The organism is Streptomyces sp. NPDC087859, from assembly GCF_044742595.1.
GTDB lineage: Bacteria > Actinomycetota > Actinomycetes > Streptomycetales > Streptomycetaceae > Streptomyces > Streptomyces canus_F.
This window is the reverse complement of sequence record NZ_JBIUUU010000020.1, coordinates 1-55,465: the sequence shown is the minus strand read 5'-3', so window position 1 is coordinate 55,465 and position 55,465 is coordinate 1. Positions and strand designations below refer to the sequence as shown.

The 55,465-nt window shown below is 70.4% G+C and carries 55 protein-coding genes, 1 rRNA gene and 1 riboswitch (1 of these 57 cut by a window edge); of the genes, 22 read left to right on the top strand and 34 right to left on the bottom strand.

What is annotated here, in order from left to right; genetic code table 11:
* From ACIOHP_RS38860 to ACIOHP_RS38840, 5 genes are all read right to left on the bottom strand, one after another.
* Positions 1-295, bottom strand: the beginning of a protein-coding gene (locus ACIOHP_RS38860) for an ABC transporter substrate-binding protein (RefSeq protein WP_361547403.1). 1,289 nt of this gene lie to the left of the window's left edge; 295 of the gene's 1,584 nt are visible here — the first part of the coding sequence; it begins with the start codon at positions 293-295; its stop codon lies beyond the left edge, outside the window.
* A gap of 192 nt (positions 296-487) precedes the next feature.
* Positions 488-1,249, bottom strand: coding sequence for an SDR family oxidoreductase (locus tag ACIOHP_RS38855; RefSeq protein ID WP_361493534.1), 762 nt, complete (start codon positions 1,247-1,249; stop codon positions 488-490).
* An 11-nt stretch (positions 1,250-1,260) separates the two neighbouring features.
* Positions 1,261-2,022, bottom strand: a complete 762-nt coding sequence (fabG, locus tag ACIOHP_RS38850) for a 3-oxoacyl-ACP reductase FabG (RefSeq protein ID WP_266832684.1) — start codon at positions 2,020-2,022, stop codon at positions 1,261-1,263.
* A gap of 125 nt (positions 2,023-2,147) precedes the next feature.
* Entirely contained in the window at positions 2,148-2,564 is a 417-nt protein-coding gene (locus tag ACIOHP_RS38845) for a DUF3037 domain-containing protein (protein WP_361547398.1), read from the bottom strand.
* Positions 2,561-3,325 (bottom strand): HipA family kinase, encoded by a 765-nt coding sequence (locus tag ACIOHP_RS38840; RefSeq protein ID WP_401894852.1) that lies wholly within the window; start codon positions 3,323-3,325, stop codon positions 2,561-2,563. The genes ACIOHP_RS38845 and ACIOHP_RS38840 overlap by 4 nt, the downstream gene beginning before the upstream one ends.
* 93 nt (positions 3,326-3,418) lie before the next feature.
* On the opposite strand from ACIOHP_RS38840, the gene ACIOHP_RS38835 reads away from it, so the two are divergent.
* The gene (locus tag ACIOHP_RS38835; protein ID WP_401894849.1) at positions 3,419-3,838 is read left to right on the top strand and encodes a Rieske (2Fe-2S) protein; all 420 of its coding nucleotides are present in this window, start codon (positions 3,419-3,421) and stop codon (positions 3,836-3,838) included.
* Here the strand turns inward: ACIOHP_RS38835 and ACIOHP_RS38830 are convergent.
* The gene (locus ACIOHP_RS38830) at positions 3,804-4,457 is read right to left on the bottom strand and encodes a cysteine hydrolase (protein ID WP_401894847.1); all 654 of its coding nucleotides are present in this window, start codon (positions 4,455-4,457) and stop codon (positions 3,804-3,806) included. The genes ACIOHP_RS38835 and ACIOHP_RS38830 overlap by 35 nt on opposite strands.
* Positions 4,458-4,596: 139 nt before the next feature.
* Between ACIOHP_RS38830 and ACIOHP_RS38825 the strand changes: the two genes are divergently transcribed.
* Positions 4,597-5,064 (top strand): pyridoxamine 5'-phosphate oxidase family protein, encoded by a 468-nt coding sequence (locus ACIOHP_RS38825; protein WP_401894845.1) that lies wholly within the window; start codon positions 4,597-4,599, stop codon positions 5,062-5,064.
* A 6-nt stretch (positions 5,065-5,070) separates the two neighbouring features.
* Here ACIOHP_RS38825 and ACIOHP_RS38820 read toward each other — a convergent pair whose 3' ends face one another.
* Positions 5,071-5,973, bottom strand: a complete 903-nt coding sequence (locus ACIOHP_RS38820; protein WP_361493548.1) for a LysR family transcriptional regulator — start codon at positions 5,971-5,973, stop codon at positions 5,071-5,073.
* A 73-nt stretch (positions 5,974-6,046) separates the two neighbouring features.
* On the opposite strand from ACIOHP_RS38820, the gene ACIOHP_RS38815 reads away from it, so the two are divergent.
* Positions 6,047-7,045, top strand: coding sequence for a DMT family transporter (locus ACIOHP_RS38815; RefSeq protein ID WP_401894842.1), 999 nt, complete (start codon positions 6,047-6,049; stop codon positions 7,043-7,045).
* On the opposite strand, the gene ACIOHP_RS38810 is transcribed toward ACIOHP_RS38815, so the two are convergent.
* Complete coding sequence (locus ACIOHP_RS38810; protein ID WP_401894839.1) at positions 7,042-8,373, bottom strand: aminotransferase class I/II-fold pyridoxal phosphate-dependent enzyme; 1,332 nt, start codon at positions 8,371-8,373, stop codon at positions 7,042-7,044. The genes ACIOHP_RS38815 and ACIOHP_RS38810 overlap by 4 nt on opposite strands.
* Before the next feature lie 48 nt (positions 8,374-8,421).
* On the opposite strand from ACIOHP_RS38810, the gene ACIOHP_RS38805 reads away from it, so the two are divergent.
* Together ACIOHP_RS38805 and ACIOHP_RS38800 are read left to right on the top strand one after the other, a co-directional pair.
* Positions 8,422-9,105 (top strand): pyridoxamine 5'-phosphate oxidase family protein, encoded by a 684-nt coding sequence (locus tag ACIOHP_RS38805; protein WP_401894836.1) that lies wholly within the window; start codon positions 8,422-8,424, stop codon positions 9,103-9,105.
* The gene (locus tag ACIOHP_RS38800) at positions 9,105-9,737 is read left to right on the top strand and encodes an FMN-binding negative transcriptional regulator (protein WP_361547371.1); all 633 of its coding nucleotides are present in this window, start codon (positions 9,105-9,107) and stop codon (positions 9,735-9,737) included. The genes ACIOHP_RS38805 and ACIOHP_RS38800 overlap by 1 nt, the downstream gene beginning before the upstream one ends.
* 39 nt (positions 9,738-9,776) lie before the next feature.
* Here ACIOHP_RS38800 and ACIOHP_RS38795 read toward each other — a convergent pair whose 3' ends face one another.
* From ACIOHP_RS38795 to ACIOHP_RS38785, 3 genes are all read right to left on the bottom strand, one after another.
* The gene (locus ACIOHP_RS38795) at positions 9,777-10,712 is read right to left on the bottom strand and encodes a DMT family transporter (RefSeq protein ID WP_401894834.1); all 936 of its coding nucleotides are present in this window, start codon (positions 10,710-10,712) and stop codon (positions 9,777-9,779) included.
* 173 nt (positions 10,713-10,885) lie between these two features.
* Positions 10,886-11,884 (bottom strand): EamA family transporter, encoded by a 999-nt coding sequence (locus ACIOHP_RS38790; RefSeq protein WP_401894831.1) that lies wholly within the window; start codon positions 11,882-11,884, stop codon positions 10,886-10,888.
* A gap of 146 nt (positions 11,885-12,030) precedes the next feature.
* Positions 12,031-12,561, bottom strand: coding sequence for a Clp protease N-terminal domain-containing protein (locus ACIOHP_RS38785; protein WP_401894828.1), 531 nt, complete (start codon positions 12,559-12,561; stop codon positions 12,031-12,033).
* A gap of 198 nt (positions 12,562-12,759) precedes the next feature.
* Here ACIOHP_RS38785 and ACIOHP_RS38780 point away from each other — a divergent pair, with 198 nt between their 5' ends.
* Together ACIOHP_RS38780 and ACIOHP_RS38775 are read left to right on the top strand one after the other, a co-directional pair.
* Positions 12,760-12,948: a hypothetical protein gene (locus ACIOHP_RS38780; RefSeq protein ID WP_361547827.1), complete on the top strand. Its 189-nt coding sequence runs from the start codon at positions 12,760-12,762 to the stop codon at positions 12,946-12,948.
* 114 nt (positions 12,949-13,062) lie between these two features.
* Positions 13,063-13,491 (top strand): SRPBCC family protein, encoded by a 429-nt coding sequence (locus ACIOHP_RS38775; RefSeq protein WP_266832712.1) that lies wholly within the window; start codon positions 13,063-13,065, stop codon positions 13,489-13,491.
* Between the two features lie 72 nt (positions 13,492-13,563).
* On the opposite strand, the gene ACIOHP_RS38770 is transcribed toward ACIOHP_RS38775, so the two are convergent.
* The gene (locus ACIOHP_RS38770) at positions 13,564-14,190 is read right to left on the bottom strand and encodes a PadR family transcriptional regulator (protein WP_401894824.1); all 627 of its coding nucleotides are present in this window, start codon (positions 14,188-14,190) and stop codon (positions 13,564-13,566) included.
* A 214-nt stretch (positions 14,191-14,404) separates the two neighbouring features.
* On the opposite strand from ACIOHP_RS38770, the gene ACIOHP_RS38765 reads away from it, so the two are divergent.
* From ACIOHP_RS38765 to ACIOHP_RS38755, 3 genes are all read left to right on the top strand, one after another.
* Positions 14,405-15,532, top strand: coding sequence for an ABC transporter substrate-binding protein (locus ACIOHP_RS38765; protein WP_401894822.1), 1,128 nt, complete (start codon positions 14,405-14,407; stop codon positions 15,530-15,532).
* A 100-nt stretch (positions 15,533-15,632) separates the two neighbouring features.
* Positions 15,633-16,856, top strand: a complete 1,224-nt coding sequence (locus ACIOHP_RS38760; RefSeq protein WP_401894819.1) for a sensor histidine kinase — start codon at positions 15,633-15,635, stop codon at positions 16,854-16,856.
* Positions 16,853-17,485 (top strand): response regulator, encoded by a 633-nt coding sequence (locus ACIOHP_RS38755; protein ID WP_401894816.1) that lies wholly within the window; start codon positions 16,853-16,855, stop codon positions 17,483-17,485. The genes ACIOHP_RS38760 and ACIOHP_RS38755 overlap by 4 nt, the downstream gene beginning before the upstream one ends.
* A gap of 27 nt (positions 17,486-17,512) precedes the next feature.
* Here ACIOHP_RS38755 and ACIOHP_RS38750 read toward each other — a convergent pair whose 3' ends face one another.
* Positions 17,513-19,141 carry a thiamine pyrophosphate-binding protein gene (locus ACIOHP_RS38750; protein ID WP_401894814.1) on the bottom strand — a complete coding sequence of 543 codons (1,629 nt, stop codon included), beginning with the start codon at positions 19,139-19,141 and terminating at the stop codon, positions 17,513-17,515.
* Positions 19,138-19,923 (bottom strand): cyclase family protein, encoded by a 786-nt coding sequence (locus tag ACIOHP_RS38745; RefSeq protein ID WP_401894812.1) that lies wholly within the window; start codon positions 19,921-19,923, stop codon positions 19,138-19,140. Before ACIOHP_RS38745 ends, ACIOHP_RS38750 begins: the two co-directional genes overlap by 4 nt.
* 164 nt (positions 19,924-20,087) lie before the next feature.
* Here ACIOHP_RS38745 and ACIOHP_RS38740 point away from each other — a divergent pair, with 164 nt between their 5' ends.
* Entirely contained in the window at positions 20,088-20,897 is an 810-nt protein-coding gene (locus ACIOHP_RS38740; protein WP_401894809.1) for a PhzF family phenazine biosynthesis protein, read from the top strand.
* Between the two features lie 25 nt (positions 20,898-20,922).
* On the opposite strand, the gene ACIOHP_RS38735 is transcribed toward ACIOHP_RS38740, so the two are convergent.
* A complete protein-coding gene (locus ACIOHP_RS38735) occupies positions 20,923-21,723 on the bottom strand; it encodes a type II CAAX endopeptidase family protein (RefSeq protein WP_361547340.1) in 801 nt (266 codons plus the stop codon).
* A gap of 187 nt (positions 21,724-21,910) precedes the next feature.
* Here ACIOHP_RS38735 and ACIOHP_RS38730 point away from each other — a divergent pair, with 187 nt between their 5' ends.
* Entirely contained in the window at positions 21,911-23,683 is a 1,773-nt protein-coding gene (locus ACIOHP_RS38730; protein ID WP_401894806.1) for a substrate-binding and VWA domain-containing protein, read from the top strand.
* Between the two features lie 121 nt (positions 23,684-23,804).
* On the opposite strand, the gene ACIOHP_RS38725 is transcribed toward ACIOHP_RS38730, so the two are convergent.
* Entirely contained in the window at positions 23,805-25,325 is a 1,521-nt protein-coding gene (locus ACIOHP_RS38725; RefSeq protein ID WP_401894804.1) for a glutamate--cysteine ligase, read from the bottom strand.
* 551 nt (positions 25,326-25,876) lie between these two features.
* Here ACIOHP_RS38725 and ACIOHP_RS38720 point away from each other — a divergent pair.
* The 3 genes from ACIOHP_RS38720 (at position 25,877) to ACIOHP_RS38710 (ending at position 28,205) form a co-directional block, all read left to right on the top strand.
* Positions 25,877-26,461 (top strand): hypothetical protein, encoded by a 585-nt coding sequence (locus ACIOHP_RS38720; protein WP_361547331.1) that lies wholly within the window; start codon positions 25,877-25,879, stop codon positions 26,459-26,461.
* 279 nt (positions 26,462-26,740) lie between these two features.
* Positions 26,741-26,947: a DUF5999 family protein gene (locus ACIOHP_RS38715; protein ID WP_046258677.1), complete on the top strand. Its 207-nt coding sequence runs from the start codon at positions 26,741-26,743 to the stop codon at positions 26,945-26,947.
* Positions 26,948-27,158: 211 nt separating this feature from the next.
* Complete coding sequence (locus ACIOHP_RS38710) at positions 27,159-28,205, top strand: LacI family DNA-binding transcriptional regulator (protein ID WP_401894801.1); 1,047 nt, start codon at positions 27,159-27,161, stop codon at positions 28,203-28,205.
* Positions 28,206-28,304: 99 nt separating this feature from the next.
* Here the strand turns inward: ACIOHP_RS38710 and ACIOHP_RS38705 are convergent, their stop codons facing one another.
* The 5 genes from ACIOHP_RS38705 to ACIOHP_RS38685 form a co-directional block, all read right to left on the bottom strand.
* On the bottom strand, positions 28,305-29,351 hold the full coding sequence (locus ACIOHP_RS38705; protein WP_401894798.1) for an endo-1,4-beta-xylanase: 1,047 nt from the start codon (positions 29,349-29,351) through the stop codon (positions 28,305-28,307).
* Positions 29,352-29,407: 56 nt separating this feature from the next.
* Positions 29,408-30,235, bottom strand: a complete 828-nt coding sequence (locus tag ACIOHP_RS38700; RefSeq protein ID WP_401894796.1) for a carbohydrate ABC transporter permease — start codon at positions 30,233-30,235, stop codon at positions 29,408-29,410.
* Entirely contained in the window at positions 30,232-31,230 is a 999-nt protein-coding gene (locus ACIOHP_RS38695; RefSeq protein ID WP_361493605.1) for a sugar ABC transporter permease, read from the bottom strand. Before ACIOHP_RS38695 ends, ACIOHP_RS38700 begins: the two co-directional genes overlap by 4 nt.
* 6 nt (positions 31,231-31,236) lie before the next feature.
* Positions 31,237-32,532 carry an extracellular solute-binding protein gene (locus tag ACIOHP_RS38690; RefSeq protein WP_361493607.1) on the bottom strand — a complete coding sequence of 432 codons (1,296 nt, stop codon included), beginning with the start codon at positions 32,530-32,532 and terminating at the stop codon, positions 31,237-31,239.
* Positions 32,533-32,749: 217 nt separating this feature from the next.
* A complete protein-coding gene (locus ACIOHP_RS38685) occupies positions 32,750-34,243 on the bottom strand; it encodes a glycoside hydrolase family 43 protein (protein WP_401895090.1) in 1,494 nt (497 codons plus the stop codon).
* A 573-nt stretch (positions 34,244-34,816) separates the two neighbouring features.
* Between ACIOHP_RS38685 and ACIOHP_RS38680 the strand changes: the two genes are divergently transcribed.
* Both ACIOHP_RS38680 and ACIOHP_RS38675 read left to right on the top strand, forming a co-directional pair.
* Entirely contained in the window at positions 34,817-36,775 is a 1,959-nt protein-coding gene (locus ACIOHP_RS38680; RefSeq protein ID WP_401894793.1) for an amino acid transporter, read from the top strand.
* A 135-nt stretch (positions 36,776-36,910) separates the two neighbouring features.
* Entirely contained in the window at positions 36,911-37,438 is a 528-nt protein-coding gene (locus tag ACIOHP_RS38675) for a hypothetical protein (RefSeq protein ID WP_401894791.1), read from the top strand.
* Here the strand turns inward: ACIOHP_RS38675 and ACIOHP_RS38670 are convergent.
* Positions 37,416-38,012, bottom strand: coding sequence for a DUF1707 domain-containing protein (locus tag ACIOHP_RS38670; protein WP_401894789.1), 597 nt, complete (start codon positions 38,010-38,012; stop codon positions 37,416-37,418). The genes ACIOHP_RS38675 and ACIOHP_RS38670 overlap by 23 nt on opposite strands.
* Positions 38,013-38,107: 95 nt before the next feature.
* Between ACIOHP_RS38670 and ACIOHP_RS38665 the strand changes: the two genes are divergently transcribed.
* The 4 genes from ACIOHP_RS38665 (at position 38,108) to ACIOHP_RS38650 (ending at position 41,494) form a co-directional block, all read left to right on the top strand.
* Complete coding sequence (locus ACIOHP_RS38665) at positions 38,108-38,512, top strand: helix-turn-helix transcriptional regulator (protein WP_361493616.1); 405 nt, start codon at positions 38,108-38,110, stop codon at positions 38,510-38,512.
* Positions 38,513-38,712: 200 nt separating this feature from the next.
* Entirely contained in the window at positions 38,713-39,540 is an 828-nt protein-coding gene (gene modA, locus ACIOHP_RS38660; RefSeq protein ID WP_401894786.1) for a molybdate ABC transporter substrate-binding protein, read from the top strand.
* A complete protein-coding gene (locus ACIOHP_RS38655) occupies positions 39,537-40,391 on the top strand; it encodes an ABC transporter permease (protein WP_361547303.1) in 855 nt (284 codons plus the stop codon). The genes modA and ACIOHP_RS38655 overlap by 4 nt, the downstream gene beginning before the upstream one ends.
* A gap of 5 nt (positions 40,392-40,396) precedes the next feature.
* Positions 40,397-41,494, top strand: coding sequence for an ABC transporter ATP-binding protein (locus ACIOHP_RS38650; RefSeq protein ID WP_401895087.1), 1,098 nt, complete (start codon positions 40,397-40,399; stop codon positions 41,492-41,494).
* A gap of 62 nt (positions 41,495-41,556) precedes the next feature.
* Here ACIOHP_RS38650 and gcvP read toward each other — a convergent pair whose 3' ends face one another.
* Positions 41,557-44,442, bottom strand: a complete 2,886-nt coding sequence (gene gcvP, locus ACIOHP_RS38645; protein WP_401894783.1) for an aminomethyl-transferring glycine dehydrogenase — start codon at positions 44,440-44,442, stop codon at positions 41,557-41,559.
* Positions 44,443-44,615: 173 nt separating this feature from the next.
* Positions 44,616-44,712, bottom strand: a riboswitch (glycine riboswitch).
* Positions 44,713-44,843: 131 nt separating this feature from the next.
* On the opposite strand from gcvP, the gene ACIOHP_RS38640 reads away from it, so the two are divergent.
* Positions 44,844-45,221 carry a PRC-barrel domain-containing protein gene (locus ACIOHP_RS38640; RefSeq protein ID WP_361547294.1) on the top strand — a complete coding sequence of 126 codons (378 nt, stop codon included), beginning with the start codon at positions 44,844-44,846 and terminating at the stop codon, positions 45,219-45,221.
* Positions 45,222-45,255: 34 nt separating this feature from the next.
* Here the strand turns inward: ACIOHP_RS38640 and ACIOHP_RS38635 are convergent, their stop codons facing one another.
* The 11 genes from ACIOHP_RS38635 to rrf form a co-directional block, all read right to left on the bottom strand.
* Entirely contained in the window at positions 45,256-46,617 is a 1,362-nt protein-coding gene (locus ACIOHP_RS38635) for a DNA polymerase IV (protein ID WP_401894781.1), read from the bottom strand.
* 57 nt (positions 46,618-46,674) lie between these two features.
* Positions 46,675-47,322 (bottom strand): MerR family transcriptional regulator, encoded by a 648-nt coding sequence (locus ACIOHP_RS38630; RefSeq protein ID WP_095046464.1) that lies wholly within the window; start codon positions 47,320-47,322, stop codon positions 46,675-46,677.
* 251 nt (positions 47,323-47,573) lie between these two features.
* Positions 47,574-48,047 (bottom strand): bifunctional nuclease family protein, encoded by a 474-nt coding sequence (locus ACIOHP_RS38625; protein ID WP_004002801.1) that lies wholly within the window; start codon positions 48,045-48,047, stop codon positions 47,574-47,576.
* A gap of 78 nt (positions 48,048-48,125) precedes the next feature.
* Positions 48,126-48,863 (bottom strand): MerR family transcriptional regulator, encoded by a 738-nt coding sequence (locus ACIOHP_RS38620; protein ID WP_361493633.1) that lies wholly within the window; start codon positions 48,861-48,863, stop codon positions 48,126-48,128.
* A gap of 45 nt (positions 48,864-48,908) precedes the next feature.
* Complete coding sequence (locus ACIOHP_RS38615) at positions 48,909-49,802, bottom strand: FHA domain-containing protein (protein ID WP_095046465.1); 894 nt, start codon at positions 49,800-49,802, stop codon at positions 48,909-48,911.
* Positions 49,803-49,863: 61 nt separating this feature from the next.
* Positions 49,864-50,697 (bottom strand): DUF881 domain-containing protein, encoded by an 834-nt coding sequence (locus tag ACIOHP_RS38610; protein WP_361547283.1) that lies wholly within the window; start codon positions 50,695-50,697, stop codon positions 49,864-49,866.
* A gap of 5 nt (positions 50,698-50,702) precedes the next feature.
* Positions 50,703-51,035, bottom strand: a complete 333-nt coding sequence (locus ACIOHP_RS38605; RefSeq protein ID WP_003988855.1) for a small basic family protein — start codon at positions 51,033-51,035, stop codon at positions 50,703-50,705.
* Complete coding sequence (locus ACIOHP_RS38600) at positions 51,032-51,877, bottom strand: DUF881 domain-containing protein (protein ID WP_401894777.1); 846 nt, start codon at positions 51,875-51,877, stop codon at positions 51,032-51,034. The genes ACIOHP_RS38605 and ACIOHP_RS38600 overlap by 4 nt, the downstream gene beginning before the upstream one ends.
* Before the next feature lie 167 nt (positions 51,878-52,044).
* The gene (locus tag ACIOHP_RS38595) at positions 52,045-54,540 is read right to left on the bottom strand and encodes a mannose-1-phosphate guanyltransferase (protein ID WP_361547277.1); all 2,496 of its coding nucleotides are present in this window, start codon (positions 54,538-54,540) and stop codon (positions 52,045-52,047) included.
* A 112-nt stretch (positions 54,541-54,652) separates the two neighbouring features.
* Positions 54,653-55,261: a CDP-alcohol phosphatidyltransferase family protein gene (locus tag ACIOHP_RS38590; protein ID WP_401894775.1), complete on the bottom strand. Its 609-nt coding sequence runs from the start codon at positions 55,259-55,261 to the stop codon at positions 54,653-54,655.
* A gap of 109 nt (positions 55,262-55,370) precedes the next feature.
* Positions 55,371-55,465, bottom strand: a 5S ribosomal RNA gene (gene rrf / locus ACIOHP_RS38585); the annotation flags it as partial.

The window sequence follows — 55,465 nt, the reverse complement described above, 5'->3', positions numbered from 1 at the left end:
AGCTGTACTCGGTGCTCGACGTGTCCGTGAACTCGCAGCCCTCGGCGGCGTCGGGCTCGGGGTCGGTGCCACCCGGGGAATAGTTCAGGAGCGTCTGGTAGACGTTGCGGAACAGCTCCCAGGAGTTGTCCCAGGAGGCCGCGGGGTCCAGCGTGGCCGGGGCACTGGTGGTTCCGACGACGATCGGGGCCCCACCATCGTTGGAATCCGAGGAGAACACACCACATCCGGCCACCAGCGACGATATGGATGCGATGGCTGCCATCCGCCAAAGGCCTCTGTTCCGGTTGAACACGCGCACGCTCCTCGAGCTGCCATACCAAGGGTTGGCAGACCATACCGCAGCTTTACGCGGCCTGAACCGGCCCCTCCTGCATGTTCGTGGCCGGTGCCGCTGTGGCGGCGTTGTCAGGGGTCTGTGCGAGTCCTGTACATGGACACGGGCGCCACTGGTGTCCAGTGGCGCCCGTGATGTGTGCGGGGTCGGTCAGCCGACGCCGGCGTTGAGGAAGATGCCGCCGTCGACGACGAGGGTCTGGCCGGTGATCCAGTCGGACTGTGCGGAGGTCAGGAACGCCGCGGCACCGCCGATGTCGGAGGGCACACCGAGCCGGCCCAGCGGGTAGGACGCGGCGGCCTCGGCCTCCCGGCCCTCGTACAGGGCCTGCGCGAACTTGGTCTTCACGACCGCCGGGGCGATCGCGTTGACCCGCACCTTGGGCGCGAACTCGTGGGCGAGCTGCGCGGTCAGGTTGATCATGGCGGCCTTGCTGACGCCGTACGCGGCGATGAAGGGCGAGGGCGCGACGCCCGCGACGGAGGCGATGTTGACGATCGCGCCGCCGTTGTCCTTCTGCCAGGCGTGCCAGGTCTTCTGCGCGAAGCCGAGCGCCGAGATCACGTTGGTCTCGAACACCTTGCGGGCCACGTTCAGGTCGAGGTCGGCGATCGGCCCGAACACCGGGTTGGTACCGGCGTTGTTGATCAGGTAGTCGACGCGGCCGAAGGCCTCCATGGCACGCGCGACGGCGACGGCCTGGTGCTCCTCGTCGTGGGCCTTGCCGGCGACGCCGACGACCCGGTCGGCGCCGAGCTGCTCGACGGCCTCCTTCAGGGCGTCCTCGTTGCGGCCGGTGATGATCACGCGGTCGCCGCGGGCGACGAGCGCCTCGGCGACGCCGTAGCCGATGCCGCGGCTGGCGCCCGTGACGAGGGCGACCTTGCCGGAGAGCTCAGGAAGTTCAGTCATGTCCGTGATCCCTAGTCGAGCGGTCCGCCGGCCACGTACAGCACCTGGCCGGAGACGAAGCCGGCGGCCTCGTCGGTGAAGAAGGCGATCGCGTTGGCGATGTCCTCGGGGTAGCCGACACGGGCGACGGGGATCTGGGTGGCGGCCGCGGCCTTGAACTCCTCGAAGCCCATGCCGACGCGGGCCGCGGTGGCGGCGGTCATGTCGGTGGCGATGAAGCCGGGGGCGACGGCGTTGGCGGTGATGCCGAACTTGCCGAGCTCGATGGCGAGGGTCTTGGTGAAGCCCTGGAGACCGGCCTTGGCGGCGGAGTAGTTGGCCTGGCCGCGGTTGCCGAGCGCCGAGGAGGAGGACAGGTTGACCACGCGGCCGAAGCCGGCGTCGACCATGTGCTTCTGGACGGCCTTCGTCATCAGGAAGGAGCCGCGCAGATGGACGCCGAGGACGGTGTCCCAGTCCGAGACGCTCATCTTGAACAGCAGGTTGTCGCGGAGCACGCCTGCGTTGTTGACGAGGATCGTCGGGGCGCCGAGCTCGGCGACGACCCGGGCGACGGCCGCTTCGACCTGGGCCTCGTCGGAGACGTCCGCGCCGACCGCGATCGCCTTGCCGCCCGCCGCGGTGATCTTCTCCACGGTGTCCTTGCAGGCGGCCTCGTCGAGGTCGATCACGGCGACCGCACGGCCCTCGGCGGCCAGTCGTACGGCGGTGGCGGCGCCGATACCGCGCGCTCCGCCGGTGACCACGGCGACCCGCTGCTCAGTGGTGGACATTGCTGGTTCTCCTCGCCCTCGAGAAGGACGCCCATCTGGTGAGCGACCGCTTAGTACCTTCAGCAGACGTGACGCTAGAAGCCCTGGCACGCGGTGTCAACGTCACATGAGCCGAGTGTGATCCATTACCTCACCAGGAGGTTCAGCAAGCGCTCCGGCTCGGCCGTCGGATCGATGGTGAGTCCGGTGTGCACGGGGCCGGGCTGGACAACGGTCGAGCGGGGCGCGATGAGCCAGCGGAAGCGCCGCCCGGCGTCGTCGGACGCGGCCTGACCCGCCTCCTCGCCGCCGGCGCACACGCTCTCGACGGCACGCAGTGCGGCCCGCACACCGGCCACGTCCGCGTCCGCGTCGAGCATCAGCAGCTTGGCCTCGTCGAGGTGGGTGCGGACGCCTACGTACGCCTTGGCCCGGCAGTACACGAGCACCCCGGCGTTGATGCACTCGCCGCGTTCGATGCGGGGGACGACCCTCAGCAGCGCGTACTCGTAGACGTCCCGGTCGTTGCGCTCGCTCCCCCGGATGATGTGGCGCTCGGTCACTTGGTTTCCTCGATGCCGTTGATGCGGTCGTGGATGACGGCGGCACGGGCGTGCAGCGGGCGGGCGTAGGCGCGGCGGAGGTCGTCGGGGGTGTCGAAGCCGGGTTCGCCGGCCAGCCAGACGTCCGGGATCTCGGCGGTCACCTCGGCGAGGAGGTCCTCGGTGACGAGGGGTGCCAGGTGCGCGGCGGCGGCCTCGACGTCCGGCCAGAAGCGCGCGAGGGCGTGGTCGGAGGCGTCGTACGGGCGGGCCGCGGAAGCCTCGGCGCCGGGCCAGTTGTGGTGCCAGATCATGGTCGCGCCGTGGTCGATGAGCCACAGATCGCCGTGCCACATCAGCAGGTTGGGGTTGCGCCAGGAGCGGTCGACGTTGTTGACCAGCGCGTCGAACCAGACGATCCGGCCGGCCTCCTGCGGGTCCACCGTGAAGGCGAGCGGGTCGAAGCCGAGGGCGCCGGACAGGAAGTCCATGCCCAGGTTGGCACCGCCGCTGCCGCGGAGCAGGTCCTGCACCTGCTGCTCGGGCTCGCCGAGGCCGAGCACCGGGTCCAGGGCGAGCGTCACCAACCGGGGGACCCGGAAGCCGAGGCGGCGGGCGAGTTCACCGACGACGACCTCGGCGACGAGCGTCTTGCGGCCCTGCCCGGCGCCGGTGAACTTGAGGACGTAGGTCCCGAGGTCGTCGGCCTCGACGAGCCCCGGCAGCGAGCCGCCCTCACGCAGGGGCGTGATGAAGCGGGTCGCGATGGCTTCCTTGAGCATCGCCCCAGGTTACCGAGGGGTGTCTGAACATCGGGCACGCCGGGTCCGTACCCCTGGGCAGTTCACGAGATATCCGTGGAAGGGGACGTGACCATGTCCAGCGAATCGCTTCATCCCACGTCGGCACCGAGTCGGCGCACCGTCGTGGCGGCGGTGGGGGCGGCGGGGCTCACCCTCACGCTGAACGCGTGCGGGTCGGACGACGACGGGTCCGGCGCCGCCTCCGGCACCGCGCTCGCGAAGACGTCGGACATACCCGAGGGCGGCGGCAAGATCTTCAAGGACGCGGGCGTGGTGGTCACCCAGCCCGCGGCGGGTGAGTTCAAGGCCTTCTCGTCGAAGTGCACCCATCAGGGATGCGCGGTGACGGGGGTCTCCGACGGGGTCATCACCTGTCCGTGTCACAAGAGCGAGTTCTCGGTGAGCGACGGCAGCGTGCAGAAGGGGCCCGCCACCCAGCCGCTGCCCGAGCAGAAGATCACGGTGAGCGGCGACTCGATCGCGCTCGCGTGAGACAGCCCACCACGTCGGCCGTGGTCGCCAGGGTCGCCACCAGGGCGAGGGTGTTGCGGATCATCGCGGAGGTGTAGTCGGAGGGCACCCCGGCGATCGCGTCCGTCGGGACGACCACGGTGTAGCCGCGGTTGACCGCGTCGAACACGGCGTTGGGGATGGCCACGTTGGCGGAGACACCGGTGACGACGAGGGTGCGGCAGCCCAGGTTGCGCAGCAGGGGGTCGACGTCGGTGCCCTGGATCGGCGACAGCCCGTGCAGCCGTCGTACGACGAAGTCCTCCTCGGTGACCTCGATCGGGGCCGCTATCCGGACCGCCGTGGTGCCGGACAGCTGCTGGACGGGGAGCCGTTCGGCGGCGCGGAACAGCCGGGCGTTGCGGTTGGCGCCGCGGCCGTCGGGGCGGCGTTCGGCGAGGGCGTGGATCACCTGGATCCCGCTCTCGTGGGCGGCGGCCACCAGCCGGGCGACGTTGGCGAGGACGCCCGACGAGCGTGCCTCCTTGGCGAGTTCGGGCAGTGCGCTGTCCGGGCCCACCACACCCTGCTGGCACTCGACGGTGAGCAGCACCGTGGAGTGCGGTGCGAGGAGCTCGCTGAGCTGTTCGTTCGACGGCACTCTCGCCCCCTGGTCGCCGACGGTGGAGCCGGGAGCGTAACCACCATTGCGTGAGGACGGAAGACGCCGCATCCTTTTCTGACGTGATGTCAGAGGATCTCTCCTCTGGCACGACGTGGGAGAAGGAAGAGGGGGCCGCATGACCGTCACTCAGCGCCGGGGCCGGAAGATCATGATGACGCCGGGCGAGCTGGACGAGTTCCTCACCAGTCAGCGCACCTGCCGGGTCGCCACCGTGTCGACGGGTGGCGCCCCGCATGTCAGCACGCTCTGGTTCGCCTGGGACGGCACCTCGCTGTGGCTGTACTCGGTGGTGAAGAGCAAGCGCTGGACCGACCTGCGCCGCGATCCCCGGGTCGCGATCGTGATCGACACCGGTGAGGAGTACGACGAGCTGCGTGGCGTCGAGCTGTCCGGTGCCGTGGACTTCGTGGGCGAGGCCCCGCGGGTCGGGGATCTGTACGCCGAACTCGACGTCCCGGAGACGCTGTTCGCGCGCAAGAACTTCGGGCTCGACGAGATGCCGCACGACGGACGCCACGCGTGGATGCGGCTGACCCCGGACAAGATCGTGTCCTGGGACTTCCGCAAGCTCGCCGCGCTGTAGGGCAGTTCAGCCGACGTTCGCCGCGGCCTCGCGCAGTGCCTCGACCGCCGCCCTGATCGACGGGCGGCGGTCGGCGTCCGCGCGCCAGACGACGTAGACATGCCGGCGGACCCGCTGCTTGAGCGGGACGGTGACGACGCCGTCCGGCATCGGGTGCCGGCCCAGCAGCGGGGCGATGCAGATGCCCAACCCGGCGGCGACGAGCCCGAGTTGGGTGTGGGTCTCGGCGGCGCGGTGGCCGACGATGGGCTCGATGCCCTTGGAGCGCAGGGTGAACATCAGCCATTCGTGACAGAACTCGCCCTGCCCCCAGGTGATCCACTCGTCGTCAGCGAACTCGGCGAGGTCCACCTCGTCACGGTCGGCGAGCCGGTGTCCGACCGGCATCGCGACATCCGCCGGGTCGTCCAGGACGGACGCCTTGACCAGGCCGTCCGGGAGCGGCATCGGCTTGTTGTACCAGTCCAGGACCACGGCGAGGTCGAGGTCGCCGCGGACCACCCCCGCGATGCCGAGCTCCGGTTCCAGCTCGCACGAGCGGACCCGCAGCGCGGGGTGCTCCGCCTTGAGGGCGGCGAGTGCGGCGGGGAACAGTCCGCGCGCGGCGGTCGGGAACGCCGAGAGCCGCAACTCGCCGACGACCTGTCCGCGTTGGGCCTCCAGGTCGGACTGGGCGAGCTCGACCTGGGACAGAATGCGGGCCGCGTGCTCGGCGAGCAGCCGGCCGGCGTCCGTGAGCCGCACCCCCCGGCCGTTCTTGGCGAGGAGCTGCTGGCCGACCTCACGCTCCAGTTTGGACATCTGCTGGGAGACGGCCGAGGTCGTGATGTGCAGCCCCTCGGCGGCGCCGCTCACCGAGCCGTGCCGGGCGAGGGCGTCGAGGGTGCGCAGGCGCTCCAGATTCAACATGTAAGCAATGCTACGAGATACCGGGGTGAAAATCTCGATTGTGCTACGCGGTGTTCGGCGCCAGGGTTGCCCCATGACCACCGCCGTCCCCACCCGGACCCGCGCCCTCGACTGGCGGCTGCGCTTCGCCGCCCTCTCGCTGATCTGGGGCTTCAGCTTCCTGCTCATCAAGGTGGGCACGGAGGGGTACGCGCCCTTCCAGGTCACGCTGGGCCGGCTGCTGTTCGGGACGGCGGTACTGGCGGCGACGATGGCGGTGAAGCGGGAGCGGCTGCCGCGCGGGGCGCGCACCTGGGGCCATCTGACGGTGGCCGCGTTCCTGCTGAACGCCCTGCCCTTCTCCCTCTTCGCCTACGCGGAGCTGACGGTCCCGTCCACGCTCGCGGGCATCTGCAACGCGACCTCGCCGCTGTGGGGCATGGCCCTGTCGCTGGTCGCCCTGTCGGAGGACCGCCCGACCCGCACCCGGGTCGCCGGTCTCGGCCTCGGCTTCCTCGGCGTCCTGACGGTGCTGGGCGCCTGGCAGGGCTTCGACGGCCTGGACGCCCGGGGCACCGCGATGGCCCTGCTGGCCTCGCTGAGCTACCCGATCGGCTGGATCTACGTCCGCCGCACGCTGGCCGGGGCCGGTCATTCCCACCTCTCCATGACCGGAGCCCAGTTGCTGCTGGGGACACTGCAACTGGCGGTCGTGACGCCGCTGTTCACCGACCTGCCCAGCCGCTTCGCCGTGACGCCCCTGCTGGCGATCGCCGCCCTGGGCTCCCTGGGTACGGGTCTGGCCCTCCTCATCCAGTACGGCCTGGTCGCGGAGGTCGGTCCCACGACCGCGCAGATGGTCACGTACTTCATCCCGGTCATCGCCACCGCCGCGGGCGTCGCGATCCTCGGCGAGTCGCTGAGCTGGTCGACGCCGGTGGGAGCGGTGATCGTCCTGGCGGGCGCGGCTCTGACGCAGGTGCGCCACACCGCCCCGTCAGGGTTGCGGGGCCGTATCGACGCGCGGCTCGGCCGCGGGGCGCGACCGGCTCCCACCGAGCCGCACCCCCCTCACGACCTCGCGGCCCGCTAGGCATACCCCCGCACCGGCCCGGCCCCGACCGCGGCGGCGATGGCCTCCGCCAGCGACACCGCCTCCCCCCGTGTCAGCGTCGACACCGTGACCCGGATCCCGGGACCCGCACCCGTCCGGAAGCGGGCCCCGGGAGCCACCGCCCACCCGGCGTGCAGCAGTCGCGCCACCGCCCCGGTCTCGTCGGGCACCGGAATCCACACGTTCATGCCGCTGCGGCCGTGCGCGGCGATCCCGCGGTCCGCCAGAGCCCCGATCAGCATGTCCCGCCGCCCGGCGTACGCCGCCGACACGGCTCCGGTGTCCACCGCGCCCTCGGCCCACAGCCCCGCCAGGGCCCGCTGACCGATCCGGCTCACCCAGCCGGGGCCCACCAGCTGCCGCCCCCGCACCCGGTCGACCGTCACGGCGTCGCCGGTGAACACGGCGAGCCGCAGATCCGGCCCGTACGCCTTGGCCGCCGACCGCACGAAGGCCCAGCTGTGCGTGACACCGGCCAGGGGATGCAGTGGCAGATCCACGATGCCGTGCCCATGGTCGTCCTCGATGAGCAGCACCTGCGGGAACTCCTTCAGCACCGCCCGCAGCGCCCTCGCCCGCCCCGCGCTCACCGCCGCCCCGGTCGGATTCTGCGCCCGGTCGGTCACGATCAGCGCCCGCGCCCCCGCTCCCAGCGCCCGCCGCACATCGTCCGGGAGCGGCCCCTCGTCGTCGACGCGGACGGGAGCCGTGCGCAGTCCGACCGCCGGGACCAGGTCGAGCAGGCTGCCCCAGCCGGGATCCTCCACGGCGACGGTGTCGCCGGGCTTGAGATGGACCGCGAGGACGCGCTCGACCACGTCGAGCGAACCGGAGGCGACGTGGACAGGCCCGTCCGGCACCCCGTCGGCGTCCAGCGCGGCCCGCGCCAGACGCGCCAGCTCCGGCTCGACGGCGGCGTCGCCGTACAGGACCGGCTCCCGGTCGTTCCGCTCGGCCGCCGCCGCGAACACCTTCGCCAGCGGTGGCAGCAGCCCGGGGTCCGGGTTGCCGTTCGCCACGTCGCGCACCCCCTCGGGCACATCCATCCGGACGGCCTCGCGCCCGGTCGTGGCCGGCCGGGGCCGCACCCTGCTGCCCCGGCGCCCCGCGGTCTCGATGACCCCGCGCTCCCGCAGGATCCGGTAGGCGGCCGCGACGGTATTGGGATTCACCTCCAGCTCGCCCGCCAACTCCCGCATGGGCGGCAACAGTTGACCCGGTTCCAGCTCGCCGGAACCCACCGCACGCTCGACGCTCGCCGCGATCTCAGCTGCGCGACGCCCTTGGATCTTGTATCCTCCTAGCACAAAGTAGATTATGCACTAGTGCAATATGGACCGCAAATGGAGAGAGCCATGCAGGGGACCCAGCAGCCGACGCCCCAGCCGACCGCCTACCCGGCGACCGACCGCACGGTCCCCACCCGCTCCGCGGACCGGGCGTCGTACGACAAGGAGGTCGTGCACGCGATACTCGACGAGGCCTGCGTCTGCCATCTCGGCTTCGTCCGGGACGGCGCGCCGGTCGTGCTGCCCACGCTCTTCGGCCGGATCGGCGAACGGCTCTATGTGCACGGCTCCACGGGCTCGCGTCCGCTGCGCATGACCGGCCAGGCCGACCCGGGGCTGCCGGTGTGTCTGACGGTGACCCATGTCGACGCGCTGATCCTGGCCCGCTCGGGCTTCCACCACTCGATGAACTACCGGTCCGTGGTGGTGCACGGCACCGCGTACGACGTGACGGACCCCGAGGAGAAGCTCCTCGCCCTGGACGCGCTCGTCGACCAGGTCGTGGCCGGCCGGTCCAAGGACTCGCGGCCCGCCAACAAGAAGGAGCTGGCCGCCACCGCCGTGATCCGCCTCGACCTGGACGAGGTCTCCGCGAAGATCCGCACGGGTGGCGTGAACGACGAGCCCGAGGACCTCGACCTCCCGCACTGGGCCGGAGTGGTCCCGCTGCGCAAGGGCTACGAGACCCCGGTCGCCGACCCGCTCCTGGCCCCCGGGACCGAACTGCCCGACTACCTCCGGGCGCTGTGATGCTGATCCACCCCTGGGACGCGCCCCACGACGACGCCGAATGGCAACAGTGGCTGGCCGTGCACGACTTCGGCACGCTGGTCGTCAACGGCCTGGACGGCGAGCCGCCGTACGCCCAGCCGCTGCACTTCACGTACGACGCCCCCAGCGGAACGGTCCTGACGCATCTGGCCCGGCCGAACCCGATATGGGCCGCTCTGCCGGCGAACCCGGAGGTCGTGCTGAGCGTGGTCGACGACTACGCGTACATCCCCGGCCCCTGGCAGGCGCCCCCGGACAGCCCGCCCGAACACGGCACACCGACCAGCTTCTACGCGGCGGTCCAACTGCGCTGCCGGGCCCATGTCGTGGACGACCCGGCGGAGAAGGCGGCGCTGCTCAACCGCCAGGTCGGCCACTTCCAGCCGGAAGGCGGCTCCGCCGAGGTGGCGGTCGGTGAGGAGCCGTACGGCCGGCTGCTCTCCGGTCTGCGGGGTGTGCGGCTCGAAGTCACCGGCGTACGCGCGAAGTTCAAGTACGCGAACCATCGGACGCCGGAGGTGCGGGACCGGATCGTGGAGAGGCTGACGGAACGCTCGGGGCCGGGTGACGCGGCGGCGCGCGAGCATCTGCTGCGCCGCCGCGGAGCCTGAGCGAAGGGGCCCTCACCACATGGCGAGGGCCCCTCGGCGTCAGACCACCGGCCGTTGCGCTCCGCGCGCCTCCGTCACCGCGAGCCCTGTGACGGCCCCGAGCATGAGCAGAGTGCCGGCGAGGGTCGGCGTCGTCAGCCGCTCGCCGAGCAGGACGACGGCGAGCACCGCCGCGCCGACCGGTTCGAGCAGCATGATCACGGACACGGTGGCCGACCGTACGGCGGCCGCGCCCGCGAAGTAGAGGCCGTAGGCGAGGGCCGTGGGGACGGCCGCGAGATAGGCGAGCAGCCAGAGCAGCAGGCCGGGTCGCTCGGTGTGCGGCACCAGGCCCTCGGCCAGGGCGAACGGCAGCAGCAGCACGCTGGTGACGGCGAACACCCCGACGGACGTACGGGCGGCGTCCGCTCCGCCGTCACGACCCCAGCGGCGCGTGAGCAGCGTCATCGACGACCCTCCGGCCGCCGACACCAGCCCGAGCAGTACGCCCGACGGACGGACAGTCGAACTCTCACCGCCGAGCATCAGCACCCCGAGCCCGGCGAGCGCGCCGGTGACGGCGACGGCGCCGCCGCGCCCGAGCCGCTCCCCCAGGGTCAGTCGTGCGCCGAGCGCGACGAGGACGGGACCCGCGCCGAGCGTGACGACCGTCGCCACGGCGAGTCCGGTGGATTCCACCGCCGCGAAATAGCCGGTCTGGAACACGGCGAGCCCGAGGCCCGTGGCACCCGCCCGCAGTGCCTTGCGACGGAACGGTTCCCGTACGGCCGTCAGGGGCCGCGGGCGCACCAGGCGTACGGCGGTGAGGAGTACGAGTCCGCAAGCGCAGCGCCAGAAGGACAGGGCGACCGGTCCCAGGTCGCTGGCCCCGTAGGCCAGCGCGGCGACCGCGCCCGCGGTGCCCCAGGCGGCACCGGCGATGATCAGGTAGAGAAGGCCTCGCCCGACGGGCAGGCCGGAAGCAGCATTCGACACGTGTCGTCTCCGCAGACATGGAGAAGTGAGGAACCCGGCTCAGCGGGATCCGTGGACTTCGTCCGCGGGCAGCACCGTTGCGCCCGGCGCACGGCCGGGCGTGATCTCCGGAGGGCCCGCCTCAGGCGGCGGGCGGCGCGAGGATGACGCGGTGGGAATGCATGATCGGCAGCCTAGGAGGCGCTCGACCGGGCCGACAACTCCCTTTCGGGGCCGCCGCTCGCCACCGGCTCCGGGGTGGGATGGGTGGGCGCCGAGGACTGCGCGATGAAGGCACCGGCCAGGACGACCGCACCGCCGATGATCTGCGGGGCGGACAGGTGCTCGCCGAGCAGGACCCAGGCCAGGACGGTCGCGATGACCGCTTCGAGGCAGGCGACGACGCCGGCGACCTGCGGGGAGAGACGGCGCACGGAGACCACGCCGGTGACGTAGGCGACGACCGTGGCGATCAGGACGATCCAGGACAGCAGCAGCGCGGCGGCGACCGGGGTGCCGTTCATGTCCCCGGTGCCGCCGAGGACGGACCAGTCCATCGTCCAGGGGCGGGCGACGACGGTGAGCACGGCGGCGCCGACGAGGAGGCCGTAAGCGATGACGCCGAGCGGATCGGGGGCGTCGGCACCGGAGTCGCTGCCCTGGTCGGACAGGACGAAGTAGCCGACCTGGCAGCAGGCGGCGCCCAGTGCCAGGAGCAGGCCCACGGCATCGAAGCTCAGCCCCGACCAGACCTCCACGACACAGGCGAGCCCGCCGACCGCGAGGACCACCCCGAGCGCGGCGGCCCGGGTGACCGGCCGCCGCTGCACGAAGCGGACCCAGCCGAGGACGAGGGCGGGGGCGAGGTACTCGACGAGCAGCGCGACGCCGACGGGTATGCGGGAGATCGAGGCGAAGTAGAACGCCTGGACGCCGGCCACGCCCAGCAGTCCGAACCCGGCGAGCAGCGCGGGGCGATTGCGCACCAGCGCGCGGTGACGGACGGCGAGCGGCAGCATCACGAGCGCCGCGCCGGTCACGCGCAGCCACACCACATGGAGCGGGTCGAGCCCCGCCTCGATCAGCGGCTTGGCCGCGACACCGGATCCTCCGAAGGCGACCGCCGACGCGAGCGCGAGCCCGAGCCCGACGCCCTTTCCGCGGTTGCCGCCCCTGCTGTCAGTCGTATGCACCGACCCATGATGACAGGGGACGACAGGAGCGTCATCCCCGATGACACCTGTCTCAGCGACTGGACCGGGCACGGCCGGGGCAAGGGGTGGCGCACAGGTGGGACGAGGAGGTGCCCGCGGGCGGACAAAGGGGTGTCGCGCCGGGCTCAGGAAGGGCTCTGCGCCCGGCTCTCGATCCGGCCCAGCACCGCCCCCGCGTCGATGCCCGCGCGGGTGAGGACCTCGACGGCGCGGGCCTGCGGGTCGACGACGAGGGCCGCCAGCAGATCGGTCCCGTTCGCGCGGTCGGCGCCACGGCGGACTGCGCGCTCACCGGCGTACTCCATCGCACCGGCGGCCAGCGGCGAGAGGCCCTCCGCCTCGGGGACCACGGGGACCGGGCCGGAGTCCTCGACGCTGCCCTGCCAGCGCAGTCCGTAGCCGATGCTGCGCTGCACGAGATAGCCGAGCAGCCGCGCGAGCTGCGGGCCCTCCTCGAAGACGGTGCGCACCTCGGGGTCGTGCTCCAGGAGCGAGTGCAGCAGATGGGCCGTGTCGATCTGCCGGTCCCCGTCCCGGACCGATCGGCGGCGCGCTCCGGAGACCACCGCCGCCAGCTCTTCGCCGAGCCTGGCATCGATGTCCGCGCGGTTGCTGCCCGGCTCGTTCACGGACTGCCGGGGGATACGGGGTGGCACATCCCCCACCTCATCAGCCACGCCGACCCGGGTCATCCCCGGAGGGAACCATTCTCGCGTCCCACACAGAGTGGACCCCGGTGGCCGGAATCTCCTCCTTACGGATGAGATCAGGCCGTTCACCGGGCGGCGGCGCGCGCCTCCTTGCCCCGCGCCCCGAACGCAACCACCCCGCTGTCCCGTTCGTCCAACACGGACATGGAGACCAGGTTCTGGCTGGTGGCTCTGCCTGCCGTCGACGGCAGGCAGTACGTGTACCGGGTGTACGCCCCGGAGGACGCGCTGCTCGCCGACCTGTTCTGGGAGGCGTGGCACTGCCACGACGAGAGCGCCTTCCCGCGGGCGTGGGACCTGTTCGACGCGGCGGTGATACGGCTCGTGGCCTGAGCGCCACGTCCGGTCCGGGGTCTCCACACTTTCTGACGGTTCATCAGCATTGAATGTTTCAGGCCCTGCGGCTACGTTCCGCGACACCGTAGCCCGATCCGAAGGGGTGGTCGCATGGCCGAAGTCAGCGCCGAGGCACGCATCGAGGCACCGGCCGAGAAGGTGTGGGCGCAGCTCACGGACTGGCCCGCGTACGGGGAGTGGAACGCCACCCACACCAGCTTCCCGCAGGGCGGCCCCACGGCCCTCGAAGTGGGCGCCACGTTCCAGGAGAACATGAAGCTGATGGGCTTCCCGGCCGAGGTCGAGTGGACCATCGAGGAACTGGAGCCGGCCCGGGTGCTGGCCATCCGCGGCAAGGGCCCGATGGCGGTGACCGTCGCCAACCGCTACACCCTCACCCCGGACGGCGACGCGACGACGGTCCGCATCGACGGCGAGTTCACCGGCGCCGCGGTGGCGCTGATGGCGGGCAAGCTCAAGGACTCGGCGACCGCCGCGCTCAATGAGTCGCTGCGCAAGCTGGCCGGGCTGGTGACCTGACGGCGGCCCGGCGACACACGAAGGCGCCCCGCGGATCGCTCCGCGGGGCGCCTCTTCACGGCTCCGTGACCGTCAGTCCTCGTCGGCGAGGATCAGGTACAGCTTCTTGCGGGCATCGGTGATGACCGCGAGGGCCTTGTCGCGCTGCTCCTTGCTGCCGGTCTTCCAGACCTGGCCGAAAGCCTCCATCAGCCCGAAGCCGGCCTGACGGATCTCGTTCAGCGCCTCGAAGTCGACGCCGCGGGAGGCTTCCTCCCAGGGCGCGTCCGGACCTTCCTCGGCCGCGGTGCGGCCCGCCTCGGTGAGCGCGAACAGCTTCTTGCCGCCCTCGCTCTCGCTGGCGATCAGGCCCTCGTCCTCCAGCAGCTGGAGGGTGGGGTACACCGAACCCGGGCTGGGCTTCCACGCCCCGCCGCTGCGTTCGGCGATCTCCTGGATCATCTCGTACCCGTGCATGGGCCGGTCCCTGAGCAGGGCCAGGATCGACGCACGTACATCGCCGCGCCGCGCCCTCCCCCTCGGTCCGCCACGCCCTCGAGGCCCCCAGGGGCCCGGGCCGCCGAAGCCGGGTCCGCCGAAACCACCGGGGCCGCCGCCCGGCCCGAAGGGGCCGAAGGCACCACGCCGTCCGTCGAAGCCGCCTCGGCCGCCGCGGGGGCCGGGTCCACCGTGTCCACGTTCGAATCCATGGGAACGCATCGCAATCACTCCATCCATCGTTGATCTGTCGCGATGCGTCAACGATATATCGGAATAGTTCGCGTGGCAAGCCTCTGCCGAAAGGCCTGGTCAATCGTTCGGTTGAATCGCGGTTACCACTCCAGCGCGCCCATCGCTCCGCCCGGCGGACGCGCACACCCGCCGGCAACGGACAAGCTGCGTACGTCACCCCCAGCAGAGAGGTCCCCGCAGCATGTCCAGCTTCCCCAGCAGACGACGTGTCCTCGCCACCGGTGCCGGTGCGGCCATCGGTATCGGCGCGCTCGGCGCCCACTCGGCCCAGGCCGCCCCCGCCTCGCGTACCACCGGATCCGAGGAGACCAGGACCCTCGACGAGCTCTACCGGGCGGCCCTCGCGGAGGGCGGGAAGCTCGTCCTCTACGCCGGCGGGGACACCCCGACCCAGCAGGACTTCACCAAGGCCGCGTTCCTCAAGCGGTTCCCGGACATCGACCTGACCCTGGTCGTGGACTACAGCAAGTACCACGACGTCCGCGTCGACAACCAGCTCGCGACCGACACCCTCGTCCCCGACGTCGTACAGCTGCAGACCCTCCAGGACTTCACGCGCTGGAAGGAGCAGGGCAGGCTCCTGCGGTACAAGCCGGCCGGGTTCTCCAAGGTGTACGACAAGTTCAAGGACCCGCACGGCGCCTGGGTCGCCATCGGGGCGATCGGCTTCAGCTTCATGTACGACACCGCGGCGGCCGGCTCGGGCGCCCCGCGCACCCCGCTGGACCTGGTCGACCCGAAGTGGAAGGGCAGGATCGCCTCCTCCTACCCGCACGACGACGACGCGGTCCTCTACCTCTACTCGCTCTACGTCCAGAAGTACGGCTGGGAGTGGGTGGCCCGGCTCGCCGCCCAGGACGTGCGCTTCGCGCGGGGCAGCAACTCCCCCGGCGACGCGGTCCGCGCCGGCACCCACGCGATCGGTATCGGCGGCTCGGGCGCCCCGCTCGCCTCCGGGCCCGTGAAGTGGGTCGTGCCGACCGGCGCCCCGTTCATGGCCTGGGGCCAGCGCGCGGCGATCCTCAAGCAGGCCGCGAACCCGACCGCGGCCAAGCTGTACCTCAACTGGCAGCTGTCGCTCGCCACCCAGCAGGGGTCCTTCAACGGCTGGTCCGTGCGCACCGACGTCACTCCCCCGGCAGGCCTCAAGCCGGTCTGGGAGTACCCCGACGCGCACCTCGACGGCTTCCCCCGCTTCATGGCCGACCGTGCCGCGATCGAGCGCTGGAAGCAGACCTTCGCCCTGTACTTCGGCGAGGTGAAGGGTGACCCCACGCCCGGCCGGCTGGGACTGCACCCCGGCGCGTAGGGCCGGACAGCGCGCTCCAGCTCTTCACATCGGTCATACAGCCCCCGGATAGACTCGGACGCCCTGTCCAAGTGGATCAGTGAGTCCAAGGGGATCTGCCGTGACCGACCGCGTTCCCGTCCGCGGCACCCGACACGCCCTGGAACACGCCCCGCACTTCGTGTTCTTCCTGGTCGTCGGCGCCGCCGCCGTGCGACTCGTCGATCTCAACAGCCCGCTGTGCTGGCACATGGTCAGCCTCAGCGGGCTGCTGGCCGTGGTGTACGGGGCGGGTCTGGGCCTGTGGAGCCGGCTCGGCCCCGCCCTCAGGCTCGCCTGGATCACGACGCTGCTCGGTCTCTGGGGCTTCCTCCTGTTCCTCGTCGAGGCGCCGGTGACGTGGGCGTACGCCTGGTGCGGCATACCGCTGGCGTGCGCGGCCCTGCGGGCGCTGGGGAAACGGGCGGCGCTGGTCGCGGTGGCCGCGATCTCCGGCGTGCTGGGCTGGCGACTGGTCGGCTCGACCGGCCGGTTCGACATGGAGATGGCGCTGGTCCCGTTGGCGGCGGTCTGGGGCACCGTGGCCCTCTACTGGACGCAGCAGCGGGACGCCGCCGAACGCCAGCGCCTCCTCGACGAGTTGCGGAGCACCCGCGACATCCTCGCCGAACAGCAGCGCCAGGCAGGCGTGCTGGCCGAACGCACCCGGATCGCCCGCGACCTGCACGACACACTGGCCCAGGAACTGGCGGGCAGCCTGATGCTGCTCCAGGCGGCCGAGCGGGACTGGGACCGGCGGCCGGACGCGGCCCGTACCCGGGTGCGCGCGGTGGCCGACGGCCTGGACGGCAATCTCGCCGAGACCCGCCGGATCATCGACGACCTCACCCCGTCCGCCGTCGCCGAGGAGGGACTCGAGGGCTCGCTGCGGCTGCTGTGCGCCCAGGCGGAACAGGAGGGGTCGGCCGCCCAGGTGCGGTTCCGGTCCGCGGGCGAGCCCCGGCCCGTCCTGGACGAGCAGGCGGCCGCCGCCCTGTTCCGGGTCGCGCAGGGCACGCTGGCCAATGTCCGCGAGCACGCCCGCGCGGTGAACGTCCTGGTCACGCTTCACCACGAGGCGGACCGGATCGAACTCGACGTACAGGACGACGGAGTGGGCTTCGACCCTGCGGGCGCCGGGGCCCTCGCCCGTCCGACCCGCGGTTTCGGCCTGCCCGCCGCCCGCGCCCGGCTCCGCGAGTGCGGCGGCGACCTGCGGGTCACCAGCGCGCCCGGCCGGGGCACCCGGGTCCGGGCCGTGCTGCCGGCGGCGGCTCCCCGTCTGACCCCGGCGACCGCCGGATGACCGTTCGGCTGGTGATCGCGGACGACCATGCCGTCGTACGCGCAGGGCTGCGGGCCCTGTTGGACGGGGAACCGGATCTCGAGGTGATCGCGGAGGCGGGCAGCGGCGAGGAGGCCGTCCGTCTCGCCGCGGAGCTGAGGCCGGACGTCGTGCTGATGGACCTCCGGTTCGCCGACTGCGCCGTCGACGGCATCGAGGCGGTCCGCCGGTTGTCCGTCGAGGCCCCGGCCGTGCCCGCGCTGATGCTGACGAGTTTCTCCGGGCGGACCGACGTCGTGCGGGCGCTGGAGGCGGGCGCCCGGGGATACGTCCTCAAGGCCGGGCCGCCCGAGGAGCTCTTCCGCGCGGTCCGTGGCGCCGCCGCCGGCGCCCTGGCCCTCGCCCCCGAGGTCGTCGGCGAACTCGTCGGCCAGGTGGTCAGCCCCGACGTGGATCTGACCGGGCGCGAGGTCGAGGTGGTACGGCTGGCGGCGGAGGGTCTGAGCAACCGGGCCATCGCCCAGGCCCTGTTCCTCAGCGAGGCGACCGTCAAGACCCACCTGGTGCGCGTCTACCGCAAGCTGAGGGTGGAGAACCGCGCGGCCGCCGTGACGGAGGCCGCGCGCCGGGGACTCATCCCACTCGACTGACAGCCCGACCGGACCGTCCGGCCTTCGTCAGTGCCCTCGGAAGGCCTCCTCCAGCCACCAGGCCCCGTGCTGCCCCGCCACCTTGGCGTCGACCAGCAGCGGCACCGACCGCGGCCCCGCCACCCAGTCCTCGACGGCCTTGAGATCGGCGCGCGTTCGCACGGTCACCGCCTCGAAGCCGTAACCGCGGGCGATGGCGGCGATGTCGGTCGGCGGGAAGGTGACCGTGTCGAGCGGGAAGCCGTCCGGACCGAAGTGGTGCACCTCCGCCCCGTATCCCTCGTCGTTGTAGACGACCACCACCATCGGCAGCCCCAGCCTGCGTACGGTGTCCAGTTCGGCCGCGCCCATCAGCGCGCCGCCGTCACCGAGCACGGCCACCGGCAGCCGGTCGGGCCGGGCCAGGGCCGCGCCGATCGTGGTCGCCAGACCCAGGCCGATCGACTGGAAGGCCTGCGTGAAGCAGAAGCCGTCCTGGTCGGGCACCGACAGATAGGCGCTCGGATATCCCATGAAGTTCCCGGAGTCCACGCCGACGACCCGCTCCGCCGGGAGGATGTCGTCGAGCGCGATGCTCAGCGTGCGCGGGTCGATGCGGTCCCGGGTGCTCTCGTCCTCGTACGGCACGTCCCGTCGGCGCACCCCCACGCCGATGGCCTGCGCGCGGTACCCCTGCCGCCGTGCGCCGCCCGCGTCGAGTGCGCGCCGGGCGGTGCGGGTCACGTCGCCGACGACACCGAGGTGGACCTCCCGGTGGGCGCCGAGGGCGGACGCGTCGTCGTCGACCTGCACGACGGTGGCGTCCGGGCCGATGAGACGGCCGTGCCGCATGGTCCACATGTTCAGGGCGCAGCCCCAGCCGACGATCAGGTCGGCGCCCTGGATCAGTTCGGCCGCCAGGTCGGACGCGAAGCCGCCGGAGATGCCGAGCGACCAGGGGTTGCCGTGGAACAGACCGTGGGCCACGGCCGACGTGGCGAGCAGTGCGCCGTGGTGGTCGGCGAGCGCGGTGAGGGCGTCGCGGGCGCCGGGTGAACGGGCGCCCCGGCCAGCCACGAAGACGGGGCGGCGGGCGCGTCGGAGGGCCGTCACCAGGGCCGCCACATCGGCCTCCGACGGCTCGACGGCGGACCGCGCGGGTGGTGGGGCGGCGGCGATCGCGGCGGTGTCGGGCAGATCCAGGGCCTGCACGTCCAGGGGGAGGTTGAGCAGTACCGTGCGGCGCTCGTGCAGGGCGCGTCGTACGGCGTCGCAGGCCTGCTCGACCGCGGAGTGCGGGGACGTCACGCGCTCGGTGACCGCGCCGACGGCCCGGGCCAACGCCTCCTGGTCCACGTGGAAGTTGGAGGTGGGCCGGGTCGCCTCGGCCGCGAGCACGAGGAGGGGCGTGCGGCTCTTGGCAGCCTCCGCGACACCAGTCAGGGCGTTGGTCAGGCCGGGCCCCTGGTGCACGCTCAGCGCGGCGACCTTCCCGCTCATCCGTGTATGAGCGTCGGCCATGGTGGCCGCTCCGCCCTCGTGGCGGGCGGCGACGTAGCGGGCCCCGGCGGCCACCATGGCGTTGGTGAGGTGGAAGTTGCCCGAGCCGACCACGCCGAACACATGGTCCACGCCGGCCGCGGTCAGGGCCCGGCCGACGGCTTCGGCGACCTTCATGACCGCTCCACCAGGGCGAGGACGCGGGCGGGTGAGCCGGAACCGTTGAGGATCGGCAGCGGGCCGGCGACGACGACGGCACCGGTGGCGGGCAGTTCCGCGAGGTTCTGCAGCTGGGTCAGGCCGTACTTGTCGTTGCCCATCAGGTAGGAGTGGCACGGGAAGGCCGGGTCGAAGGAGTGGGCGCCTCCGGCGTCGGTGCCGACCGTCTCGGTGCCGAGGCCGATCACCGGCGACTCCTCGGCGACCCAGCGGGCGCACTCCGGGGACAGGCCCGGGGTGTGCGGGCCGTTCTCGTCGGCGTTGAGGAACTCCTCCTGCGCGTGCGAGCGCGCGTCCCAGCCGGTGCGCAGCAGCAGCCACCCGCCCTCGGGCAACGGGCCGTGCTCCGCCTCCCAGGCCTTGATGTGGTCCACCTCGACGAGGAAGTCCGGGTCCTCGGCGGCCGCGGCGGAGAAGTCCAGCACGGCGGCGGGCGCGATCAGCCGGCTCGCCGGTACGGAGGCCACGTCCGCGAGGTCCTTGCCGGTCACCCAGTGGTTGGGCGCGTCGAAGTGCGTACCGGTGTGCTCACCCGTGCGGAAGTTGTTCCAGTACCAAGCCGGCCCCCGGTCGTCGTACCGGCTGATCTCCTCCAGCTCGAACACCTGCGTCTGCCCGAACCCTTCGGGCAACCGGATCACCGGCGTCCGCGACGACAGGGGCGAGGTGAGATCGACGACTTCGATCGCACCGCTCCGCAGCCCGGACAGCAGCGCGGCGAGAACGGACGGCTGGGACATGGCGGCCTCCTGAACTGTCGTGTGCGCGGGACGCGTTGACGACAGTCGCACCGCATCGCCGAGCTCGTCCAGGGGCCACGGCTCCCCGGGGGTCCCCCAAATCGGTCCAGTGACCCGGAATTGGCCTTGGCCTGCGCCTTCGTGGTCGGCCTAGCGTCGCCGTCATGCGTATCCGAATAGTCGACGCCTTCACCGACCGGCCCTTCGCCGGCAACCCGGCCGGGGTCCTGCTGCTGGACGCCTTCCCGGACGACAACCGGCTGCAGAACATCGCCGTCGAGGTCAATCACGCCGAGACGGCGTTCGCCCACCGTCTTCCCGGGGGCGGCGAGGCCGACTGGGCGCTGCGGTGGTTCACACCGGCCGCCGAGGTCAACATGTGCGGGCACGCGACGCTGGCCACGGCCCATGTGCTGCACACCAGCGGCGCCCACGAGGGGCCGGTTCGGTTCGCCACGCGGAGCGGTGTGCTCATCGCGACGCCCGGTGCGGATGGGTCGATCACCCTGGACTTCCCGACCGCGCCGCTGACCCCGGTCGAGCCCCCGGAGGGGGTCGACAAGGCCCTCGGCGCCGAGCCGCTCACCACGTTCGACACCGGTCCCAACGTCGGCGACCTCCTCGTCGAGCTCGCCGACGAGAAGACCGTCCACGCCCTCACCCCCGACCACAAGGCCCTCGGCGCCTACTCGGAGCGCGGCATCATCGCCACCGCCCGCGCCGAGAACCCCGCGCTCGGCTACGACTTCGTCTCCCGCTGCTTCTTCCCCAACGTCGGCATCGACGAGGACCCGGTGACCGGCAGCGCCCACACCGCCCTGGCGCCCTTCTGGTCCGAGCGGCTGGGCCGTACCGAACTCACCGGTCTGCAGGCCTCGCCCCGCTCCGGCCGGGTCCGCACCCGGCTGGTCGGCGACCGCACGCTCCTCACCGGCCGGGCGGTCACGACGATCGAGGGCGAGCTGCTCGTGTGAGCCTCGCGGGCCGGCTGTCGGCGGCTCACGCCGTCGGTAGCCAGCCCACCTTCCCGGCCAGCAGCGCGTAGCCGACGAACGCCCCGATGTCGAGCAGCGAATGCGCCACCACCAGGGGTCCCACGCGTCCCCACCGGCGGTAGAGGTAGACGAACACCACGCCCATCACCATGTTGCCGATGAAGCCGCCGATGCCCTGGTAGAGGTGGTACGAGCCGCGCAGTACGGAACTGGCCATCAGCGCGGCCCCGGGCGTCCAGCCCAACTGGCCCAGCCGGCGCAGCAGGTACCCGACGACGATGACCTCTTCGAGGATCGCGTTCTGCATCGCGGACATGATCAGTACCGGGTACTTCCACCACACCTCGGGCAGCGCCTCCGGCACCACCGTGAGGTTGAATCCCAGCCCGCGTGCGGCCAGGTAGAAGGCGATTCCGGTGCTGCCGATGACCGCCGCGACCGCCGCCCCGCGGCCGAGGTCGGGCCACGGCCTGGTGCGGTCGAAGCCGAGGGTGCGCAGGCTTCCGCCCTCGCGCAGCAGGAAGTGCGCGACGAGCAGGACGGGCACGAGGGACGAGGCGATCCCGAAGAGCTGCCAGGCCAGATCGAGCCAGGGGCGGCCCGGCGCGGCCGAGGCGTTGAGGGTGGCCGCCTGGTCCTTGAGGCCGCCCGGTTTGGTGACCGATCCGACAAAGCTGATCAGGGCGGACACTCCGCTCGCACCGAGCGAAAGCCCCAGAACGAGCAGCGTCTCATCCCGGAAGATCCGTCGCGAAAGCCCCTCCTCCGGAAAAGAATCGGCCACGCGGCCCGCCTCTCCCTGCACACCTGACTCCAATTCAGTATTCCCGTCCCATCCCCATCGCCGCCCCGCTAGGGTCTCGAAAGAAGTTGCGAAGATCGTGCGCGACTGGCCGTTGGGGGACGGACACCGTACGGGGCTGACCTCCCCTCTGCATGCCATACGGCCGTGAGACCGGCAGAAGGTAACAACAGGGAGGGGCACCACCGTCATGGGACGTCACAGCTTGCCCGATCAGTATGGGGCGGGCGGCAGCGACCCCCGGCCACGCACCCGACGCCGTACGGTGGCCATCGCGACCGTGCTCGTCCTGACCGTCGCGGGCGGCACCGCGGCCGCCGTCCAGAGCGGACTGCTCTCCTTCGGTTCCTCCTGCCAGGACGACGCGGTGGACCTGAGGCTCGCCGCCTCACCCGACATGGCCCCGGCCCTGCGCGCCGCGGCGGAGCGGGCCCGTGACATCGGCCTCACCTCCGACGGGCGCTGCGTCGACGTCGAGGTGACCGCGCACGACTCCTACAAGCTCACGGACACGCTGCTGGCAGGCAGGCCGACCGACGTCCAGGTGTGGGTACCGGACTCGGAGCTGTGGGTCCAGCGGGTCGCGGCGGACACCAAGGCGACGGAGGTGACCCCGGTCGGCAGCTTCGCCTCCAGCCCGGTCGGCGTGGCCATGGTCCCGGAGGCCGCCAAGTCGCTGGGGTGGCCGGAGAAGTCGTACAGCTGGATCGAGCTGGTCGGCGCCACGATGCGGGACGACTCCCTCAAGCTCGGCGCGGCCGACCCCTCGCGCAGCGCCACCGGACTGCTCGCCCTGACCCAGCTGGGCACCGGCGCCGCCAAGATCAAGGACGGGGACACCCGGGCCGCGGCGATGATGAAGAGCCTGTCGCAGCGCACCTCCGACAGCGACACCCAGGTCCTGGACACCCTGCCGCGCGACGCCTCGGGCACCGAGCAGGGCAATCCGAAGCGCAACCAGGCGCTGATCCTCAGCGAGCAGGCGGCGTTCACCTACAACACCGCGGCCGACGGCGAGGGTCTCGACCTCTTCTACCCCAAGGACGGCTCGCCCCGGCTCGACTATCCGTACTCGCTGGTCGACCAGGCGGCGCTGAGCACCGACGAGAGCCGGGCGGCGCTGAAGTTCATGAACTATCTGCGCAAGCCCGAGCAGCGCCGGCTCATGGAGAAGTACGGGTTCCGCACCTCCGCCGACCAGGTCGCGCGGACGCTGGTGACACGGGCCGGCGGCAGCAAGCCGCAGCCGTACGCGCAGGACGCCCTCAAGCCGGCCTCGGAGGCGGCCCTCCAGGAGGCTCTCGGCACCTGGACGATCACGGTGCAGAGCGCGCGGGTCACCACGGTCGTCGACGCGTCCTCCTCCATGTCCGAGCTGGTCCCGGGCACGAACCGGTCACGCATGGACGTGACCAAGGCATCCCTCCTCCAGGCGCTCGCCACGTTCACGCCGGAGGACGAGATCGGTCTGTGGCAGTTCTCCACCAAGCTGGACGGCGACAAGGACTACCGCGTCCTCGTCCCGACCGGACGCCTCGGCGACAGCAGGGACGGCGGAACCCAGCGGGACAAGCTGTCGGCGGCCTTCAGCGAGCTGGCGCCGGTCCCGAACGGCGCGACGGGCCTGTACGACACCACGCTCGCCGCGTACACGGAGGCCACCGCCTCCTACGCCAAGGGCAAGTTCAACGCCCTGGTCGTGCTGACCGACGGCGTCAACCAGGACCCCGGCAGCATCTCCCGCTCCACGCTCGTCAGGCGTCTGGGGGAACTCACCGACCCCGACCGACCGGTCCCGCTGATCATGATCGCCGTCGGCCCCGACGCCGACCGCGAAGAGGCCCAGCAGATCGCGGAGTCCACCGGCGGCACGGGCCAGGAGGTCTCCGACCCGTCCCAGATCCACGAGGTGATCCTCAAGGCGATCGTGGCGGCGGGGGCGGAGGGGAGCGGGCAGGGCTGAGCGGGCGGCGGGCCCCACCCGCCCGGTCCCCACGCCCTTTCCTCCCCGACTCCGCCGCGACGACGATGAGCCCCGACGGCACGGACCGGCGGTCCACGACGGCCTCGGCCCACGCCCGCGTTCACCCCAGCGGCACCGGCTCCGGCAACCCCACCGGCCACGTGTGCACCGGCTCGCCGAGGTGCATCAGCTCGGCGTAGCGCCGGGTCGTCGCGGCGAGTGCGGCATCACGGTCGAGACCCGACTCCAGGGCCCGGTGGAACGTCGCGGCCTGCCAGGTCGCCCCGTTGGCCCGCCGTCGGCACCGCTCGTCGATCACGCCCAGGTACAGGTCGCGGTCCGCGGGTTCGACCCCCCACGCGTCCAGGCCCGCCGCCGCGAGCGGCAGCAGTTCGTCGCGTATCAGGGTGACGGCGTCGACCTGGGTCAGCCCGCCGCCGTACCGTCCGCGCCGCGGCCAGTCGAAGCGGGCCTCGATGCCGTGCTCGCAGGCCGCGTCGAAGTTGGCGGCGGCGGCCTCGAAGGGCAGCCGGGTCCACACCGGCCGGGATTCCTCGGCGAGGGCGCGGACCACGCCGTAGTAGAAGGCCGCGTTGGCGATGACGTCGGTGACGGTGGGCCCCGCGGGCAGGACCCGGTTCTCCACCCGCAGGTGCGGGACACCGTCGGCGATGCCGTACACCGGCCGGTTCCAGCGGTACACGGTGCCGTTGTGCAGGACGAGTTCGGCGAGCGAGGGGACGCCCCCCTCGTCGAGTACCCGCAGCGGATCCTCGTCGTCGCAGATCGGCAGCAGCGCCGGGAAGTAGCGCAGGTTCTCCTCGAACAGGTCGTGCGCCGAGGAGATCCACCGCTCCCCGAACCAGGTCCGCGGCCGCACACCCTGCGCCTGGAGCTCGGGCGGGCGGGTGTCGGTGGACTGCTGGAACAGCGGCGGCCGCGACTCGCGCCACAGCTCACGCCCGAACAGGAAGGGGGAGTTGGCTCCTACGGCGATCTGCGCGGCGGCGACGGCCTGCGCCGCGTTCCACACGTCGGCGAAGCGGCCCGGGGTGACCTGGAGATGCAACTGCACGGAGGTGCAGGCGGCTTCCGGGGCTATGGACTTCGAGGTGCAGACGAGATGCTCGATCCCGTCGATGTCCAGGACGAAGTCCTCGCCCCGGGCGGCCACGATCTGTTCGTTGAGCAGCGCGTAACGGTCGACGTCCGAGAGGTTGGAGGACACCAGGTCGTCCCGGTCCAGAGTCGGCAGAATGCCGATCATCACGATGCCCGCGTCGAGCTCCCCCGCTTTTCGATGGGCATACGCCAGCGAGGTGCGGATTTCTTCGGCGAGCCGGTCGAATACCCGACCGCCCAAGGGATGTGGGGCTATGTTGACTTCCAGGTTGAACATGGCGAGTTCTGTTTGGAAATCTCGGCTTGCGATACGCTCGAGAACCTGCGCATTCAACATTTTCGGCATACCGTCGGCACCGGCGAGATTCAATTCGATCTCCAGCCCCATGAGGTTCTTCGGGCGATCGAACCGCTTCTCGGCCAGCAGCCGCTCCAGTCCCGTCAGGCACTTGCGGAGCTTGGCGCGGTAGAGCTGCCGATCGGACAGGTCGAATCGGCCTGCCGCGACCTTCTCCCCCATCGAAGCTTCCCTCCTTGGATGGGCGGACCGAAGATCCGGCCGCCGGTGTCGGGTCACGTGGGATGATGCCCAGTCGAGACGATCGATAACGTCCCGCACGGCCTCGGCGCCCGCTACGCTGTCGAAAGTGACCGGCGGCACATTCACCGGGCATGCGGCACCGTGCAGTTTCGGGTTCCCCGCCCGCCTCGTGAAAAACGCCGACGAGAATTGGCCGACCGCGCCCTCGGTATTCAACGAGGTCATCGCCGTACCGTCGCCAAAAATCGGGATGATTCCCACGTATCGCCGACCGAATGGACCCTTGCTGTTCACGTCGGAAACGGGTAGACGAAACACCGTCTGAACACGTGTCGTATAAACTCCGCGAACGAGGCAGAAGGTTGGCGCCGACAGTCTGTTGATCCTGTCGTCGAGGTGACGTACGACAGGTCTCACGCACACCCCACGCACCCATGACCCGGCCCCCGCCTCTCTGACCCCGCGAGCTGACAGCGCCGTCCGCCCACGCCCGCGCGCCACTGTGCCTGTCGAATGAGAGGCGACCCACCATGCCGCTGCATGTCCCCCCGGCTCCCGCGCCCGCACTTCGCTCCGTCCTCACCGCGCTCGGTTCGCCCACCGCCGTCCGCGAGGCCCGCACTCCCTCCCTGCGCACCGCCCAGGGACCCGCGACACCCGAACTCCCACTGCCCGTACACGTACTTGACGAGATCACCGCCGCGGGCGCCTCCGCCACCCGACTGACCGGGTGGCGTTTCCTGATCCGCTGCCAGGAGCGTGCGGTGGCCGCCGCCGAGACCCGGCTGACCCCGGACGGCTGGGCCTTCTCGCACTTCTTCGAGGGCCCCTACATCGCCTCCACCGAGCGTGCGCTGCGTCAGGCCGAGACCATGCAACAGCCTTACCAACCCCGCCTGCTGTCGGTCCCGGGCCTCTACATGCTCACCCTCTGGCTGCACGGCGACCTCACGGCCGACGGCGCCACCGGCCATCCCGCCGCCACGGATCTGCTGGTCCCGCTGGCGCCCGCGCCGCCCGGAATCGCGGCCCACCGGCCGCACCGCGTCGCCGAACTGCTGCCGGTGCTGACCCACCGCGCGACTCCGGCCCCGCTTCTGGGACAGCTCGCCTGACCTCTTCGACTAAAGGGCTCGTACGAGCGAAATACAGCTCGTACGAGCCCTTTTCATGCCCGCACCCCGTCCGGACTAGCCCCATCCGACCATCCCGAACCACCCGAAGAGACAGTGCAGTTGGAATGAACCGTCCGCGCGGGTGATGCGTCATGAACCTGTGAGTAGCGGTGCTGCCAAATCCCTGCGGATTGACGCCCGTAGGGCAACACTGGTTCCGACCGACTTATCACAACGGGGGCAGCGATGAAAACCACGACAAAGCGAAAGATCCCACCAATGTGCCAGCACCAGCCGCCGTGTCCGACAGCCGAATCCGCCGACCGGGAGTCCGCCCGACTCATGGCGCACCACCCGGAGCAGGGATGGAGCCTGCTGTGCAACGGCGTTCTGCAATTCGAGGACACCGGTGAGCTCCTGCCCGACGGCAAGATCATCGCCCCGCACCGCCCCATGGGCACCGAACAGGTGATGACCGCCGCCTGAGGGCGCTGCCGGGCGGTGGGACCGACCGCCCGGTGACTTGAGGGGCCGGCCCGCAGACCTGTGCTGCGAACCGGCCCCGACGCATGTCCGGGGGCGATCACTCCGTGTAGTTCCGCATGCGGAATGCGCTGTTCTCCCTGACGCACTTCCCACGGGCACCCGTTTTCCGGAAGACTCCTGGAAGTTTCGATCCGTCGACGGAGGTGGGGAGTTGACAGCACACGAGGTCGACACCGAGGGGGCGCCCGAGACCGGGGGCCGGGTCACGATCACCGAGATCGCCCGACAGGCCGGCGTCTCCGTGCCGACCGTCTCCCGGGTCGTCAACGGCCGCTCCGACGTGTCGCCCAGGACCCGGGCCCGCGTGGAGGAACTGCTCCGCCAGTACGGCTACCGCAAGCGCCCGAGCACCTCCCCCAGCGGTGCGGCCCTGCTCGACCTGGTCTTCAACGACCTCGACAGCCCCTGGGCGGTGGAGATCATCCGCGGGGTGGAGGAGATGGCGCACGCGGCCGGTGTCGGCACCGTGGTCTCGGCGATCCACGGCCGCTCCGGCGACGCCCGCGAGTGGATGCGCAACCTGCGGGCCCGCGCCTCCGACGGCGTCATCCTGGTCACCTCGGTCCTGGAGCCGATGCTGCACGAGGAGTTGCGCATCCTCGGCGTCCCGCTGGTCGTCGTCGACCCGGCGGGCTCCCCCGCGCTGGACGCCCCCACCATCGGCGCCGCGAACTGGTCGGGCGGCATGGCGGCCACCGAGCATCTGCTGTCGCTGGGCCACCGCAGGATCGGCCTGATCTCGGGCCCGCCCCGCCTGCTGTGCTCCCGAGCCCGCTTCGACGGCTACCGCGCCGCCCTGGAGGGCACGGGGCTCACGGTCGACGACTCCCTCGTCGTCCCCGGCGACTTCCACCCCGAGTCCGGCTTCGAGGGCTGCAACGCGCTGCTGGACCTGCCCGAACCGCCCACGGCGATCTTCGCGGCCAGCGACCAGATGGCGCTCGGCGCGATCGAGGCACTGCGCAGACGCGGGCTCCGGGTCCCGGAGGACATGAGCCTGGTCGGTTTCGACGACCTTCCGGAAGTCCGCTGGTCCGCCCCGCCGCTCACCACGGTCCGTCAACCGCTCGCCGACATGGGCAAGCTGGCCGTCCGCACGGTGCTCAAGCTGGCCCGCGACGAGCAGCCGGACTCGCCGAGGGTGGAGCTCGGTACGGAACTGGTGGTCCGCGCGAGCACCGCACCCCCGGCGCGCTGACCCGGCACCGGCCCGGCGGTGAGCCACACCGCCGGGCCGGGCCGCACCCCGGCGGACTCCCCTCCGTGCCCAGCCGCCGGGCGTCTCATCGCCGTACCGCTACTTCTTGAGCGCCTCCTTGATCGCGAAGTAGGCGGGCTTGGGCCGCAGTTGCTCGTCCCACGGCAGCGCCGCGCCCTGGCCCTCGAAGAACGCCGGGATCCAGGAGTATTTGTCGGTGTAGTCCCAGAGCGTGATGCCGACGCAGCGGCGCACCGCGAGGCAGGCATCGGTCAGATCCCGGTACCACTGGGCCTGTGTGGCCAGCTTGGTCTCGTCCGCGGGCAGGATCATCCGGATGTCGACCTCGGTGAGCGCGGTGTCCAGGCCGAGCCTGGCGAAGCGCCGCAGATTGTCCTCGAGGGTGGTCGGATAGCCGTACTGGAGCGCGAGGTGCGCCTGGAGGCCGAAGCCGTGCAGCGGGACGCCCTGCGCCTTCAGCTCCTTGGCCAGCTTGTAGTAGGCGTCGCTCTTGGGGCCGACCGCCTCCACGTTGTAGTCGTTGAGGTAGAGCTTGGCCTTCGGGTCGGCCTGGTGGGCCCAGCGCAGCGCGTCGGCGATGTAGCCGGGGCCGAGCGTCTTGTAGAAGATCGTCTCGCGGTAGGTGCCGTCCTCGTTGAAGGCCTCGTTGACGACGTCCCAGGCGTAGATCTTGCCGCGGTAGTGCCGTACCTCGGTCTGGATGTGCTTCTTCAGCACGGCCCGCAGTTCGGTCGCCGTCCACTCGCGGCTGGTCAGCCAGTCGGGCAGCTGGCTGTGCCAGACCAGGGTGTGGCCGCGTACCCGCTGGTGGTTGGCGCGAGCAAGGTTCACGATCTCGTCGCCCTGGGAGAAGTCGAAGACACCCTGCTGGGGCTCGGTGGCGTACCACTTCTGGCCGTTGCCGGGGGTGATCATGTCGAACTCGCTGCCGAGGATCGCCTTGTAGGGCTCGTCGACGAGTTCGGGGTTGTCCGTGGCGCTGCCGTAGTAGCGGCCGTGCCGCTGGGCGAGCTCGGCGAGTGTGGTCGGCTTGTCGTGCGCCTGGGCGGGCACACCGGTTCCGACCCCGGCGGCCATCAGGGCGACGGCGAGGGCGCCGACGAGTCTGAGACGGTTCTTGCGCATGGTGCGACTCCTCACGTGCGGGTGTGTGGGTGAGCCGTACGAACTCCCGGCGCGGGTCATCCCTTCGTTGCGCCGGCGGTGAGGCCGCCGACGAGCTGGCGCTCGGCGACCGAGTAGAAGGCGAGGGCGGGAACCATCGCGAGGACGAGATAGGCGAAGACGCGGGCGTACTCCGCGGAGTACTGGCCCTGGAACTGCTGGACGCCGATGGGCAGCGTCCACCAGGTGTTGTCGGTGAACACCAGCAGCGGCAGCATGAAGTTGTTCCAGCTGGTGACGACGGCGAGCACCGAGACGGTGCCGAGTGCGGGCCGGGCCATGGGCAGCAGCACCCGCCAGAAGAAGCCGAAGGAGCTGCACCCGTCGAGGGTGGCCGCCTCCTCCAGTTCGCCGGGGATCTCCCGGAAGAAGGCGCGCAGGATGATGATGGTCATCGGCAGCCCGAACGCGGCCTGCGGCAGGATCACGCCCAGCGGGTTGTCGAGCAGGCCGAGGTAGCGCAGCAGCAGGAACAGGGGCAGCGCGGCCACCGCGAAGGGGAACATCAGCCCCATCGTGAAGAAGGTGAACAGCACCTCCCGGCCCCGGAACGCGAAGCGGGCGAAGGAGAAGGCCGCCAGCGCGGACACCGCGACGACGAGCACGGTCGTGGCGACCGCGATCAGCGTGCTGTTGCCGAGCAGCTTCCAGAAGTCGCTGCCGCCGAGGATGTCGGTGTAGTTGCTCCCCAGCCAGCGCTTCGGCAGTCCGAAGGGGTTGCTGGAGAGCTCGTCGGTGGACTTGAAGCCGGACAGCACGGCGTACACCAGGGGGACGAGCATGACCACGCCGACGGCGACGAGGATGAAGTGCAAGGGCAACGTACGGGCGTTCCTGCGGCTCATTTCCCGGCCCCCCTCATCGTGGTGGTGGCCCCTTCGAGGTCGCGGCGGAGCACGAACCGCTGGTAGGCGAGGGCGAAGACGAGGCAGATCCCGAACATGACCACGCTGATCGCGCTGGCGTAGCCGACCTGGTAGCGCTTGAAGCCGTACTGGAACATGGTCACGGCCATGGTCTCGGAGTGGTGGTCGGGGCCGCCCTGGGTGATCACCCACACCAGGTCGAAGAGCTGGATCGAGCCGATGACGGCCAGGAAGACGCTGATGCGGATGGTGGGCGCGAGCAGCGGCAGGGTGACGCTGCGGAAGCGCTGCCAGGCGCTGGCGCCGTCGATCAGCGCCGCCTCGGTCAACTCCCGCGGGACGGACTGGAGTCCGGCCAGCAGGAGCATCATGTGGAAGCCGAAGTACTTCCAGGTCATGACGATGAACAGGGTCGCCATCACATACGACTGATCGGCGAACCACTCGCCGCCGACGCTGTCCAGGCCGATGCTGCCGAGGAGATGGTCGGCCAGACCGTCGTCCGGGGCGAACACCATGCTGAAGAGCACGCCGGTGATGGCCTCGGACAGCACGTAGGGCGCGAAGAACAGCATCCGGTAGACGGCCCGGCCGCGCAGCCGCTGGTTGAGCAGGACCGCCATGGCGAGCGCGAACGGCAGCTGGAGCGCGAGGGTGAGGACGACCAGGACGAGGCAGCGCCACAGGTCGCCCAGGAAGACCGGGTTGTCGAAGAGGTCGGTGAAGTTGTCGACGCCGACGTAGTCCTCGGGCATCCCGAAGCCGCCCCAGCGGAAGAAGGCGGCGTACAGCGCGAACAGCATCGGCAGCAGCACGAGCCCGGTGAAGAGGACCAGGGCGGGCAGCTGGAAGCCCATCGCCGTGAGCCAGTTGAGGGCGCGCCGCCGGGCCCGCCCCCGGGCCCTGACGGTGTCCGGGGGCGGGGGCTCGGCGCCGGGGCCGCTCCGCTTGTCTGCGAGGAACGTGGAGGTCATCGCCTGCTACTGCTCTTCCTTCGCGGACTTCGTGATCGACTGGGCGACCTGCTCGGGGGACTTGGAGCCGGCTATGAGCGCGGCCACGCTGTCGTTGACCTCCTGGCCGACGGCGGGGGCGTACGCCTGGTCGAGGTAGAGCTGGAAGCCGGTGGCGGCGTTCAACTGTGTCTGTACGGCCTTGATGTTGGGGTCGGAGATGGCGCTCTCGGCGCCGGGGACCACCGGGAGGGTGCCGGTCTTCTTGACCAGTTCCAGGTCGGTGGCCTCGGAGGCGAAGAACTTCAGGAAGTCGACGGCCGCCTGCGGGGCGTCCCGGCGCAGGGCGTGCCCACCGCCGCCGCCGAACACCTCGGTGATGGTGCCCTTGCCGCCCTCGACCGCGGGGAACGGGAAGAAGCCCAGGTCCTTCCCGAGGCCCTTGCCGGAGTCGGCCTGCACGCTCGGGGCCCACTGGCCCATGAGCTCCATGGCCGCCTTGCCGTTGCCGACGGTGGCCGCCTGGCCGGTCGGGGTGGAGTAGGCGGCGTTGAGGTAGCCCTTCTGGAACGGCTCGAGATCGACGAGGGTCTTGAGGTGAGCGCCCGCCTGGATGAACTCGGGGCCGGTGAAGTCCTTGTCGTCATAGGCCTTCTGGAGGGCGCTCGCACCGGCGGTGCGCATCGCGAGGTAGGCCCAGTAGTACATGCCGGGCCACTTCTCCTTGCCCGCGAGGGCGATGGGGGTGATGTTCTTCGACTTCAGCTTGCTGACGGCTTCGAGGAACGCGCCCCAGGTGGTGGGGGGTTCGGCGATGCCGGCCTGCTTGAAGAGCGCCTTGTTGTACCAGAAGCCGATCATGCCGATGTCGAACGGGATGCCGTACACCTTGTCGTCGAGGAGGTAGGCCTCCTTCGACACCTTCAGCAGACTGTCGGCCCACGGCTTCGTCCTGTCGGTGAGGTCCTCGACGAGACCTGCGTCGACCTGCTGCTTGAGGACGCCGCCGCCCCAGGTGTGGAAGATGTCGGGGAGCTTCCCGGAGGCGATCAGTGCCGTCATCTTCGACTTGTAGGCGTCGTTCTCCAGTTGCACGATCTTCAGCTTGACCTTGGGGTTCTGGGCCTCGAACTTCTTGGCGAGGGCCGCCCAGACGCTCTTGGCCGGCTCGGTGGTGGAGATGTTCCACCACTCGATGGTGGTCGTCCCGTCGGACGACCCCTCATCATCCGAGTCACCGCAGCCACTCAGTGCGGTCATGCCCAGACCGGCCGCGGCGGACGCCGCCAGGAAGCCGCGGCGGGACAGTGCCGGGTCGCCCATGGTGTGCTCCTTGGGTACGGGACGGGGCGTCTGCGCCCGTCCGCTGGACCGAAAGTTTCGGAGTTGATCCAGAAAGGTTCGTTGATGCCGCACCCTAGAGACAGCTGCCAAACGGTGGCAACCCCTTGTACGCGGTGAATCTGCGGCCGACTTCCCCGGCGTCGGGGCCGGTTGGCACCGATCGGCCCGGACCGAGAGTTTCCGACGCTTTCCGGAACTACGGCTGCGGCTCGGGCACATACTCGAACCAGTCGAAGGCCGCGCTGCCCTCGATGACGTACATCCCGACCACCCGCCCGGTGAAGCCACCGGCGACCTGCGTGGACAGATAACGGCCGTCGAGTTCGGCGAGCCGTACGCCGTCGATCCCGAGCGCCACCACGTCGGGGCCGCCTGCGCGAACTCCCGGCTCCTCCTGTCCAGTTGGGGGCACCAGTGAGTCCGTACGGACCTCCACGGTGAGCGTGACCGGCCCCGGCTCCACCGTCCGCCGCGCGAGGCACTGGCGCACCGGGCCGATCCGCGCGAACACGGCCGCCTCTCCCCCGGCGACCTCGATGTCGTAGTGATGCGCCTCGTCGAGCCTGACGGAGAGTCCGGCGCGCCCCGACCCGGGGTCCAGCCGGGCCGCGAACCGGCAGTCGTGGTGCTGCTGACGGCGCCCCACGAAGGTGTGCCCGGGCCGGTCGAGGCTGGCGCCCGCCGCCCGCAGGGTCAGCCATCCCGGCCGCTCCTCCAGCGACCACGAGCCGTCCGGCCTGCGGCGCGGGGAGATCCAGTGCGGGGCCAGGTCGGCGGCGTCGAAGTCGTCCCGTGCGGGCGGTGGTTCCACGGCGTGCCAGGCGGCCGGCGCCGGGTGCCGCTCGAGCACCGGCTCCGCCCTCGGCCAGCCGTCGACCCACTCCACCGGGGTCAGGAACGTCTCGCGGCCCAGCACGTGGAAGGACGGGAAGTAGCCGCGCGGGCGGGTACCGAGGAGCACCATCCACCAGGTGCCGTCGGCCGCCTCCACCAGGTCGGCGTGGCCGGTGCACTGGACGGGCAGACCGGTGCTGCGGTGGGTCAGGATCGGATTGGCCGGGGCCGGTTCATAGGGCCCGCGCGGCGACCGCGCCCGGGCGATCGAGACGCTGTGCCCATGGGCCGTACCGCCCTCGGCGACCAGGAGGTACCACCACTCACCGATGCGGTAGAGGTGCGGTGCCTCAGGGTCCTGCATGCCCGACCCGGACCACACCGGAAGCGGTCCCTCCAGCACCTTGCCGGTCCCCGGGTCGATGCGCGCGACGGCACAGCCGGCGACGGCGACCCAGCAGGAACCGTCCTCGTCCCAGGCCAGGTCGGGGTCGATCCCGGCCAGGTCGAGCCATACGGGATCGGACCAGGGCCCCTCGGGACGTTCACTGGTGACGATGAAGTTGCCGCGGGCCCCGACATTGGTGGTGATCAGGTGGAAGCGGCCGTCGTGATGGCGCAGCGTGGGCGCGTAGATACCCGCCGAGGCGGGCAGGTCGTCGGGCAGCTCCAACTGCCCGGGCCGGTCGAGGACATTGCCGATCTGCCGCCAGTGCACCAGGTCACGGCTGTGGAAGAGCGGCACGCCCGGGAAGTACTCGAAGCTGGAACAGACGAGGTAGTAGTCCTCCCCCACCCGGCACACACTCGGGTCCGGATGGAACCCGCCGATCACAGGATTGCCGTACGTCCGCATGTGCGTCAGTCCCTTCGAGCGTCGCACCATGGCGAAACTTTCGGATGATCTGGCGAACGTTACGGAGTCGCACTGTAGGTGGCCAGAGGACCGGCGACAAGACACCGGGGCACAGGCCCACGCCCCCGGCAGGGACGGACGGGCGGCCAGAGCAGACGGGTTACTCCTTCACGTACGGCGGTCGCTCACGGTTCTGTCCGAGCCCGCCCGCGATCGCCGACCGCTGGTGGCCTTCCACCTCGAAGTCCCCGACATCGACGGGGCGTTGGCGACCGACGCCACCACCATCCCGCCAAGAACCGCTCCGCGCACGACTCACGACGTACGACATGACGCTGGGTGTCCGCCACCGCCACCCCGCCCCCCTCACTCCCCACAACGCCGCGATCCGCCCCGAGTCCGCCCCTACGCTCCCGTCTTGTCGTGGAGCGGCCATCCGCGAGGCCAGTCTTAACGGAAGCTTGACGCCCCCAGCCCCCTCATCCGTGGGCCCTGACGTCACTCTCCGCTTACGCTGATGCGGCCGTCCAGGTGATGGCCGGAACCACACGCTTGAGCCGCACAGGAGCCCCGATGGCCACCACCGAACACGCGCCGCCCGGTCGGCTGCGCGCCTGGATGCTGGAAGGCCTGTCCGACATGGGCAAGGGCGACCACGGCCGGCCGGCCCGGCCCACGGAGCCCCAGCCGGAGCCGGAGGGCCGGCCGTGGTGGCGGGTCATGTGCCTCACCGGCGTCGACTACTTCTCGACCCTCGGCTACCAGCCCGGCATCGCCGCCCTCGCGGCCGGCCTGCTCTCCCCGATCGCGACCATCGTCCTGGTGATCGTGACCCTGGCGGGCGCCCTGCCCGTGTACCGCCGCGTGGCCGAGGAGAGCCCTCACGGCCAGGGTTCGATCGCGATGCTGGAGCGCCTGCTCACCTTCTGGAAGGGCAAGCTCTTCGTCCTCACCCTCCTCGGCTTCGCCGCCACCGACTTCCTGATCACCATCACCCTGTCGGCCGCCGACGCCTCGACCCACCTCGTCGAGAACCCGCACCTGAACAGCGCCCTGCACGACAAACAGCTGCTGATCACTCTCATCCTGGTCGCCCTGCTCGGCGCGGTGTTCCTCAAGGGCTTCCTGGAGGCGATCGGCGTCGCGGTCGTCCTGGTGGGCATCTACCTCGCACTGAACGTCGTCGTCGTGCTCGTCGGCCTCTGGCACGTCGTCACCGCCGGACACGTGGTCACCGACTGGTCGACCGCCCTGACCAACGAGCACGGCAATGTCTTCGTGATGATCGGCGTGGCCCTGATCGTCTTCCCCAAGCTCGCCCTCGGCCTCTCCGGGTTCGAGACCGGCGTCGCCGTCATGCCGCACGTCAAGGGTGACCCCGGCGAGACCGAGCAGAACCCGGCCGGCCGGATCCGCGACACGAAGAAGCTGCTCACCACCGCCGCCGTGATCATGAGCTGCTTCCTGATCGCCACCAGCTTCATCACCACCCTCCTGATCCCGGAGAAGGAGTTCGAGTCCGGCGGCCAGGCCAACGGCCGCGCCCTCGCCTTCCTCGCCCACGAGTACCTGGGTGGCGCCTTCGGCACGGTCTACGACGTCTCGACGATCGCCATCCTGTGGTTCGCCGGCGCCTCCGCGATGGCCGGCCTGCTGAACCTGATGCCGCGCTACCTGCCCCGCTACGGCATGGCCCCGCACTGGGCCCGGGCCGTCCGCCCGATGGTCATCGTCTTCACTCTGATCGCCTTCCTGGTCACCTGGATCTTCGACGCCGACGTCGACGCCCAGGGCGGCGCCTACGCCACCGGCGTACTGGTCCTGATCAGCTCCGCCGCGATCGCGGTGACCATCGCCGCCCGCAAGGCCGGCCAGCGCAACTGGACCATCGGCTTCGCCGTCATCTCGGCGGTGTTCCTCTACACGACGGTCGTCAACGTCATCGAGCGCCCGGACGGCGTGAAGATCGGCGCCTGCTTCATCGCCGGCATCATCCTGGTCTCCCTGCTCTCCCGTCTGGCCCGGGCCTTCGAGCTCCGCGTGACGAGCGTGACGCTCGACCCCATGGCGGAACGTTTCATCAGGGACATCGCCAGCCGCAAGATCCGCTTCATCGCCAATGAGCCCGACCAGCGCGACAAAGCCGAGTACCGCGACAAGATCGAGCAGATCCGCGAGGACAACGACATCCCCGGCCAGGAGGACTTCGTCTTCGTGGAGGTCACGGTCCTGGACCCCTCCGAGTTCGAGGCGGGCCTGACGGTACGCGGCGAGGTCCTCCACAACCGCTACCGCGTCCTGACCCTGGAGTCCTCCTCCATCCCCAACGCCCTGGCCGCGCTCCTGCTCCACGTCCGCGACACGACCGGCTGCACCCCCCACATCTACTTCGAATGGACCGAGGGCAACCCCTTCGCCAACTTCCTCCGCTTCTTCCTCTTCGGCCAGGGCGAGGTAGCCCCCGTCACCCGAGAGGTCCTCCGCGAGGCAGAACCGGACAGGGCCCGCCGCCCGAGGGTGCACACGGGCTGACGGTCGAAGAGACCGGATGCCCAGACCACACCCGCGCCCGCGCTGCCATAGAAATCGCGTCATTCTTCAACGGAACGACGTCAGAGCACCGCCAGTGACGGCACACCCACCCCCGTCCCGCCCTACCGTCGACTCATGCGACCGAGCGGACGGAGCAACCCCCCACCCTCGGCCGACGACCGCCACTGGCGTGGCACCGTCCGGCTGGCGGCAGGCCTCGCCCTCACCTTCGACGCCCTGACCCTGTTCGTCGACTGGGACATGGGCACCCTGACCCTCACCCGCGCCCTGCTCTGGCTCACCCTGTCCGCCGCGGTCTTCGCGGTCCTCTTCCCGCAACGCATCACCGCAGGACCGGGCTGGCTGGAAGTACAGGGCCTCGCAGGCCACCACCGGGTCCACACGGACGCCCTGGTATCGGTACAGCTCTACGGCAGGATCTCCGCGCACCTGATCCTCCGCGACACCCACGGCAACCGCCTGGAATGCGACCCCCGTGTCCTGATCACCAATCCCTTCCTCTGGCACGAACTGGACACGGGCGTACGCCACTCGCTCGAACACGGCACTCTGCGCCAGAGCACGGACGCACTGCGCCACCTCGGCCGGGAGATCGACGACGAGACCGCCCTGTCGGTACTCAGGGCGTCCGGGATCTCCTGAGGAACCCCCGCCGCCCCCGGGCCACGACCTTGCCGTACCGCAGCCGCCCGCCGACCTCCACCCGCAGCACGACAGGTGTGCCGGAGTCACCGGCAGGACGCGTCTTCACCTGGGCGTACTCGACGACGAGCGCGTCGGTCTCCACCACGACGCCGGGCCGCGTCACCAGCCGCAGCGTCCCGCCCCGCATGTCGAGGTCGACATGGAGCGTGTCGTACGTGATCACCGCGTCGGTGAAGTCGAGCGTCACGTCACCCCAGGAGGACTCGACCTCGAGCCGCCGGGGTACCGTCCACCCGTCGCCGCGCACGGCCGACCCGCCCTGCTGCTCGATCCGGACGACGTCCTTGACCTCGCCGGCCGCGTCCGCCGGAAGGTCCGCCGTCAGCCCGGCCAGCTCCCCCAGAGTGCGGGCGGACAGGGCGGCCTCCAGTCTCTCGTCCAGCTCCTCAGCGGTCAGCCGGCCGTCCCCCGCCGCGACACGCAGCACGTCCACGACCCGGTCCCGGTCCATATGCGAGGCCCTCAGCTCGACCGGTGCGCCCCCGCCACCCCGCGCCAACTCACCCGACATGCCCTCACTCCGATCCCAGGCGTCGAACTAAAGCTATATCGCGTTATACCCAACGCTCAACCCCGCACCCTCCGTTCCCCGTTGATGCCCCTATCGTGATCCGCATGCAGTCGTACACGATCGGCCAGGCGGCCCGACTCCTGGGCGTGAGCCCCGACACCGCGCGCCGCTGGGCGGACGCGGGCCGGATGGCGACCCACCGCGACGAGGCCGGGCGTCGGCTCATCGACGGCCAGGACCTGGCCGCGTTCTCCGTCGAGCTGGCCAGGGGCGACACCGGCGACGAGGAGCCGTCGTACACCTCGGCCCGCAACGCCTTCCCCGGCATCGTCACCGCGATCAAGCTCGGCGACGTCGCCGCCCAGGTCGAGATCCAGGCCGGCCCGCACCGCCTGGTCTCCCTGCTGACCCGCGAGGCCGTCGAGGAACTGGGCCTGGAGGTCGGCATGGAGGCCACGGCCCGCGTGAAGTCGACAAACGTACACATCGACCGCACCTGAGCCCCCTCCAGGCCCCCGGGCCCCGAGCCCCCGTACCCCCGACAAGGCAGTCTCGTACAAACGCACATGCGCACCCCAACCCGCGATGGGGCCGGATCATGCGATGCGACAGGAGACTTACGCCTTGCATATGCGGCAGTATCATCGCCGCAGGGTCTTCGACAGGCCCCTGCCCGAAGACCGTGAAGGAGCAGACCGTGATGACCCGTTCCGCGCGCCGGACCCGTCGCACCCGCCGCACCCTGCGGCTGACCGGTGCCGGCGCCGCCGCGCTGCTGGCCCTGACCGCCTGCTCCTCCTCCGACTCCGACTCCGCGGGCTCCGACACCTCGGCGTCCGAGTCGGCGAAGCTGTCCGGCACGGTGAACGTCTTCGCCGCGGCCTCCCTGAAGGAGAGCTTCACGACCCTGGGCAAGGAGTTCGAGAAGGCGCATCCCGGCACCGAGGTCACCTTCAACTTCGGCGGCAGCGACACCCTGGCCGCCAGCATCACGAACGGTGCCGGCGCCGATGTGTTCGCCGCGGCCAGCCCCAAGACCATGAAGATCGTCACGGCCGCGGAGGACGCCACGGGCACGCCCGCCACCTTCGTCCGCAACCAGCTGGAGATCGCCACCCTGCCGGGCAACCCGGACAGGATCACCTCCCTCAAGGACCTCACCGAGTCCGGCCTGAAGGTCGTGCTGTGCGACGCGGAGGTGCCCTGCGGTGCCGCCGCCCAGAAGGCCCTCGACGCCGCCGGCCTCAAGCTCACCCCGGTCTCCTACGAGCAGGACGTCAAGAGCGCTCTGACGAAGGTCGAGCTCAAGGAGGCCGACGCCGCGGTGGTCTACAAGACCGATGTGCGGGCCGCGGGTGACAAGGTGGAGGGCGTGGACTTCCCCGAGTCGGCCGACGCCATCAACGACTACCCGATCACCCTGCTCAAGGACGCCCCCAACGCCGCCGCGGCGAAGGCGTTCATCGAGCTGGTCCGGTCCGCCGAGGGCCAGAAGGTCCTGACCGCGGCCGGGTTCCTCAAGCCGTGACCTCCCTCGGCAGGACCGGCGCCGCGGACACCCTCAAGGGCGGTCCGCGACGGGGACGCGGCCGACAGCCGTTCAAGGGCGTGCCGCTGCCCCTCCTCCTTCCGGCCCTGCTGGGCCTGGCGTTCCTGATCCTCCCCCTGGTCGCCCTGCTGGTCCGGGCCCCCTGGAGCACCCTCCCGGAGCAGCTGACCAGCGCCGAGGTGTGGCAGGCGCTACGTCTGTCCCTGGTGTGCGCCACGGCCGCGACCGCCCTCAGTCTCCTGATCGGCGTCCCCCTGGCCTGGCTCCTGGCCCGCACCGAGTTCCCCGGCCGCGGTCTGGTCCGCGCCCTGGTGACCCTGCCCCTGGTCCTGCCTCCGGTGGTGGGCGGCGTGGCCCTCCTGATGGCTCTGGGCCGCAACGGCATCGTGGGTCAGTGGCTGGACTCCTGGTTCGGCGTGACGCTCCCCTTCACCACGGCGGGCGTCATCGTCGCGGAGACCTTCGTGGCGATGCCGTTCCTGGTCATCAGCGTGGAGGGCACTCTGCGCGCGGCGGACCCCCGCTACGAGGAGGCGGCCACCACCCTGGGCGCCTCCCGCTTCACCGCCTTCCGCCGCGTGACCCTCCCCCTGATCGCCCCCGGCATCGCGGCCGGCGCCGTCCTCGCCTGGGCCCGGGCCCTGGGCGAGTTCGGCGCCACGATCACCTTCGCCGGCAACTTCCCCGGCCGCACCCAGACCATGCCCCTCGCGGTCTACCTGGCCCTCCAGAGCGACCCGGCAGCGGCGATCGCCCTGAGCCTGGTGCTCCTGGCGGTGTCGATCGCGGTACTGGCGGGCTTGCGGGACCGCTGGATGACGGCGTCATGACGACCATGCGACCCTCAGCCGCCGACGGCGCCAAGCCCCCACAGGGGCCACCCGCACCCGACGACAATGGCCTCCACGCCCACCTGATCGTCACCCACCCCACCTTCCACCTCGACATCACCCTCACGGCAGCCCCCGGCGAGGTGGTGGCCCTCCTCGGCCCCAACGGCGCAGGCAAGACCACCGCCCTACGCGCCCTCGCCGGCCTCACCCCCCTCACCGCCGGCCACCTGCGCCTCGACGGCACCGACCTGGACCGCACACCCCCCGAATCCCGCCCCGTCGGCGTCGTCTTCCAGGACTACCTCCTCTTCCCCCACCTCACAGCCCTGGACAACATCGCGTTCGGTCCCCGCTGCCAGGGCGCGACAAAGGCAGAGGCCCGCCGACAGGCGACCGAGTGGCTGACCCGCATGGGCCTCGGCGACCACGCCACAGCCAAACCCCGCAGCCTCTCCGGCGGCCAGGCCCAACGCGTCGCCCTGGCCCGTGCCCTGGCCACCCACCCCCGCCTGCTGCTCCTCGACGAACCCCTCGCCGCCCTGGACGCCCGCACCCGCCTGGAGGTCCGCTCCCAACTCCGCCGCCACCTGGCCGACTTCGAGGCGGTCGCCGTCCTGGTCACCCACGATCCCCTGGACGCGATGGTCCTGGCCGACCGCCTGGTCGTGATCGAACACGGACAGGTCGTCCAGGAGGGCACCCCATCCGACATCGCCCGCCACCCCCGTACGGACTACATCGCCCAGCTCGTGGGCCTGAACCTCTACAAGGGCCGGTCGGAAGGCCACACGGTCCACCTGGAGGCCGGCCCCGACATCACCACCACCGAGCACCTCACGGGAGAGGCCTTCGTCGCGTTCCCCCCGTCCGCCGTGACCCTCTACCGCGACCGCCCCACCGGCTCCAGCGCCCGCAACCTCTGGCGCTGCGAAGTGGCCGGCCTGGAGACCCACGGCGACCAGATCCGCGCCGACCTCACCGGCGAACTCCCCCTCGCCGCGGACCTCACCACGGTCGCCGCGGCGGAACTCGACCTGCACCCGGGCGCGGAGATCTGGGCCGCGGTCAAGGCGACGCAAACGCACGCATACCCGGCGTAAAGGCCACACGGTCCTAAAAAAGATGGGCCCCGCCGAAAGCGGGGCCCATCTCCACAACCGGCTCAGTCCTCGTAGGCGTCCATCGGCGGGCAGGAGCACACCAGATTCCGGTCACCGAAGGCCTGGTCGATCCGGCGCACCGGCGGCCAGTACTTGTCCGAGACCGACACCCCGGCCGGGAACACGGCCTCTTCGCGCGTGTACGCGTGCTCCCACTCCCCGCCGAGCGCCCGGGCGGTGTGCGGCGCGTTCCGCAGCGGGTTGTCGTCCGCGGGCCACTCGCCGGCGCCGACCTTCTCGATCTCCCCGCGGATCGCGATCATCGCGTCGCAGAACCGGTCGAGCTCGATCAGGTCCTCGGACTCGGTCGGCTCGATCATCAGCGTGCCCGCCACGGGGAACGACATCGTCGGCGCGTGGAACCCGTAGTCGATGAGCCGCTTGGCGACATCGTCGACGCTCACTCCGGTCGCCTTGGTCAGCGGCCGCAGATCGATGATGCACTCGTGCGCGACCAGCCCTCCAGGGCCGGTGTAGAGCACGGGGTAGTGCGGTTCGAGCCGCTTGGCGATGTAGTTGGCACCGAGGACCGCCACCTGCGTGGCGCGCTTGAGCCCCTCACCGCCCATGAGCCGGACGTACGTCCACGAGATCGGCAGTATCCCCGCGGACCCCCACGGCGCGGCCGAGATCGGCCCGACACCCGTCTCCGGCCCGGCGGCCGGCTGCAGCGGATGGTTGGGCAGATACGGCGCCAGATGCGCACGCACACCGACCGGCCCGACGCCCGGACCGCCACCGCCGTGCGGGATGCAGAAGGTCTTGTGCAGGTTCAGGTGGGAGACGTCCCCGCCGAAGTGGCCCGGCTTGGCGAGCCCCACCAGGGCGTTGAGGTTGGCACCGTCGACGTACACCTGCCCGCCGGCCTCGTGCACCTGCGCACAGATGTCGGCGACGTGCTCCTCGAACACACCGTGCGTCGACGGGTACGTGATCATCAGCACCGACAGTTCGTCGCGGTACTGCTCGATCTTCGCCCGCAGATCCTCGACGTCGATCTCGCCGTCCTCGGCGGTCTTCACGACGACGACCTTCATCCCGGCCATGACCGCGCTCGCGGCGTTGGTCCCGTGGGCGGAGGACGGGATCAGACACACGGTCCGCTGCTCGTCACCGTTGGCCCGGTGGTATCCGCGTACGGCGAGCAGTCCGGCCAGCTCACCCTGCGACCCGGCGTTGGGCTGCAATGACACCTTGTCGTATCCGGTGACCTCGGCGAGGCGCTCCTCCAGCTCACGGATGAGCGTGAGATAGCCCTGCGCCTGCTCGGCGGGCGCGAAGGGGTGCAGCTGCCCGAACTCGGGCCAGGTGACCGGCTCCATCTCGGTGGTCGCGTTGAGCTTCATGGTGCAGGAGCCCAGCGGGATCATGCCGCGGTCGAGCGCGTAGTCCCGGTCGGCGAGCCTGCGCAGGTAGCGCAGCATCGCCGTCTCGGAGCGGTACTGGTGGAAGACCGGGTGCGCGAGGAACTCGTCGCTGCGCAGCAGCGCGGCCGGCACGGCGTCCTCGGTGACGGCGTCGAGCGCCTCGACGTCGCCCTCGACCCCGAACGCCGACCATACGACGCTCAGCTGGGCCCGCGTGGTCGTCTCGTCGCAGGAGGCGGAGACCCGGTCGGCGTCCACGAGGTGCAGGTTGACGCCGTTCTCGCGCGCGGCGGCGACGACCTCGGCGGCCCTGCCCGGCACCCGGGCGGTCACCGTGTCGAAGTAGGCGCCGTGCACGACCTCGACACCACCGGCGGTGAGCCCCGCGGCGAGGATGCCCGCGTAGCGGTGGGTCCGCCGCGCGATGTCCTTCAGCCCCTCGGGCCCGTGGTAGACGGCGTACATCCCAGCCATCACGGCGAGCAGCACCTGCGCGGTACAGATGTTGCTGGTCGCCTTCTCCCGGCGGATGTGCTGCTCACGGGTCTGCAGGGCCAGCCGGTACGCCTTGTGCCCGTCGGCGTCCACGGACACACCCACGAGCCGCCCGGGCAGGCTGCGCGCGAACTTCTCACGCACCGCCATGTAGCCGGCGTGCGGCCCGCCGAAGCCCATCGGCACACCGAAGCGCTGTGTGGTGCCGACCGCGATGTCGGCCCCGAGCTCACCGGGCGACTTCAGCAGCGTCAGCGCGAGCAGATCCGCGGCGACGGTGACCAGTGCTCCGAGCTCGTGCGCCTGCTCGATCAGAGGCTGAATGTCCCGTACGGCACCGGAGGCGCCGGGGTACTGGACGAGCACGCCGTTGATCTCACGACCGGCGACGTCGGCCGGAATGCCGTCGCTGAGGTCGGCGACCACGACCTCCACACCGGTCGGCTCGGCACGGGTCTCGATCACGGCGATGGTCTGCGGAAGGGCGTCCGCGTCGACCAGGAACAGCCCCTTCTTGTTCTTGCCCATGCGCCGGGACAGGGACATCGCCTCGGCGGCCGCCGTGCCCTCGTCGAGCAGCGAAGCACCGGAGGTGGGCAGTCCGGTCAGCTCGGCGACCATGGTCTGGAAGTTCAGCAGAGCCTCGAGCCGTCCCTGAGAGATCTCGGGCTGGTACGGCGTGTAGGCGGTGTACCAGGCCGGGTTCTCCATGACATTGCGCAGGATGACGGGCGGCGTGAAAGTCCCGTAGTACCCGAGCCCGATCATGGAGCCGAGCACCTGGTTCCGATCGGCGAGCGAGCGAAGCTCGGTCAGCACCTCGGCCTCGGTGCGAGCACCGGGCAGGTCGAGGTCATCGGCGTTCTTGATCACATCCGGCACCGCGGCGGCGGTGAGTTCGTCCAGCGAGCCATAGCCGACGTGCGCGAGCATCTTGGCCCGCGCCTCCTGGTCGGGCCCTATGTGGCGCTGCTCGAAGGGGATCCCCTGCTCGAGTTCGGTGAGCGGAGTGCGGTGGGCGGTCATTACGGAGGCCTCCTGGTCTGTCACGACCTGCGAGGGGCACCACGGCACGGGTACCCGGACGGCCTCCCCCTCTGTCATCTCAACCTGAGAGCTTCACCGGGGGCCCGAGGGCTCCCGGCTTTCACCGTCGGTGAGAGCGGAAGCCGTACTCCCGCCCTGCTTTCCAGAGTGGCCTCGTCCATGCGGTACGTGTGCCTGAGAGATTCCGGGGAGGATTTGCTCCTTCGGCGCCTCCGAACGGTGTCCGGAGGACTCTCCCGCACAGGGTCGGCAGCCGCTTGTCAGCCTAGCAGCGAGGCCGACGCGGATCCCTCGAGATCCCCTCGAGTGGCCACCTCCCCCAATGTGCTCTTTCGTAGTGCTTACGGATGAGCTGCGAGCCGCGACCTAGTGGAGGGCCCGTGCAGACCGATATCGATCCCCGGAACCTGATCGGCCGCAAGGCCTTCGACCGCAACGGCACCAAGATCGGCACGATCGACGAGGTCTACCTCGACGACGCCACCGGCGTACCGGAATGGGCGGCCATACGCACCGGCCTCTTCAGCAGGGACGCCTTCGTCCCCCTGGAGCCCAGCGAACTCCGCGAGGGCAGCCTCCGGGTCCCCTTCGAACGAGCCCTGATCAAGGACGCGCCGGACTTCGGCGTAGGCCGTCACCTCTCCCCCGACCAGGAACTCCAGCTCTACCACCACTACGGCCTGGATGTGGCCCCAGCACCCCCCTTCCCGGACCGGGACTTCGGCAGGCTGGCAGGCACGGAGGACGCGGAAGCCTGAGACAGCGGCGCACGACAGGCGGGGGAGACGGCACTCAGCCCCCGCCGGGGCCACCCGCACACACGACCGGCACCAACGGCAACGGCTCAGCCACCACCAACGCGGGATCCTCCACCGAAAACGTCCGCACCCGCCCCGGCTCGGAATCCGGCGTCTCGAACCTCACGGTCACCCTCCCCAGCCCGCTCCCCTGCACCCACCCGTGCCCGAACTCGTCATGCCGCACATCGTGCCCCGAGACCCACCGCCGCTCGACGGGAACCACCGGCGACTCCTCGGCCACCTCGTCCCGCTGTTCCTCCTCCGTAAGCTCGGCGCGCTCCCCCGCGGCCTGGGCGAAAAGATCCTCCTGCGTGTAGTCGGCAAGCCCGCTCACCCCGACCCCCAGCAACCGCACCCCACCCGTCGTGTCCACGGAGTCCAGCAACCGCGCCGCGGCCTCCCGCACCACCGCCACGTCATCGGTCGGCCCCCGCAACGTCTCGGACCGCGTCAACGTGGAGAAGTCGTACCGCCGCACCTTCAGCACGATGGTCCGCCCCGACAGCCCGGCCCCCCGCAACCTCCGCACACACCGATCCGCCAGCCGCTGCACCTCCAGCCCCACCCGCAGCCGGTCATGGATGTCCACGTCGTACGTGTCCTCGACCGACACGGACTTGGTCTCCCGCTCGGCCACCACGGGCCGCTCGTCGTACGCCATCGCCATCGCGTACAGCCCGTGCCCATGGGCCTTGCCCAACAGCCGTACGAGCTCGTCCTCCCCCGCCTCCGCGATCTCGTCGACCGTGTGGATACCGGCCCGCCGCAGATGGTCCCCCGTCGCCGGCCCCACCCCTGGCAGGATCCGCACCGACTTGGGCCCCAACAGCGCCCGCTCGGTCCCCGGCTCGATCAGCACCAGCCCGTCCGGCTTGGCCTGCTCGGAGGCGATCTTCGCGAGCATCTTGGACGCGGCGAGCCCCACCGACCCCGTGAGCCCCGTGACGGCCCGTATGTCGGCGCGCAGCTTCCCCCCGGCCAGCCGCGCCGACTCCTCGTCCCAGGCCGTTCCCCCGGCCTCCAGATCCACGAACGCCTCGTCGAGGCTGAGCGGCTCCACAAGCGGCGACAGCGCCCGCAGCAGCCCCATCACCTGCTCACTGATCGACCGGTAGAACCCGAAGCGCGGCACGAGGTACGCGGCGTTCGGCGCCAGCCGCCGTGCCTGGGCCATGGGCATCGCGGAATGCACACCGAACACCCGGGCCTCGTACGACGCCGTGGCCACCACCCCACGCGGCCCGAGCCCGCCCACCACGACGGCCTTCCCTCGCAGGCTCGGCTTGGACGCCTGCTCCGCCGAGGCGAAGAAGGCATCCATGTCGAGATGCAGGATCGTGGGCGCGGTTCTCACATGTCCGATGCTGCCCTACGCCACTGACAATGCCCCGGCGCAGGCGTGGAGCGGCCCTCAGACCGCCCGGTTGCGCCGCCGCGCCAGCTCGTCCGCCGGGTTGTGCCCTACAAGGGTCTCCCCGGTGTCGATCCGCTCCCCGTGCAGCTGCGACAGCGCGCTCTCGACGTCCCGCCACACGACGCCCACGGCGATGCCGAAGATCCCCTGACCGCCCTGGAGCAGCGCATGGACCTCGTCCGGCGAGGTGCACTCGTAGACCGTGGCGCCGTCGCTCATGAGCGTCATGCGCTCCAGGTCCCGGAAGCCGCGCTCACGCAGGTGCAGCACGGCGGTGCGGATGTTCTGCAGCGACACCCCGGTGTCGAGGAACCGTTTGACGATCTTCAGGACGACGACGTCCCGGAAGCTGTAGAGGCGCTGCGTCCCCGACCCGTGGGCGGGCCGCACGCTCGGCTCCACGAGCCCGGTGCGCGCCCAGTAGTCCAATTGCCGGTAGGTGATGCCTGCGGCCGCACAGGCCGTCGGACCGCGGTAGCCGATCTCCTCGGACGCCATGGACGTCGCCCCTCCGCCGCTGCTCGGCACGACCGCCGGTCGCTGCGGAGCGTGGTCGGCCGCGCTGCTGTGAAGCGGGTACGGGCCGCTCGCCCCCAGACTGCGTCCGGGAGCACCCCCAGCCGTACCGTCGCCGCTGCTTCTCACGCCGACCTCCGTCCTTGACCTGCCTTCTCGACGGTAGGCAGTCGCCCGGGGTGCGTCAACGATCGCCACACTCGGCACGCCGAGTGATAATCACCCTAGGAGTGGTTTCCCGTACCCCACCGCGGGGAAAGGCTAGCCGAATGCGCTCGGGACGGGCCGCAGGACGCTCTCACTCGCCGCTGGCAAATACCGGCATTTCAGTGGTCACCGGACACGGCCGCCCCGTCTCAGGCCGCGAGCCCGGCCATGCCTCACTGGCTGCTGGTGCCGAAGTCCTCGGGGGAGATCTGGTCGAGGAACTCGCGGAACTTCTCCACTTCGTCCTCCTGCTCGTCCGGGATGGCGATGCCCGCGTCGTCGAGCACACCGTCGCTCCCGTAGATCGGCGTCCCGGTGCGCAGCGCCAGCGCTATGGCATCGGAAGGCCGGGCACTCACCTCGACTCCGCTGGCGAAGACCAGCTCCGCGTAGAAGACGCCCTCACGCAGATCCGTGATGCGTACTTCGGTGAGCTCCTGACCGACGGCTTCCAGCACGTCCTTGAACAGGTCGTGGGTCAGCGGTCGTGCGGGGGCCATGCCCTGCTGGGCGAAGGCGATCGCCGTCGCCTCCCCCGGCCCGATCCAGATCGGGAGGTAGCGGTCGCCTCCCACTTCACGCAGGAGCACGATCGGTTGGTTGGAGGGCATTTCGACCCGGACACCTACGACATCGAGCTCGTTCACACAGCAACCCTAGGCCGTGCCCGGGACGTTTGGGTAGTCGGGCAGGAAACGGGGGGACGGATCCGGAGTGCGAGGCCCTCAGGGCAGCCGCACACCGAGGGCGGTCTGCACCAGCGCCGCATGCAGTTTCACCGTGAGCCCCGCCAGTTCCTTCGTACGGGCTTCCGCGTGCGCCCGCGTCTGCGGATTGCGGTGCCGCCTCAACGGGGCCACCACCTGGTCCACCAGGCCGGCCTCCCGGTCGGCGGCGGCCTTCATCACCCGCAGATGCCTCGGCTCGATCCCGAACCGCCCCAGCTCGAGGACGAGCGCCGCCACCGTGACCGTCTCGGCGTCGTACGCCCCGTCCGGCAGCGCGGCGATCAACCCGTACGACTCCCACTCCTCGAGCTCCCGCTCGCCGATGTCGGCTGCGACGAGCAGCTCGGCCCGCCCGATCCGTACGGCGGTGGGCGCCTCGAAGGTGTCGGGCAGCGCCTCACCGTCCCGCTGACGCCCCACGACGGGCAGCGCGACGGCCTCGCCCCGCCCCATCGCGTCCAGGTGCTCCCGGATCACTTTGAGCGGCAGATAGTGGTCCCGCTGCATCCTCAGCACGTGTGCGAGGCGCTCGACATCCTCCGGGCTGAACTTGCGATACCCCGAGGGGGTCCGCCGCGGCTCGATGAGCCCCTCCGACTCCAGGAAGCGGATCTTGGAGATGGTGACTTCGGGGAACTCGTCACGCAGCGCGTTCAGCACCGTGCCGATGCTCATCAGCCCACTGTCCGCGGCGGCGGCACCGTCCCGGGCACCGCCGCTCGGTGTTTGAAGCATGGACCTTCCCTGGGGGTGTACCCCCGGACGGAGCCCGGGGGCGGGTCAGTAGCCCCGCTGGCTCGCGTAGAAGACCAGCCGGTACTTGCCGATCTGCACCTCGTCGCCGTTGTGCAGCGGCACCGAGTCGATCCGCTCACGGTTGACGTACGTGCCGTTGAGGCTGCCCACATCGGCGACGGTGAACGAACCGTCCGGCTGACGACGGAACTCCACATGCCGGCGCGACACCGTCACGTCGTCCAGGAAGATGTCGCTCTGCGGATGACGTCCGGCCGTGGTCAGCTCACCGTCCAGCAGGAAGCGGCTGCCCGAGTTCGGCCCGCGGCGCACCACCAGGAGCGCGGAGCCCAGCGGCAGCGCGTCGACGGCCGCCTGTGCCTCCGGGGAGAGCATGGGCATCTGCGTCTGCCCGGTGACCTCGGCGTCGTAGGCCTCGAGACCGGAGATGGAGATCGTGGAGGTCGTCTCCGACGGACGCTCGGGTGTACCCCGCAGCGGCGCACCACAGTTGGAGCAGAAGCGGCTGTTCTCCGCGTTGCGGTTACCGCACCTCGTACACACCAGGGCCGACATGGAAAACTCTCCACCCGTACTTGAGGTTGACGGTTGCCCGAAACCTATGCCGCCGGACTGCGCAGGGTCAACAGACGGCGCGCCCTGACCTCCGGGAACGTCGCCGCCCAGCTGATCCCGGAACAGCGGGCGCTGGCCCTCCGCGTCTGGCTGTGCGCGATGACGAGCGGTCGCGTTCGCGTTGTCGCTACCCTCTCGCGCGCTCTTGCCGAACAACTTCGCAAACAACTTCACGGGCGATTCCCCTTGACCGAAACAGACCCGCCCGTGGGGCAGGACGAACCCTGATTGCATACACCGGCCGACCCGGACATCCTCACAACGTCCGTATCCACCTGACAGTTTCCACCACGCACCACCCAATCGGTGCGCCGACCCCCCGCAACCTCATGCCCTGGCCGGACGCCGCCCATGCACCCGCGGTTCACTGGGAGGACGACCGAGCGTAGTCAGGCAGCTTCGCCGCTCGCAAGGCGTCCACGACGATCTTGGTCGACCGCTCGACGGTAACGGTGGCCTGCTCCTTCTCAAGAGTCTGCACCACGCCTCCAGGAATGTTGAGCGCTGGTTCGAGATCCTGCGGCTTGCCGATGACCTTGAAACGATAGGGAGCGTTGATCTTGTTCCCGTCGACGCTCACGCTGTTGCCCGAGTCGGTCAGATAGGTGCTCGCGACCACGCGTACGCCGTTCACCTGGATCGCCTCGGCGCCCGCCGCACGCAGCTCCTGGATCGCGTCGAGCAGCATGTCCGCCTCGACCGTCCCCTTCGTGTCGTCGATGGTCATCGTGATGCCGGGCCCCTGCGCGGCCACCGTGCCCGCCAGGATCCCGAGCTGCCTCTCCTTCTCCAGCGTCTGCTTGCGGGCCTCCTCGGCCTGGTCCGAGCTGTTCTCCAGCTCGTCACGCTGCTTCTCGAGGCCCGCCTTCTCGTCTTCAAGACGCTGAGTACGGTCATCCAGTTCATCGAGGATGCGAACAAGATCTTCCTGACGCGCACCGCGCAGCGCGCTGTCACCGTCACTGTTCGACGCCACCTGCACGGCCAGACCGAAGCCGAGGCCGAACAGCAGCAGGGCGACGATGAGTTGGGCCCGCGTCACCCGCGGCGGCCACAGGCCCTGGGCCAGCCGCTGGCGGCCGGTGAGCCCGGATTCCTGCTCCCCGGCCGGTTCGGCGGCCTCGGCGTCCGTCGAGGGCACCTCCGCGGGCAGCTCCTTGCGCAGCCTGTTCTCCGACGGCTCGTCCTGGTTGCTCATCGGCCTCACGCCCGGAACACGTGTCGGCGGATAGCCGCGGCGTTGGAGAAGATGCGGATGCCGAGGACGACCACGACACCCGTGGACAGCTGCGCTCCCACGCCCAACTTGTCGCCCAGGAACACGATGAGCGCCGCGACGACCACGTTGGACAGGAACGACACCACGAAGACCTTGTCGTCGAAGATGCCGTCGAGCATGGCCCGCAGCCCGCCGAAGACGGCATCCAGTGCCGCCACGACGGCGATCGGCAGATAAGGCTCGACGACCGCCGGAACCTCGGGCCGGACCAACAGGCCGGCCACGACTCCCACGACGAGGCCCAGTACGGCGATCACGATGTGCCCTTCTCACTTTTCTCGATGTTCGGCTGTGCTGTACGTACGATCACACTCGGCGCCGCCGGCAGCCGGAGGTCACCCTCCGTGGAGATGCTCGTCCGGACGCCGTAGTTCTCCTGCAGGGCGTGCAGATACAGCCCGTCGGCGCTGTTCTGGAACTTGGTGCTCAGCCGCTGCCCGTCCCCCACCGCGAGCACCGTGTACGGCGGTACCAGCGGCCTGTTGTCGACCAGTATCGCGTCACCCGCGGCCCTGATCGCCGACAGCGCGGTCAGCCGCTGCCCGTTGATGGAGATGGCCTCGGCGCCCGACTCCCACAGTCCGTTGACCACGCGCTGCATGTCCCGGTCCCGCACCCGCCCGGTGTCGGAGAACCCGGAGGTCTCGCGCGGGCCGCCGTCGCCGCCGGTGGTGGCTTCCTTGGCGTCGTTCACGACCAGCTTCACACCGGGGCCGTGCACCGCGGTGGCCCCCGACAGAATGCCCACCAGATCCGCCTGGCCGGTGCCGCCGCTGTCCCTGAGCGCCTGTCGCTGGCGCGCGCTCACGTCGTCGCGCAACTCGTCGACACTGTCCTCGAGCTTGTCCGCCGCGTCCGTCTCACGGTCGATGCGGTCGATGAGCTCCTCGCGCTCCTTGGCCACGACGGGCGCCGCGACCCGCGCCTGCGCCGCCCCGACGGTCACGACCAGCGCGGCGAGTACCAGCCCACCGGCCAGCCCGAGCTTCGCCCGGAGCGTCTTCGGCATTCCGCTGTCGCCCGCCGCCTTCTTCCGGGCGGCCGCCTCCGCGTACCCGTCGTCGAGGCTGTGGTCCATGACGTTGGTGAGCAGCGACATGGACGCGTCCGGGCGAGAGGGGCGCGTAGGGGCGCTCCGAACGGGGGGCTGCTGCGGCATGCCGCACATCGTCGCACGTCGCGCCCGCTACCTCCGAATGGCCCCACCGCCGTGCCGGACAGGCCCCCTTGGGGACACCTGTCCGGCACGCACGCGTGCTGCGTCTTTCAGCGGCCGGCGCTGTCCACGACCGCCGCCCACTCGTCGAGCAGCGCCTGCGCGGACGCGTCGTCCGGTCCTTCCGCCCACAAATGGGTGACGGCCTCGGCGGGGTCGGGCAGCACCATCACCCACCGCCCGTCGGTCTCCACGACCCGCACACCATCAGTCGTGTCGACAAAGCGATCCCCGGCGGCCTCCACGACCCGCCGCATCACAAGCCCCTTGACCGCCCACGGAGTCGCCAGATCCCGCTTGAGCACATGCGCCCGCGGAATCCGCGCATCGATCTGGCTGAGGGTCAGCTGCGTCCGCGCCACCAGCCCGATGAGCCGCACGAACGCCGCCGTACCGTCAAAGACACTGCTGAACTCCGGCACGATGAAGGCACCCTTGCCATCACCGCCGAAAATGGTCGAATCGTCCCGCCCGACCCGGGTCAGGTCGTCGGGCGACGTGGTCGTCCACTCCACCTGCGTGCCGTGATAGGCCGCCACCTGCTCGGCGATCCTCGTGGTGGTCACCGGAAGCGCCACCCGTCCGCTACGACGCTCCGCCGCCACGAGATCGAGCATGACGAGCAGCGCCCGATCGTCCTCGATGATCCGCCCCTTCTCGTCGACCAGCGACAGCCGCTCGCCGACCGGGTCGAAGCGCACACCGAACGCGGCCCGCGACGAAGCCACGATCTCACCGAGCCGCACCAGTCCCGACCGCCGCACATCCGCCGTCTCCGTCGGCCGCGACTCGTCCAGACCGGGATTGACGGTCAGCGAGTCCACGCCGAGCTTCCCGAGCAGACTGGGCAGCACAAGCCCGGCACTGCCGTTCGACGCGTCGACGACGACCTTCAGACCGGACTCGGCGATCCCCGTCGTATCGACATTCCGCAGCAGCGATCCGGTGTACGAATCGAAGACACTGGCCGGGAAGTGCAGATCCCCGATCTCACCGGGGAACGCACGTCGGTACTCCTGCCGCGCGAACACCCGGTCCAGCTTCCGCTGACTGCCCTGCGACAGGTCGGCACCGCGCCCGTCGAAGAACATGATGTCGACGGAGTCCGGCACCCCGGGCGTGGTCCGGATCATGATCCCGCCCGCGCTGCCCCGCGCGGTCTGCTGCCGGGCAACGGGCAGCGGTACGTTCTCCAGGTCCCGTACGTCGATGGCGCTGGCCTGCAGCGCGGAGATGACCGCCCGCTTCAGCGCACGAGCACCACGGGAGTGGTCACGGGCCGTGGTGACGGTGGAGCCCTTCTTCAACGTCGTCGCATAGGCGCCGGCGAGGCGTACGGCGAGTTCGGGCGTGATCTCCACGTTCAGGATGCCGGACACCCCACGGGCGCCGAACAGATGCGCCTGGCCCCTGGACTCCCAGATGACCGAGGTGTTGACGAAGGCGCCGGCCTCGATGGTCTTGAACGGGTAGACCTTTACATTGCCCTGCACGATCGATTCTTCACCGATGAGGCACTCGTCGCCGATGACGGCGCCGTCCTCGATCCGGGCAGCGCGCATGACGTCGGTGTTCTTGCCGACGACACAACCCCGGAGATTGCTCTGCTGCCCGACGTACACGTTGTCGTGCACGACCGCCTTGTGCAGGAACGCCCCGCTCTTCACGACCACGTTGGAGCCCACGACGGTGTGTTCCCGGATTTCGGCGCCCGCCTCGACCTTGGCGTAGTCCCCGATGTAGAGGGGGCCCCGGAGAACGGCATCCGGATGCACCTCGGCACCCTCGGCCACCCACACGCCGGGCGAGAGCTCAAAGCCGTCGATCTCGACGTCGACCTTGCCCTCCAGGACATCGGCCTGCGCCTTCACATAGCTCTCGTGGGTGCCGACGTCCTCCCAGTACCCCTCGGCCACGAAGCCGTAGATCGGCTTGCCTTCCTTCATCAGCTGCGGGAAGACATCGCCGGACCAGTCGACGGGCACATCGGCTTCGACGTAGTCGAAGACTTCGGGCTCCATCACATAGATACCGGTGTTCACCGTGTCGGAGAAAACCTGGCCCCAGGTCGGCTTCTCGAGGAAACGCTCGACCTTTCCTTCCTCGTCGACGATGGTGATGCCGAATTCCAGAGGATTGGGCACGCGCGTCAGACAGACAGTGACCAGCGCGCCCTTCTCCTTGTGGAAATTGATCAGCTCGGTGAGGTCGAAGTCGGTCAGGGCATCGCCGGAGATAACAAGGAAAGCATCGTCCTTCAACGCCTCTTCGGCGTTCTTGACGCTTCCGGCGGTACCGAGTGGCTTCTCCTCATTGGCATAGGAGAGCTCCATCCCGAGCTCTTCGCCGTCACCGAAGTAGTTCTTGACCAGAGAGGCCAGGAACTGGACAGTTACGACGGTCTCGTTGAGACCATGCCTTTTGAGCAGCCGTAGCACGTGCTCCATGATCGGGCGGTTCACCACCGGCAGGAGCGGCTTGGGCATGCTTGAGGTCATAGGGCGAAGGCGTGTGCCTTCACCTCCGGCCATCACGACGGCCTTCATGTCGGAAGCGTCCTCCTCTAAAAGACGACGGTCTAGCCGACTTCACCCGCACTGATTGTCCCGCACTTTCTCGCCGCGGGCCATCGAGCCACTGTCGGCAGCGCCTATCGGTTCAATCGGCCATGGTGTCCGCACGGACGAGGCGGCGGACTTGTACCACGTAGAGGACTCCTGCCCACCAGTACAGGGTTGTACCCCATCCGGCGAACGCCCATCCGAAAATAGCAGCGAGTGACGGGAGCCAGCCACTTCCGTCACTGAGCAGCAGGAGCGGGAAGGCGTACATCAGGTTGAACGTGGCCGCCTTGCCAAGGAAGTTCACCTGCGGAGGCGGATAGCCGTGGCGCCTGAGGATACCCACCATCACCAGCAGGACCAGCTCACGCGCCAGAAGTACAGCGGTCAACCAGATTGGAAGAATCTCACGCCAGGTGAGCCCGACCAAAGTCGAGAGAATGTAGAGCCGGTCTGCCGCGGGATCCAGGAGCCGGCCGAGGCTGCTGATCTGGTTCCAACGCCGCGCGAGCTTGCCGTCCAGGTAGTCGCTGACTCCGCTGAAGGCCAGCACCAGAAGCGCCCAGCCGTCACTCTCGGGACCTCCGAACTCGGGCCTGAGAATCAGCCACAGGAAGACAGGCACGCCGACCAGGCGCGCCATGCTGAGGATGTTGGGGATGGTGAGGACTCGTTCCGTCTGGACGCGAGTCTCCTGGACCTCCACCCGGGGGCCTCCTGTGGGAAACGTGCCAACGATGCCCCCTGACCCTACCTCAACGCAAAAAAGCTCTGGCTCCTGGGCGGTATGCCCAAGAGCCAGAGCTATAAAAGGAGTTCGGCGGTGTCCTACTCTCCCACAGGGTCCCCCCTGCAGTACCATCGGCGCTGTAAGGCTTAGCTTCCGGGTTCGGAATGTAACCGGGCGTTT

What these genes read in the sequence shown, in the direction of transcription:
- ACIOHP_RS38775 (WP_266832712.1), top strand. Translation starts at nt 13,063, where the DNA reads ATGGCCGAAGTCAGCGCCGAGGCACGCATCGAGGCACCGGCCGAGAAG.
- ACIOHP_RS38675 (WP_401894791.1), top strand. Translation starts at nt 36,911, where the DNA reads ATGCGACCGAGCGGACGGAGCAACCCCCCACCCTCGGCCGACGACCGC.
- gcvP (WP_401894783.1), bottom strand. Translation starts at nt 44,442, where the DNA reads ATGACCGCCCACCGCACTCCGCTCACCGAACTCGAGCAGGGGATCCCC.
- ACIOHP_RS38855 (WP_361493534.1), bottom strand. Translation starts at nt 1,249, where the DNA reads ATGACTGAACTTCCTGAGCTCTCCGGCAAGGTCGCCCTCGTCACGGGC.
- ACIOHP_RS38670 (WP_401894789.1), bottom strand. Translation starts at nt 38,012, where the DNA reads ATGTCGGGTGAGTTGGCGCGGGGTGGCGGGGGCGCACCGGTCGAGCTG.
- ACIOHP_RS38600 (WP_401894777.1), bottom strand. Translation starts at nt 51,877, where the DNA reads ATGTCGCTGCTCACCAACGTCATGGACCACAGCCTCGACGACGGGTAC.
- ACIOHP_RS38815 (WP_401894842.1), top strand. Translation starts at nt 6,047, where the DNA reads ATGACCACCGCCGTCCCCACCCGGACCCGCGCCCTCGACTGGCGGCTG.
- ACIOHP_RS38725 (WP_401894804.1), bottom strand. Translation starts at nt 25,325, where the DNA reads ATGGGGGAGAAGGTCGCGGCAGGCCGATTCGACCTGTCCGATCGGCAG.
- modA (WP_401894786.1), top strand. Translation starts at nt 38,713, where the DNA reads ATGACCCGTTCCGCGCGCCGGACCCGTCGCACCCGCCGCACCCTGCGG.
- ACIOHP_RS38820 (WP_361493548.1), bottom strand. Translation starts at nt 5,973, where the DNA reads ATGTTGAATCTGGAGCGCCTGCGCACCCTCGACGCCCTCGCCCGGCAC.
- ACIOHP_RS38805 (WP_401894836.1), top strand. Translation starts at nt 8,422, where the DNA reads ATGCAGGGGACCCAGCAGCCGACGCCCCAGCCGACCGCCTACCCGGCG.
- ACIOHP_RS38650 (WP_401895087.1), top strand. Translation starts at nt 40,397, where the DNA reads ATGCGACCCTCAGCCGCCGACGGCGCCAAGCCCCCACAGGGGCCACCC.
- ACIOHP_RS38620 (WP_361493633.1), bottom strand. Translation starts at nt 48,863, where the DNA reads ATGCTTCAAACACCGAGCGGCGGTGCCCGGGACGGTGCCGCCGCCGCG.
- ACIOHP_RS38730 (WP_401894806.1), top strand. Translation starts at nt 21,911, where the DNA reads ATGGGACGTCACAGCTTGCCCGATCAGTATGGGGCGGGCGGCAGCGAC.
- ACIOHP_RS38800 (WP_361547371.1), top strand. Translation starts at nt 9,105, where the DNA reads ATGCTGATCCACCCCTGGGACGCGCCCCACGACGACGCCGAATGGCAA.
- ACIOHP_RS38745 (WP_401894812.1), bottom strand. Translation starts at nt 19,923, where the DNA reads ATGTCCCAGCCGTCCGTTCTCGCCGCGCTGCTGTCCGGGCTGCGGAGC.
- ACIOHP_RS38595 (WP_361547277.1), bottom strand. Translation starts at nt 54,540, where the DNA reads ATGAAGGCCGTCGTGATGGCCGGAGGTGAAGGCACACGCCTTCGCCCT.
- ACIOHP_RS38610 (WP_361547283.1), bottom strand. Translation starts at nt 50,697, where the DNA reads ATGAGCAACCAGGACGAGCCGTCGGAGAACAGGCTGCGCAAGGAGCTG.
- ACIOHP_RS38750 (WP_401894814.1), bottom strand. Translation starts at nt 19,141, where the DNA reads ATGAAGGTCGCCGAAGCCGTCGGCCGGGCCCTGACCGCGGCCGGCGTG.
- ACIOHP_RS38825 (WP_401894845.1), top strand. Translation starts at nt 4,597, where the DNA reads ATGACCGTCACTCAGCGCCGGGGCCGGAAGATCATGATGACGCCGGGC.
- ACIOHP_RS38770 (WP_401894824.1), bottom strand. Translation starts at nt 14,190, where the DNA reads ATGCGTTCCCATGGATTCGAACGTGGACACGGTGGACCCGGCCCCCGC.
- ACIOHP_RS38780 (WP_361547827.1), top strand. Translation starts at nt 12,760, where the DNA reads ATGGAGACCAGGTTCTGGCTGGTGGCTCTGCCTGCCGTCGACGGCAGG.
- ACIOHP_RS38755 (WP_401894816.1), top strand. Translation starts at nt 16,853, where the DNA reads ATGACCGTTCGGCTGGTGATCGCGGACGACCATGCCGTCGTACGCGCA.
- ACIOHP_RS38740 (WP_401894809.1), top strand. Translation starts at nt 20,088, where the DNA reads ATGCGTATCCGAATAGTCGACGCCTTCACCGACCGGCCCTTCGCCGGC.
- ACIOHP_RS38700 (WP_401894796.1), bottom strand. Translation starts at nt 30,235, where the DNA reads ATGAGCCGCAGGAACGCCCGTACGTTGCCCTTGCACTTCATCCTCGTC.
- ACIOHP_RS38720 (WP_361547331.1), top strand. Translation starts at nt 25,877, where the DNA reads ATGCCGCTGCATGTCCCCCCGGCTCCCGCGCCCGCACTTCGCTCCGTC.
- ACIOHP_RS38695 (WP_361493605.1), bottom strand. Translation starts at nt 31,230, where the DNA reads ATGACCTCCACGTTCCTCGCAGACAAGCGGAGCGGCCCCGGCGCCGAG.
- ACIOHP_RS38835 (WP_401894849.1), top strand. Translation starts at nt 3,419, where the DNA reads ATGTCCAGCGAATCGCTTCATCCCACGTCGGCACCGAGTCGGCGCACC.
- ACIOHP_RS38690 (WP_361493607.1), bottom strand. Translation starts at nt 32,532, where the DNA reads ATGGGCGACCCGGCACTGTCCCGCCGCGGCTTCCTGGCGGCGTCCGCC.
- ACIOHP_RS38765 (WP_401894822.1), top strand. Translation starts at nt 14,405, where the DNA reads ATGTCCAGCTTCCCCAGCAGACGACGTGTCCTCGCCACCGGTGCCGGT.
- ACIOHP_RS38715 (WP_046258677.1), top strand. Translation starts at nt 26,741, where the DNA reads ATGTGCCAGCACCAGCCGCCGTGTCCGACAGCCGAATCCGCCGACCGG.
- ACIOHP_RS38680 (WP_401894793.1), top strand. Translation starts at nt 34,817, where the DNA reads ATGGCCACCACCGAACACGCGCCGCCCGGTCGGCTGCGCGCCTGGATG.
- ACIOHP_RS38705 (WP_401894798.1), bottom strand. Translation starts at nt 29,351, where the DNA reads ATGCGCAAGAACCGTCTCAGACTCGTCGGCGCCCTCGCCGTCGCCCTG.
- fabG (WP_266832684.1), bottom strand. Translation starts at nt 2,022, where the DNA reads ATGTCCACCACTGAGCAGCGGGTCGCCGTGGTCACCGGCGGAGCGCGC.
- ACIOHP_RS38840 (WP_401894852.1), bottom strand. Translation starts at nt 3,325, where the DNA reads ATGCTCAAGGAAGCCATCGCGACCCGCTTCATCACGCCCCTGCGTGAG.
- ACIOHP_RS38685 (WP_401895090.1), bottom strand. Translation starts at nt 34,243, where the DNA reads ATGCGGACGTACGGCAATCCTGTGATCGGCGGGTTCCATCCGGACCCG.